Source organism: Lelliottia sp. JS-SCA-14, from assembly GCF_035593345.1.
In the GTDB taxonomy this organism is placed as follows: domain Bacteria; phylum Pseudomonadota; class Gammaproteobacteria; order Enterobacterales; family Enterobacteriaceae; genus Enterobacter; species Enterobacter wanjuensis.
Map to the genome: position 1 here is coordinate 3,792,647 of NZ_CP141606.1, position 57,671 is coordinate 3,850,317.

The 57,671-nt window shown below is 56.2% G+C and carries 43 protein-coding genes and 3 tRNA genes (2 of these 46 running past the window's edge); 15 read left to right on the forward strand and 31 right to left on the reverse strand.

The window, feature by feature from the left end:
• Nucleotides 1-77, reverse strand: the beginning of a protein-coding gene (locus U9O48_RS17665; protein WP_282492799.1) for an FAD-binding oxidoreductase. The gene continues 1,378 nt to the left of window position 1, outside the view; 77 of the gene's 1,455 nt are visible here — the first part of the coding sequence; it begins with the start codon at nucleotides 75-77; its stop codon lies off the left edge, out of view.
• A gap of 60 nt (nucleotides 78-137) precedes the next feature.
• A complete protein-coding gene (locus tag U9O48_RS17670; RefSeq protein ID WP_285150865.1) occupies nucleotides 138-923 on the reverse strand; it encodes an SDR family oxidoreductase in 786 nt (261 codons plus the stop codon).
• Between the two features lie 344 nt (nucleotides 924-1,267).
• On the opposite strand from U9O48_RS17670, the gene U9O48_RS17675 reads away from it, so the two are divergent.
• Together U9O48_RS17675 and U9O48_RS17680 are read left to right on the forward strand one after the other, a co-directional pair.
• Complete coding sequence (locus U9O48_RS17675) at nucleotides 1,268-2,548, forward strand: MFS transporter (protein ID WP_324722885.1); 1,281 nt, start codon at nucleotides 1,268-1,270, stop codon at nucleotides 2,546-2,548.
• The gene (locus U9O48_RS17680; protein WP_324722886.1) at nucleotides 2,521-3,999 is read left to right on the forward strand and encodes an FGGY-family carbohydrate kinase; all 1,479 of its coding nucleotides are present in this window, start codon (nucleotides 2,521-2,523) and stop codon (nucleotides 3,997-3,999) included. The genes U9O48_RS17675 and U9O48_RS17680 overlap by 28 nt, the downstream gene beginning before the upstream one ends.
• Before the next feature lie 109 nt (nucleotides 4,000-4,108).
• Here U9O48_RS17680 and queE read toward each other — a convergent pair whose 3' ends face one another.
• The 3 genes from queE to U9O48_RS17695 all read right to left on the reverse strand — a co-directional run bounded on the left by queE (nucleotide 4,109) and on the right by U9O48_RS17695 (nucleotide 7,098).
• Nucleotides 4,109-4,780 (reverse strand): 7-carboxy-7-deazaguanine synthase QueE, encoded by a 672-nt coding sequence (gene queE, locus U9O48_RS17685; RefSeq protein WP_285143737.1) that lies wholly within the window; start codon nucleotides 4,778-4,780, stop codon nucleotides 4,109-4,111.
• Nucleotides 4,781-4,852: 72 nt separating this feature from the next.
• Nucleotides 4,853-5,542, reverse strand: a complete 690-nt coding sequence (locus U9O48_RS17690) for an N-acetylmannosamine-6-phosphate 2-epimerase (protein ID WP_324722888.1) — start codon at nucleotides 5,540-5,542, stop codon at nucleotides 4,853-4,855.
• Nucleotides 5,542-7,098: a PTS transporter subunit EIIC gene (locus U9O48_RS17695; protein ID WP_324722889.1), complete on the reverse strand. Its 1,557-nt coding sequence runs from the start codon at nucleotides 7,096-7,098 to the stop codon at nucleotides 5,542-5,544. The genes U9O48_RS17690 and U9O48_RS17695 overlap by 1 nt, the downstream gene beginning before the upstream one ends.
• A 166-nt stretch (nucleotides 7,099-7,264) precedes the next feature.
• On the opposite strand from U9O48_RS17695, the gene U9O48_RS17700 reads away from it, so the two are divergent.
• Nucleotides 7,265-8,089 carry a MurR/RpiR family transcriptional regulator gene (locus tag U9O48_RS17700; RefSeq protein WP_324722890.1) on the forward strand — a complete coding sequence of 275 codons (825 nt, stop codon included), beginning with the start codon at nucleotides 7,265-7,267 and terminating at the stop codon, nucleotides 8,087-8,089.
• 59 nt (nucleotides 8,090-8,148) lie between these two features.
• Here U9O48_RS17700 and eno read toward each other — a convergent pair whose 3' ends face one another.
• The 6 genes from eno to rlmD form a co-directional block, all read right to left on the reverse strand.
• Complete coding sequence (gene eno, locus U9O48_RS17705) at nucleotides 8,149-9,444, reverse strand: phosphopyruvate hydratase (protein WP_282492791.1); 1,296 nt, start codon at nucleotides 9,442-9,444, stop codon at nucleotides 8,149-8,151.
• An 82-nt stretch (nucleotides 9,445-9,526) separates the two neighbouring features.
• Entirely contained in the window at nucleotides 9,527-11,164 is a 1,638-nt protein-coding gene (gene pyrG, locus U9O48_RS17710) for a glutamine hydrolyzing CTP synthase (protein ID WP_282492790.1), read from the reverse strand.
• Between the two features lie 224 nt (nucleotides 11,165-11,388).
• Nucleotides 11,389-12,198, reverse strand: a complete 810-nt coding sequence (mazG, locus tag U9O48_RS17715; protein ID WP_285154032.1) for a nucleoside triphosphate pyrophosphohydrolase — start codon at nucleotides 12,196-12,198, stop codon at nucleotides 11,389-11,391.
• Nucleotides 12,199-12,592: 394 nt separating this feature from the next.
• Complete coding sequence (locus tag U9O48_RS17720) at nucleotides 12,593-13,375, reverse strand: DUF4225 domain-containing protein (protein WP_324722893.1); 783 nt, start codon at nucleotides 13,373-13,375, stop codon at nucleotides 12,593-12,595.
• A gap of 161 nt (nucleotides 13,376-13,536) precedes the next feature.
• Nucleotides 13,537-15,768, reverse strand: a complete 2,232-nt coding sequence (gene relA / locus U9O48_RS17725; protein WP_282492788.1) for a GTP diphosphokinase — start codon at nucleotides 15,766-15,768, stop codon at nucleotides 13,537-13,539.
• Nucleotides 15,769-15,825: 57 nt separating this feature from the next.
• Nucleotides 15,826-17,124, reverse strand: a complete 1,299-nt coding sequence (gene rlmD, locus U9O48_RS17730) for a 23S rRNA (uracil(1939)-C(5))-methyltransferase RlmD (RefSeq protein WP_324722894.1) — start codon at nucleotides 17,122-17,124, stop codon at nucleotides 15,826-15,828.
• 57 nt (nucleotides 17,125-17,181) lie between these two features.
• Between rlmD and barA the strand changes: the two genes are divergently transcribed.
• Nucleotides 17,182-19,944: a two-component sensor histidine kinase BarA gene (gene barA / locus U9O48_RS17735; RefSeq protein ID WP_324722895.1), complete on the forward strand. Its 2,763-nt coding sequence runs from the start codon at nucleotides 17,182-17,184 to the stop codon at nucleotides 19,942-19,944.
• A 106-nt stretch (nucleotides 19,945-20,050) separates the two neighbouring features.
• Here the strand turns inward: barA and U9O48_RS17740 are convergent, their stop codons facing one another.
• From U9O48_RS17740 to syd, 9 genes are all read right to left on the reverse strand, one after another.
• The gene (locus U9O48_RS17740) at nucleotides 20,051-21,013 is read right to left on the reverse strand and encodes an IS110 family transposase (RefSeq protein ID WP_285143723.1); all 963 of its coding nucleotides are present in this window, start codon (nucleotides 21,011-21,013) and stop codon (nucleotides 20,051-20,053) included.
• Nucleotides 21,014-21,255: 242 nt separating this feature from the next.
• The gene (locus tag U9O48_RS17745; protein ID WP_324722896.1) at nucleotides 21,256-22,395 is read right to left on the reverse strand and encodes a glycerate kinase; all 1,140 of its coding nucleotides are present in this window, start codon (nucleotides 22,393-22,395) and stop codon (nucleotides 21,256-21,258) included.
• An 88-nt stretch (nucleotides 22,396-22,483) separates the two neighbouring features.
• A complete protein-coding gene (gene gudD, locus U9O48_RS17750; RefSeq protein WP_324722897.1) occupies nucleotides 22,484-23,821 on the reverse strand; it encodes a glucarate dehydratase in 1,338 nt (445 codons plus the stop codon).
• Between the two features lie 16 nt (nucleotides 23,822-23,837).
• Nucleotides 23,838-25,178 carry an enolase C-terminal domain-like protein gene (locus U9O48_RS17755; protein ID WP_324724414.1) on the reverse strand — a complete coding sequence of 447 codons (1,341 nt, stop codon included), beginning with the start codon at nucleotides 25,176-25,178 and terminating at the stop codon, nucleotides 23,838-23,840.
• A complete protein-coding gene (gene gudP / locus U9O48_RS17760; RefSeq protein WP_324722898.1) occupies nucleotides 25,178-26,533 on the reverse strand; it encodes a galactarate/glucarate/glycerate transporter GudP in 1,356 nt (451 codons plus the stop codon). Before gudP ends, U9O48_RS17755 begins: the two co-directional genes overlap by 1 nt.
• A 374-nt stretch (nucleotides 26,534-26,907) precedes the next feature.
• On the reverse strand, nucleotides 26,908-27,357 hold the full coding sequence (locus U9O48_RS17765; RefSeq protein ID WP_282492782.1) for a flavodoxin: 450 nt from the start codon (nucleotides 27,355-27,357) through the stop codon (nucleotides 26,908-26,910).
• A gap of 21 nt (nucleotides 27,358-27,378) precedes the next feature.
• Nucleotides 27,379-28,158 (reverse strand): tRNA pseudouridine(65) synthase TruC, encoded by a 780-nt coding sequence (gene truC, locus U9O48_RS17770; protein ID WP_285150876.1) that lies wholly within the window; start codon nucleotides 28,156-28,158, stop codon nucleotides 27,379-27,381.
• Nucleotides 28,155-28,484: a YqcC family protein gene (locus U9O48_RS17775; RefSeq protein ID WP_282492780.1), complete on the reverse strand. Its 330-nt coding sequence runs from the start codon at nucleotides 28,482-28,484 to the stop codon at nucleotides 28,155-28,157. The genes truC and U9O48_RS17775 overlap by 4 nt, the downstream gene beginning before the upstream one ends.
• A gap of 629 nt (nucleotides 28,485-29,113) precedes the next feature.
• Nucleotides 29,114-29,659, reverse strand: a complete 546-nt coding sequence (gene syd / locus U9O48_RS17780; RefSeq protein WP_285143744.1) for a SecY-interacting protein — start codon at nucleotides 29,657-29,659, stop codon at nucleotides 29,114-29,116.
• 69 nt (nucleotides 29,660-29,728) lie between these two features.
• Between syd and queF the strand changes: the two genes are divergently transcribed.
• From queF to xni, 5 genes are all read left to right on the forward strand, one after another.
• A complete protein-coding gene (gene queF, locus U9O48_RS17785) occupies nucleotides 29,729-30,571 on the forward strand; it encodes an NADPH-dependent 7-cyano-7-deazaguanine reductase QueF (RefSeq protein WP_285143745.1) in 843 nt (280 codons plus the stop codon).
• Nucleotides 30,572-30,682: 111 nt separating this feature from the next.
• The gene (gene ppnN / locus U9O48_RS17790; protein WP_282492777.1) at nucleotides 30,683-32,047 is read left to right on the forward strand and encodes a nucleotide 5'-monophosphate nucleosidase PpnN; all 1,365 of its coding nucleotides are present in this window, start codon (nucleotides 30,683-30,685) and stop codon (nucleotides 32,045-32,047) included.
• A 507-nt stretch (nucleotides 32,048-32,554) separates the two neighbouring features.
• Entirely contained in the window at nucleotides 32,555-33,844 is a 1,290-nt protein-coding gene (locus U9O48_RS17795) for an HAAAP family serine/threonine permease (RefSeq protein WP_282492776.1), read from the forward strand.
• A gap of 61 nt (nucleotides 33,845-33,905) precedes the next feature.
• The gene (locus U9O48_RS17800) at nucleotides 33,906-35,273 is read left to right on the forward strand and encodes an L-serine ammonia-lyase (protein WP_285143746.1); all 1,368 of its coding nucleotides are present in this window, start codon (nucleotides 33,906-33,908) and stop codon (nucleotides 35,271-35,273) included.
• A gap of 108 nt (nucleotides 35,274-35,381) precedes the next feature.
• Nucleotides 35,382-36,137 (forward strand): flap endonuclease Xni, encoded by a 756-nt coding sequence (xni, locus tag U9O48_RS17805; RefSeq protein ID WP_324722899.1) that lies wholly within the window; start codon nucleotides 35,382-35,384, stop codon nucleotides 36,135-36,137.
• A 203-nt stretch (nucleotides 36,138-36,340) separates the two neighbouring features.
• Here the strand turns inward: xni and rlmM are convergent, their stop codons facing one another.
• From rlmM to U9O48_RS17825, 4 genes are all read right to left on the reverse strand, one after another.
• A complete protein-coding gene (rlmM, locus tag U9O48_RS17810) occupies nucleotides 36,341-37,441 on the reverse strand; it encodes a 23S rRNA (cytidine(2498)-2'-O)-methyltransferase RlmM (RefSeq protein WP_282491559.1) in 1,101 nt (366 codons plus the stop codon).
• Complete coding sequence (locus U9O48_RS17815) at nucleotides 37,434-37,829, reverse strand: DUF423 domain-containing protein (RefSeq protein WP_095283190.1); 396 nt, start codon at nucleotides 37,827-37,829, stop codon at nucleotides 37,434-37,436. Before U9O48_RS17815 ends, rlmM begins: the two co-directional genes overlap by 8 nt.
• A gap of 46 nt (nucleotides 37,830-37,875) precedes the next feature.
• Nucleotides 37,876-38,790, reverse strand: a complete 915-nt coding sequence (gene gcvA, locus U9O48_RS17820; RefSeq protein ID WP_095283191.1) for a glycine cleavage system transcriptional regulator GcvA — start codon at nucleotides 38,788-38,790, stop codon at nucleotides 37,876-37,878.
• Nucleotides 38,791-39,139: 349 nt separating this feature from the next.
• On the reverse strand, nucleotides 39,140-39,367 hold the full coding sequence (locus tag U9O48_RS17825; protein ID WP_282491558.1) for a YgdI/YgdR family lipoprotein: 228 nt from the start codon (nucleotides 39,365-39,367) through the stop codon (nucleotides 39,140-39,142).
• Nucleotides 39,368-39,558: 191 nt separating this feature from the next.
• Between U9O48_RS17825 and csdA the strand changes: the two genes are divergently transcribed.
• On the forward strand, nucleotides 39,559-40,764 hold the full coding sequence (gene csdA, locus U9O48_RS17830; RefSeq protein ID WP_324722903.1) for a cysteine desulfurase CsdA: 1,206 nt from the start codon (nucleotides 39,559-39,561) through the stop codon (nucleotides 40,762-40,764).
• Entirely contained in the window at nucleotides 40,764-41,210 is a 447-nt protein-coding gene (gene csdE / locus U9O48_RS17835; RefSeq protein ID WP_324722904.1) for a cysteine desulfurase sulfur acceptor subunit CsdE, read from the forward strand. Before csdA ends, csdE begins: the two co-directional genes overlap by 1 nt.
• On the opposite strand, the gene tcdA is transcribed toward csdE, so the two are convergent.
• Both tcdA and mltA read right to left on the reverse strand, forming a co-directional pair.
• Nucleotides 41,201-42,007 carry a tRNA cyclic N6-threonylcarbamoyladenosine(37) synthase TcdA gene (gene tcdA / locus U9O48_RS17840; RefSeq protein ID WP_324722905.1) on the reverse strand — a complete coding sequence of 269 codons (807 nt, stop codon included), beginning with the start codon at nucleotides 42,005-42,007 and terminating at the stop codon, nucleotides 41,201-41,203. The two genes, csdE and tcdA, sit on opposite strands and share 10 nt — an antisense overlap.
• A 96-nt stretch (nucleotides 42,008-42,103) precedes the next feature.
• Nucleotides 42,104-43,201 (reverse strand): murein transglycosylase A, encoded by a 1,098-nt coding sequence (gene mltA, locus U9O48_RS17845; protein ID WP_285143751.1) that lies wholly within the window; start codon nucleotides 43,199-43,201, stop codon nucleotides 42,104-42,106.
• A gap of 208 nt (nucleotides 43,202-43,409) precedes the next feature.
• Here mltA and U9O48_RS17850 point away from each other — a divergent pair.
• From U9O48_RS17850 to U9O48_RS17860, 3 genes are all read left to right on the forward strand, one after another.
• A tRNA-Met gene (locus U9O48_RS17850) sits at nucleotides 43,410-43,486 on the forward strand.
• Nucleotides 43,487-43,540: 54 nt separating this feature from the next.
• Nucleotides 43,541-43,617, forward strand: a tRNA-Met gene (locus tag U9O48_RS17855).
• A 43-nt stretch (nucleotides 43,618-43,660) separates the two neighbouring features.
• Nucleotides 43,661-43,737: transfer RNA gene (locus U9O48_RS17860), tRNA-Met, on the forward strand.
• A gap of 103 nt (nucleotides 43,738-43,840) precedes the next feature.
• On the opposite strand, the gene amiC is transcribed toward U9O48_RS17860, so the two are convergent.
• Nucleotides 43,841-45,094: an N-acetylmuramoyl-L-alanine amidase AmiC gene (gene amiC / locus U9O48_RS17865; RefSeq protein ID WP_282494494.1), complete on the reverse strand. Its 1,254-nt coding sequence runs from the start codon at nucleotides 45,092-45,094 to the stop codon at nucleotides 43,841-43,843.
• A 228-nt stretch (nucleotides 45,095-45,322) separates the two neighbouring features.
• Here amiC and argA point away from each other — a divergent pair, with 228 nt between their 5' ends.
• Entirely contained in the window at nucleotides 45,323-46,654 is a 1,332-nt protein-coding gene (gene argA / locus U9O48_RS17870; RefSeq protein WP_282494493.1) for an amino-acid N-acetyltransferase, read from the forward strand.
• Here the strand turns inward: argA and recD are convergent.
• The 4 genes from recD to recC form a co-directional block, all read right to left on the reverse strand.
• Nucleotides 46,646-48,466, reverse strand: coding sequence for an exodeoxyribonuclease V subunit alpha (gene recD, locus U9O48_RS17875; RefSeq protein ID WP_285143752.1), 1,821 nt, complete (start codon nucleotides 48,464-48,466; stop codon nucleotides 46,646-46,648). The genes argA and recD overlap by 9 nt on opposite strands.
• On the reverse strand, nucleotides 48,463-52,008 hold the full coding sequence (gene recB, locus U9O48_RS17880; RefSeq protein WP_324722906.1) for an exodeoxyribonuclease V subunit beta: 3,546 nt from the start codon (nucleotides 52,006-52,008) through the stop codon (nucleotides 48,463-48,465). Before recB ends, recD begins: the two co-directional genes overlap by 4 nt.
• The gene (gene ptrA / locus U9O48_RS17885) at nucleotides 52,005-54,887 is read right to left on the reverse strand and encodes a pitrilysin (RefSeq protein WP_285143754.1); all 2,883 of its coding nucleotides are present in this window, start codon (nucleotides 54,885-54,887) and stop codon (nucleotides 52,005-52,007) included. The genes recB and ptrA overlap by 4 nt, the downstream gene beginning before the upstream one ends.
• Nucleotides 54,888-55,027: 140 nt before the next feature.
• A protein-coding gene (gene recC / locus U9O48_RS17890; RefSeq protein ID WP_285143755.1) for an exodeoxyribonuclease V subunit gamma crosses the window boundary here: on the reverse strand, nucleotides 55,028-57,671 show its 3' portion. The gene runs 731 nt beyond the window's last position; only the last 2,644 of its 3,375 coding nucleotides appear in the window; its start codon lies beyond the right edge, outside the window; its stop codon occupies nucleotides 55,028-55,030.

The following is a 57,671-nucleotide window of genomic DNA, read 5'->3' on the forward strand; positions in this document are numbered from 1 at the left end:
TTTTCATCGGTCACCACGCGCTCGGGACCGACAATTTCTTTTACCTGTTCAACAATTGCTTCGCGGGATAAAGACATAATAATTCCTTTCTGATTTAACGGTAATAAACAGAAACCACCGGATTAAGCGGAAAATGATTAACGGACTAAATAGCCGCCATCGACAACTAATAAATGACCATTGACATAATCAGACGCACGACTGGAGAGATAAACCATCGCCCCCATTAAATCCTGAGTATCGCCCCAGCGATTCGCCGGAATATGATCCAGTACGCGCTGATTGGTTTCAGGATTACTGCGGGTAGCGGTGGTAATTTCCGTGGCGTAATATCCCGGCGCAATGCCGTTGACCTGAATATTATATTGCCCGAGTTCGTCACAATAGGCTTTGGTGAATCCAGCGAGGGCATGTTTTGTCGCCGAATAGGCCGGGGACCACTGGCCGCCTAAATAAGAGAACAGCGAACAAATATTAATGATTTTTCCGCTCTGCTGCGGGATCATAATTTTCGCCGCTTCATGGCTTAATTCAAATGCCGCCGTCAGGTTGACGTCGATCATCGGGTCCCAGTCAGCACGACCAAAATCCAGCACTTTATTCAGCTTACAGATCCCGGCGTTGTTAACCAGAATATCGACGGTGCCAAAACGCTCGCAGCAGGCGGCGATAATCTTGCGCGGCGCGCCGTCGCCGGTGATGTCCACCTGCATAAATTCGACTTCCACGCCCTGCTGCTCAATCAGCTCGCGGGTTTCGCCGTTGTCTTTGATAAAGCTCGGGATAAACAGGTTGGCTCCCGCTTTTGCCAGCGCCATGGCGAACGCCTGGCCCAGGCCGCTGTTGCCCCCGGTGACGATCGCCGTTTTTCCCTTCAGGGAGAAGAAATCCATAGAAAATGCGTTAAGCGACTCGATAGACATAATGTGGCTCCACAATCCTTTAGGCAAAAAAAAAGAAAGGCAACTTCCCCCGGTAAGAGGGAAGTCACCTTTCTCATGTTCTCTGGTAACTGTGGATAATTTGTAGCATAGCCAGGTAGAGTCTAATGTGATGGAAATCACAGAGCCGTGTTTCAGCCCCATGAAATAACAAATGGTCAGAAGCGTGATTATTCTCACACTCAAACACCGTCACGCATGTTATTTGTAGTGTAATTACTAGAGACCAAGAGAAAAGTAATCCTCCTGAAAAGGCGGTTTACTTTTCTCTTTTTTTTGTTTGTTTTTTACCCTATTAACCTGCACCACTAACGTGAGAGATCCCTATGCAACATTCACCCTGGCGTCGCTGGATTACCCTCGCCATTATTAGTTTTAGCGGTGGCGTGAGTTTTGATCTCGCCTATTTGCGCTATATCTATCAAATCCCGATGGCAAAATTTATGGGATTTAGCAATACCGAAATAGGGTTAATCATGAGTACTTTCGGAATAACCGCAATTATTCTCTACGCGCCGAGTGGGGTTATTGCCGATAAATTTTCGCACCGCAAGATGATTACCTCCGCGATGATCATTACCGGCCTGCTAGGATTTATCATGGCCACCTATCCCCCGCTGTGGGTGATGCTGCTGATTCAGGTGGCGTTCGCCATCACCACTATTTTGATGCTTTGGTCGGTATCCATCAAAGCCGCGTCAATGCTCGGCGACAGCAGCGAGCAGGGTAAGATCATGGGCTGGATGGAAGGGCTGCGTGGCGTGGGGGTAATGTCGCTGGCGGTGTTTACCATGTGGGCCTTTTCGCGCTTTGCGCCGGACGACGCTAACAGCCTGAAAACGGTGATCATGATCTACAGCGTGGTCTACATTCTGCTCGGGATCTTGTGCTGGTTCTTTGTCGCCGACGGGACGAGCCAGAACGCGCCCGGCGCGGTGGCAGACAAGAAAACCTTTCAGCTCAGCGACATTCTTTCGGTTCTGCGCATCAGCACCACCTGGTACTGCAGCCTGATTATTTTCGGGGTGTACACGATCTACGCCATCCTCAGCTACTCCACCAACTATCTGACGGAAATGTACGGTATGTCGCTGGTGGCGGCGAGCTACATGGGGATCGTGATCAATAAAATCTTCCGCGCCTTCTGCGGCCCGCTCGGCGGGATCATCACCACCTACAGCCGGGTGAAATCCCCGACGCGGGTGATTCAGATCTTGTCTGTGGTCAGTGCGCTGACGCTGGCGGCGCTGCTCGCCACCAACAGCCAACCGCAGTCCGTCGCCATCGGGATTGGCCTGATTCTGCTGCTGGCCTTTACCTGCTACGCCTCTCGTGGGCTCTATTTTGCCTGCCCCGGCGAGGCGCGTACGCCGACCTTTATCATGGGCACCACCGTCGGGATCTGCTCGGTGATCGGCTTTCTGCCGGATGTCTTTGTTTACCCTATCGTCGGCCACTGGCAGGATACGCTGCCTGCCGCCGAAGCCTATCGCAATATGTGGATGATGGGACTGTGCGCCGTGTGCATGGTGATCGTCTTTACGTTACTGCTGTTTCGGAAAATCAAAGGAGAAGAGCAATGTCGAAGCATTACATCATTGGAATAGATGGCGGGAGTCAGAGTACCAAAGTGGTGATGTACGACCTCAAGGGAAACGTGGTGTGCGAAGGCAAGGGGCTGTTGCAGCCGATGCACACGCCCGATGCCGACACGGTGGAACATCCCGACGACGATCTCTGGACTTCCCTGTGCGCTGCGGGAAAAGATCTGATGCGCCAGTTCGGCGGCATGCCGGAGGAGATTGTCGGGATTGGTCTCGGGTCGATCCGCTGCTGTCGCGCCCTGCTCAAAGCCGACGGCACGCCCGCTGCGCCGCTCATCAGCTGGCAGGACGCGCGCGTGACGCGTCCGTATGAACATACGCAGAAAGACGTGGCTTACGTCACCTCATTTTCGGGTTATCTCTCGCACCGTCTGACGGGCGAGCGCAAAGACAACATCGCCAACTACTTTGGTCAGTGGCCGGTGGATTACAAAACCTGGGACTGGAGCGAGGACGAGGCGGTCTTTACGAAATTCAACATCCCACGCGAGATGCTGTTTGACGTGCAGATGCCCGGCACGGTGCTGGGCCATATCACCCCGGAGGCCGCAAAAGCGACAGGTTTCCCGCAGGGTCTGCCGGTGGTGTGCAGCACCAGCGACAAAGCGGTCGAAGCGCTGGGTGCCGGTCTGCTCGACGATGAAACGGCGGTGATTTCGCTTGGCACCTATATCGCGCTGATGATGAACGGCACCACGCTGCCAAAAGATCCGCAGGCCTACTGGCCGATTATGTCGTCGATTCCTGAAACTCTGCTGTACGAGGGCTACGGCATTCGCAAAGGGATGTGGACGGTGAGCTGGCTGCGCGACATGCTCGGTGAATCTCTGATTCAGGATGCCAAATCCCAGGGCGTCTCACCGGAAGATTATCTCAATCAGAAAGCCAGCCACGTGCCGCCGGGCTGCGACGGCCTGATGACCGTCCTCGACTGGCTGACCAACCCGTGGGAACCGTATAAGCGTGGAATTATGATTGGCTTTAACGCCACCATGGATTACGCGTGGATTTATCGCTCGATTCTGGAGAGCATCGCCCTGACGCTGAAAAACAATTACGACAACATGTGCGCTGAAAGGCAGCACGTGGCGAAGCGGCTGATCATCACCGGCGGCGGCTCGAACAGCGATCTGTTTATGCAGATTTTCGCCGACGTGTTTAACCTGCCGACGCAGCGCAATGCGATCAACGGCTGCGCCAGCTTAGGTTCGGCCATTAATACGGCGGTCGGGTTGGGTGTGTATCCGTCTTATCAGCAGGCGGTGGAGAAGATGGTGCGGGTGAAAGATGTGTTTACGCCGGTCGCGGCCCACGCGGCGCGCTATGAGGCGATGAACAAAGGGATCTTCAAAGAGCTCACCCAGCACACCGACCCGATTTTGAAAAAATCGTACGCGGTTTTCCATGGGGATTTGAGCGAGGTGGAGGCGATTCAGAGCTGGTCGAACGCGTGAGCTGTGTTGCCGGGTGGCGCTAGCGCTTACCCGGCCTACAAAACCCGTTGGCCTGGCAAACATTGACCTTGTAGGCCGGGTAAGGCGAAGCCGCCACCCGGCATTTCAGTCAGGCTATATTCAAATACTTGTGCGTCTGCATCGACAAACGCCAGTTGCGGGCGATACAGGTTTCGATGCACAGACGCGTGGCGTCGTCTTTCTGGCTGATCGGCTGCAGGGCAATAATGCGCTGCTTTTCATCCGTCAGCGTCGCCAGCAGTTCGTCGAGTGCTTCAATATCACGTACGCGTCCAACCGGGTGTTTGATCTCATCGGCGCGTTCAAGCGCCTGCGACAGCACGTCATACCCACCACGCATATTCACTTTTGGCGACACGGTCACCCATGTCGAGTGGGAGCAGCGCACTTCGTGGGTGCCGCTGGTTTCGATCTGGCAGCTGTAGCCATTCTTTTCCAGCAGATCCGTCAGCGGGGTGAGATCGTGGATGCAGGGTTCGCCACCGGTGATCACGATGTGGCGGGCAGTCCAGCCCTGACGACCAATGATCGCCAGCAGGTCTTCCGCGCTACCAGCGCCCCATTTATCGCTCTCTTTGGTTTTGGCCAGAATACTAAACAGCGACACTTCCCGATCTGCGAGTTTATCCCACGTATGTTTGGTATCACACCAGGCACAGCCGACCGGGCATCCCTGTAAACGAATAAAAATAGCAGGAACGCCGGTGAAGTAACCCTCGCCTTGCAGGGTCTGGAACATCTCGTTAATCGGGTACTGCATAGTCATCTCAGTAAAGGGGATAAACGATAAGTATCGCAGATCCCCGCCTAAGTATCATGCCCGATCGGTGCTTTACGCCTCAATCGCCGCCACAAAGCGGGCGGTAATCTGCTGTGGACGCGTGATCGCCCCGCCGACCACCACCGTATGCGCGCCTAATTCCAGGCAACGCGCGGCCAGTTCGGGTGTCTCGACGTTGCCTTCAGCGACAACAGGAATCGTCGCCGCCGCCAGCACCTCGCGTAAGAATCCACAATCATTTTCACGCAACAGACGGCCTGTCGTATTCGCCGTATAGCCATGAAGCGTGGTGCCGACGCAGTCAAATCCGAGATCCTGCGCGGTTTTAGCCTCGGCGACGGTAGCGATATCCGCCATCAACAGCAGAGAGGGATAGCGCGCGCGAATCTTCTCGACCAGCGCGGCCAGTGTTTCGCCGCCTGGACGCGGACGGTCGGTGGCGTCGAGGGCAATCATTTCCGGCGTCACCGTCATCAGCTCGTCGATCTCTTTCATCGTCGCGGTGATAAACACCTCACTGTCCGCATAATCACGCTTGATGATGCCAATCACCGGCAAAGAGACGGTCTCTTTGATGGCGGCAATATCCACCACGCTGTTGGCGCGAATGGCGACCGCCCCGCCCTGCGCGGCTGCCAGCGCCATGCGCGACATGATGAATGAACTGTGCAGCGGTTCGTTTTCCAGCGCCTGACAGGAGACGATCAATTTGCCTTTCAAAACATCCAGTACCGTTTTCATTACGCTAAACTCTCTTCGACTTCGTTTTTAATGATGGTGACGTGCGGGCCATAAATGACCTGAACCCCGTTCCCTCGGACGATGACGCCGCGTGCGCCGGTCGCTTTCAGTGCCGCTTCGTCGACCTTGCTGCCGTCTTTTACCGTGACGCGCAGACGCGTGGCGCAGCAGTCCACCTCTTCCAGATTATCCCTGCCGCCTAAACCCGCAATCACCGCCGCCGCGCGTTCGCTCTGTGGCAGCGAGCTTTCGACAACCGCCTCTTTCTCGCGGCCTGGCGTCGCAAAACCAAAGCGGTTAATCAGGTAGCGGAAGGTGAAGTAGTAGAGGAAGAACCACGGCACGCCGACCAGCGGGACGTACATCCAGTGGGTTTTGGCTTCGCCCTGCAGGACGCCAAACAGAATGAAATCGATGAAACCGCCCGAGAAGGTCTGCCCGATGGTGATGTGCAGAATGTGGGCGATCATGAACGCCAGCCCGTCGAAGAAGGCGTGGATAACGTATAACACCGGCGCGATAAACAGGAACGAGAACTCAATCGGCTCAGTGATCCCGGTCAGGAAAGAGGTCAGCGCCGCCGAGAGCAGCAGCCCCGCCACGCGTTTTTTGTTTTCCGGTTTTGCCGTGTGGTACATCGCCAGACACGCGCCCAGCAGGCCGAACATCATGGTGATAAAACGCCCGGACATGAAGCGCGAGGTGCCGATGTAAAACTGCTGAGTATTAGGGTCGGCAAGCTGCGCGAAGAAGATGCGCTGCGTCCCTTCCACCAGCTGGCCGTTGACGATTTCACTTCCGCCCAGCGCCGTGGTCCAGAACGGCAGATAGAAGATGTGATGCAGGCCGAACGGGCCAAGCATACGCAGGATAAACCCGTACAAGAAGGTGCCGAGATACCCGGTCGCATCCACCAGGCCGCCGAGGCCAAAAATCATTTTCTGGAAGTGCGGCCAGACAACCGTCATCAGCGCACCGACCACAATCGCCGCCAGCGAGCTGATAATCGGCACAAAGCGCGAGCCGCCGAAGAAGCCGAGGAACTGCGGCAGGGCGATTTTGTTGAAGCGATGGTGCAGCGCGCAGGTCACCAGACCAATTACCACGCCGCCAAAGACGCCGGTTTCCAGCGTCTGAATCCCCAGCGTCATTCCCTGCCCGACTGCGCCAGGATTTTCATGGGCCAGCGTGCCGGTAAGGATCAGCAGCGCATTGATGGTGGCATTCATTACCAGAAAAGCGAGCAGCGCCGCCAGCCCGGCGGTGCCTTTGTCGGTTTTCGCCAGCCCGACGGCCACGCCCACGGCAAACAGCACCGAGAGGTTAGCAAAGACAATCGAACCCGCGCTGCTCATGATGGTGAAAATCGCCTGTAACCAGCCGACATCCAGGAACGGATAGGCCGTCAGCGTGTTGGGGTTGGACAACGCCCCGCCAATCCCGAGCAGCAGGCCCGCTGCGGGCAGGACGGCTATCGGCAGCATGAACGATTTGCCGAACCGCTGCGCCTTTTCAAACCACGCCCCCGAGGAGGCCCCACTGAACATTTGCATCATAATTTCAATTCCCCTGTGTATTGATGAAAATTTTTACCATACAAATTTATTAAACTGAAAATTATCACCAAAGATCGTGGGATTGATCATACTTTTTTAAAATGACTGGCATCTCTCCCCCGCTTTCCGCCACACTAGCCGCAGAGAAACGCATTAAGGATCCTGCATGTCAGAAAATGAAAACCTGCTGCTGAGGCTGCGCCAGAGCGTCTCCGGGTACAGCCCCATTCAGCAAAAACTGGGCGAGTTCGTGTTAAACGATCCTGCAAAAGTGCTCTATCTGACGATCACCGAGCTGGCGCGCGAAAGTGACACCAGCGAGGCGAGCGTGACGCGCTTATGCCGCGCGCTGGGGTGTAAGGGATATACGGAATTCAAAATGGCGCTGGCGCTGGATGTACAGCGGATCCAGGCGCCTGCCCGAAAGGGCGATGAGATTGATGAAGTGGTGGAGGAGTCGGTGCAGGCGCTGCGGGATACTTCGCAGCTGCTCGACAGAGAGGTGCTGTTAGCCGCAGCGCAGGCGCTGCATCAGTCGCGTTCGGTCTATATCTACGGTGTCGCGGCCAGCGCCATTATCGGCGATTACCTGCACTACAAACTGCTGCGTCTGGGGAAACCGGCCCAGCTATTCAGCGATATGCATCGGGCATCAATGAACGCGACAACCCTGAACCCGGACGATTTGATTGTGGCGATTTCGAGCTCCGGCTCGACGCGCGATCTGCTCCACGTCGTGAAGCTTGCCCGTAAACGCGGCACGAAGGTGCTGGCGCTGAGTAACACGCCGCGCAGCCCGCTGGCGTCGATCAGTGACATGTTACTGGTGGCAGCAAAACCGGAAGGACCGCTGAGCGCGGGGGCGTTGAACGCCAAAGTGGGCGTGATGCTGCTGGTGGAGTTGCTGGCGACGTCGCTTATCACGCTCGACGATCGCTACGGCGATATCAGCCAGCAAACGGCGAGCGCAACACTCCCCCTGCTGCTGTAAATCAGCCATAAAAAAACCCGCCGAAGCGGGTTTTTTCTTAAGAGTGAAAGCTCAGTAGATTACTGACCTTTGATCTCTTTACGACCGTTGTACGGCGCTTTTTCACCCAGTGCTTCTTCGATACGAATCAGCTGGTTGTATTTAGCGACGCGATCAGAACGGCTCATAGAACCGGTTTTGATCTGGCCTGCAGCGGTACCAACAGCCAGGTCAGCGATGGTAGCGTCTTCAGTTTCGCCTGAACGGTGAGAGATAACGGCAGTGTAGCCAGCGTCTTTCGCCATTTTGATCGCAGCCAGAGTTTCGGTCAGAGAACCGATCTGGTTGAATTTGATCAGGATGGAGTTAACGATGCCTTTGTCGATACCTTCTTTCAGGATCTTGGTGTTGGTTACGAACAGATCGTCACCAACCAGCTGGATTTTGTCGCCCAGTACTTTAGTCTGGTATGCGAAACCATCCCAGTCAGATTCGTCCAGACCGTCTTCGATAGAGACGATTGGGTACTGTTTGGTCAGGTCTTCCAGGAAGTGAGTGAACTCTTCGGAAGAGAAGGCTTTGTTGCCTTCGCCAGCCAGAACGTATTTACCGTCTTTGTAGAATTCAGATGCTGCACAGTCCATCGCCAGGGTGATGTCGGTGCCCAGCTCGTAGCCCGCTGCTTTAACTGCTTCAGCGATAACAGCCAGAGCTTCTGCGTTAGAACCCAGGTTAGGCGCGTAGCCACCTTCGTCACCAACAGCAGTGTTCATACCTTTAGCTTTCAGAACTTTAGCCAGGTTGTGGAACACTTCAGAACCCATACGAACCGCTTCTTTCAGGGATTTCGCGCCAACTGGCTGAATCATGAATTCCTGAATATCAACGTTGTTGTCCGCGTGCTCACCACCGTTGATGATGTTCATCATCGGAACCGGCATGGAGTATTTGCCTGGGGTGCCGTTCAGTTCAGCGATGTGCTCATACAGCGGCTGACCTTTAGAAGCAGCAGCGGCTTTGGCGTTAGCCAGAGACACAGCCAGGATTGCGTTCGCACCGAAGTTAGATTTGTTTTCAGTACCGTCCAGGTCGATCATGATTTTATCGATGCCAGCCTGGTCTTTGGCGTCTTTGCCAAGGATTGCCTGAGCGATAGGACCGTTAACCGCGCCAACAGCTTTCAGTACGCCTTTACCCAGGAAACGGGATTTGTCGCCATCGCGCAGTTCCAGCGCTTCGCGGGAACCAGTAGAAGCACCTGACGGAGCAGCTGCCATACCGACGAAACCACCTTCCAGGTGAACTTCGGCTTCAACGGTCGGGTTACCACGGGAGTCGATGATTTCACGACCGATGACTTTAACGATTTTGGACATTAGATTTTCCTCAGTACAAGTTAAACTAAAACTCCAGACAAACAACGCGTACCTGAGGTACGCGTTGCCGTTCTAACTTTTTTTACTTCGCCTGACGCTTCTGATATTCGCTGGCGGCTTTCACAAAGCCTGCAAACAGCGGATGTCCGTCACGCGGCGTTGAAGTAAATTCCGGGTGGAATTGACAGGCAACGAACCACGGATGGTTTGGCACCTCAATGATCTCGACTAACTGATCATCCCCGGAGCGGCCCGCGATACGCAGACCCGCAGCTTCGATTTGTTTCAACAGCATGTTGTTGACTTCGTAGCGGTGACGATGGCGTTCAGTGATGGTTGGCGCGCCATACATCTTGCGAACCAGACTATCATCCGACACCTGGCAAGCCTGAGCGCCAAGACGCATCGTGCCACCCAGATCGCTCTTCTCAGTACGGACTTCGACGTTGCCGTCTTCATCGCGCCATTCGGTGATAAGCGCCACAACAGGGTACTTACAGTCTGGCACAAATTCCGTAGAGTTCGCGTTTTCCATCCCGACTACGTTACGAGCGAACTCGATCAACGCAACCTGCATACCCAGGCAAATGCCGAGGTAAGGAATATTGTTCTCACGCGCATAGCGTGCGGTAGCGATCTTGCCTTCCACACCGCGGTAGCCGAAGCCGCCAGGGATCAGAATAGCATCCAGATCTTTCAGAATTTCGACACCGCGAGTTTCCACATCCTGCGAATCAATCAGCTTGATGTTAACGGAGACGCGATTCTTCAGACCACCGTGTTTCAGCGCTTCGATAACTGACTTATAGGCGTCCGGCAGTTCAATGTACTTGCCGACCATACCGATAGTCACTTCGCCTGCCGGATTGGCTTCTTCGTAGATAACCTGTTCCCATTCTGACAGATTAGCTTCCGGACAGTTCAAGCTGAATCGTTTACAAATATAATCGTCCAGACCCTGTGATTTCAACAGGCCCGGGATTTTATAAATGGAATCGACGTCTTTCAGAGAAATCACAGCCTTTTCAGCAACGTTACAGAACAATGCAATTTTCGCGCGCTCGTTGGCCGGAACGGCACGATCGGAGCGGCAAATCAGGATATCCGGCTGGATACCGATGGAGAGCAGTTCTTTCACGGAGTGCTGGGTCGGTTTGGTTTTTACTTCACCGGCAGCGGCCATGTATGGCACCAGCGTCAGGTGCATGAACAGCGCGTGTTCACGACCAATATCAACCGCTAACTGACGAATCGCTTCCAGGAATGGCAGGGATTCGATATCACCGACCGTACCGCCAATTTCAACCAGCACAACATCGTGGCCTTCGCCACCTGCGATGATGCGCTCTTTGATAGCGTTGGTGATGTGCGGGATAACCTGAACGGTTGCGCCTAAGTAGTCGCCACGGCGTTCTTTACGCAGAACGTCGGAGTAGATACGACCCGTGGTGAAGTTGTTGCGGCGACTCATTTTGGTACGGATGAAGCGCTCGTAGTGACCTAAGTCCAAATCGGTTTCAGCGCCGTCTTCGGTAACGAACACTTCGCCGTGCTGGATTGGGCTCATGGTGCCTGGATCGACGTTGATGTACGGATCCAGTTTCATCATAGTCACATTGAGGCCACGGGCTTCAAGAATGGCCGCGAGAGAGGCTGCGGCAATGCCTTTACCCAGAGAGGATACAACCCCGCCGGTCACAAAAATATAGTTCGTTGTCATGCTGAACCTGAGAAGTTAGGTTGGAACGATGGAATAACCAAGACGGGAAAGTAGTATACCCGAACACGGCGAGCGCCACAAACTTTCATTCTCCGTCTCCTGTCTCAGGCTTTGACAAACATAGGGAGTGAGAAAATAGCCCGTTTTGGGTAAATGTTTTTGACGCAAATCAAGCGCTTGTCATTTAAAAAATCACACAAATTGCGCTTGATCGCAAAAATCCGTTAGAGATCATGTTCCTGGCGTTTTACTTCCTGCCACACTTCTTCCATCAGATCGAGGTCAACGCCGGTCATTTCCAGGCCTCGCGCCGCGACAATCCGCTCAACTTCGCGGAAACGACGTTCGAACTTGAGGTTGGCTTTTTGCAGCGCAGTTTCGGCTTTTACCCCTAAATGACGAGAAAGGTTGACCGTAGCAAACAGCAGATCGCCCATCTCCTCTTCCAGCCGGGCTTCATCAATCACCGCCTGTTTGGCTTCATCCATCACCTCGTCGATCTCTTCGTAGACTTTGTCGAGCACCGGGCCAAGTGAGGTCCAGTCAAAGCCCACGGCGGAGCAGCGCTTCTGGATTTTATGTGCGCGCATCAGGGACGGCAGGCTCAGTGGAATATCGTCCAGCGCCGAGTGCAGGGATTTTTCAGCGCGTTCAGCGCTCTTGATCTGCTCCCAGCGGACCAGCACCTCTTCACTGTTCCCGGCGGTCGCGTCAGCAAAAATATGCGGGTGGCGGCGCTCGAGTTTATCACTGATGGCGGCACAAATATCATTGAAATCAAAGCGCCCTTCTTCCTGTGCCATCTGCGCGTAGAACACCACCTGGAAAAGCAGATCGCCCAGTTCGCCGCGCAGATCGTCAAAATCTTCGCGCGAGATGGCGTCCAGCACTTCGTAGGTCTCTTCAAGGGTATAAGGCGCGATGGTGGCGAAGGTCTGCTCTTTGTCCCACGGACAGCCGTTTTCCGGGTCACGCAGACGTTTCATGATGCCGAGCAGGCGGTCGAGTTGAGTTTCATGGTTCGTGACAGTCATACAGCCTCTTTATCATCTTCACTTTGGCTCATGATAACCTGTCGCCGGATGACTGCCATCCTCTAATGTTATATTCGACAGATTAGTAGCCCATTCAGAGTGACGAACAAAATAACACCGTAACGGATCGTTTCGTAATCTGCTATATCGTACGCCCGCAGTAGACTATGACCATAACCGTGATAGCCCACCGCATCGTAGTATCCCGTGATAATGTGAGCAGCACAGCACAACGTTGTAAAAGTAATTAATAAAAATCGAGAGGATATGCTTGAATGAACCTTGACCAATCGAGACAACAAATAACAGCCAATGAAAACAATAATCCCTGTCAAATAATATAAAATGACTGGAAGCCATGGTTTTGAAGAGAAAATAACATCCTGTTCCATACTTAGTGCCTCAAGTCAGTTTCATTATAAGTGGGCATCAATGACAAAACTGTCACTTCATCGCTGATGATCTCAAGCATAAAAACAGGTTTAGTCATGTCACTCACGCCTCGGACATAGTCTGTCTGATGCAATCTAATGCCGAAGAGATTCCATGACCTTTCTCTTGGCGTAGGAATTCTTCTGGCCATCCCATATCCCGATAGCACAAGATCTATTGTACCGTAAGCAATATCCCCCTGGTTCCCACCATAACCAGCCTTAGATGCCGCGTAATGGTATGCTTCTCTGAGTGGCCCAGAGGCTTCTTCATAAACGGCAAGGTAATAGCCATTCTCATAGATATTGTTCAGACCTTGCAGAATCATTGCAGACCCTGGTACCGTTGCACTTCCACCGGTTGATACACATAGCCCCACGCCGGTAGTAACCTGGCCTATACCTGATAAGAATCCTATTATTTTGGTGTAGAGCTTATATAACTCTGCAGCTCTTTTGTTTTTGTACTCTTGTTCAGCCATCCAACGTGAATAAATTTTATTATTCATTATCACCGAGCGCTGATAGTTAAGAACAGCCGTTTTATACTTTAATATTTCCTCTCCCCCCAACCATGACAAGCAACTCATTTGAATTTCAGTTTCGACCTGCCTGACTACGTCAATTATTCTGCTAAAATAGTCTGATTGCTTAAAATAAAAAGGTTCTGTCATCCACAAACGCTGTGCGACAGCCATAAACTCATCTTTCTGAATGTCAAATTTTTCCTTTGATCCATAAAACATTAGTGCCTCCGATGCGGTTAATTCACATTTAAATTACCTAAACGTAAATATCGGAGAGAGTTTACTGCGTAAAAACATAAAATTGAGCGATCAGATAAGAATTCGGAAATGTGCCCGCTATAGCAAAGAGGCCACCGAGAAATTCAGTGGCCTCCGGTTTATTACCCGCCGTGCAAACGACGCGCGTCGATCACATCCGGCACCTGGTTCAGCTTACCGAGCACGCGGCCCAGCACCTGCAGGTTGTAGATTTCGATGGTCATATCGATGGTGGCAAGCTGCTCGCGGGTATCGCTGCGACTCGCCACGCCCAGAACGTTGACCTTCTCGTTGGCGAGGATAGTGGTGATATCACGCAGCAAACCGCTGCGATCGTTGGCGGTGACGCGCACCACCAGCGAATAGCCTGCGGAGTAGCTCTCGCCCCACACCGCATCGACAATGCGCTCTGGCGCGTGGGATTGCAGCTCGGCCAGCTGTTCACAGTCGGAGCGGTGAATGGAGATCCCGCGCCCCTGGGTGATAAAGCCGACGATGTCATCCCCAGGGATCGGCTGGCAGCAGCGAGCGATGTGGTGCATCAGATTGCCGACGCCCTCGACCACCACGCGGCCATTGTCTTTGCTGCGGTGCTGCGGGGTATAGGTTTTCTGCTGCAGCTGCTTCAGCGCCGCCGCATCCTGCTCCGCCGCGCTCGGTTTGTTGAACTGCGACTGCAGGAAATTCACCATCTGATTGAGACGTATATCGCCCCCGCCAATGGCAGCCAGCAGCTCGTCCAGCTCATTAAAGTTGTAGCGCGGCAGCAGGTGTTTTTCCGCCTCTTTGATGCTGATGCCTAAATGCTCAAGCTCATCGTCAAGGATCTGGCGGCCCGCGAGGATATTCTTGTCGCGGTCCTGTTTACGGAACCACGCGTGAATTTTCGAGCGCCCGCGGCTGGTGGTGACATACCCCAGGTTCGGGTTCAGCCAGTCGCGGCTCGGGTTCGGCTGTTTCTGGGTGATGATTTCAATCTGATCGCCCATCTGGAGCTGATAGGTAAAGGGCACGATGCGCCCGCCAATCTTCGCCCCGATGCAGCGATGCCCCACATCGCTGTGGATGTGGTAGGCAAAGTCGAGCGGCGTTGAACCGGCTGGCAGATCCACCACGTCGCCTTTTGGCGTAAAGACGTAGACCCGATCGTCAAAGACCTGGCTGCGCACTTCGTCGAGCATTTCGCCGGAGTCGGCCATCTCTTCCTGCCACGCAATCAGCTTACGCAGCCACGCAATGCGGTCCTCGTGACCGGTGCGCGTTCCGCTTGATGGGCCTTCTTTGTATTTCCAGTGCGCGGCGACGCCTAGTTCGGCGTCTTCGTGCATCTGTTTGGTACGAATTTGAATCTCAACCGTTTTTCCACCCGGGCCGAGCACCACGGTGTGGATCGACTGATAGCCGTTCGGTTTCGGGTTCGCGACATAGTCGTCAAACTCATCCGGCAGATGACGGAAGTGAGTATGCACTATCCCCAGCGCAGCGTAGCAGTCCTGCAGGCGGTCGGCGACGATGCGCACCGCGCGCACGTCAAACAGCTCGTCAAAGGCGAGATGTTTTTTCTGCATTTTGCGCCAGATGCTGTAGATGTGCTTCGGACGACCGTAGACTTCCGCCCGCACGTTCTCTTCTTTCATCGACTGGCGCAAACCGCCCACGAACTCGTCGATGTAGTGCTCACGATCGATACGACGCTCGTGCAGCAGTTTGGCAATACGTTTGTATTCCGCCGGGTGCAGATAGCGGAAGCAGTAATCTTCCAGCTCCCATTTCAGCTGGCCGATCCCTAAGCGGTTCGCGAGGGGCGCGTAGATGTTGGTACACTCTTTCGCCGCCAGCACGCGTTCATCTTCCGGCGCATCTTTCACTTCGCGCAGGTGGGCGATACGCTCGGCGAGCTTGATGACCACGCAGCGGAAATCATCCACCATCGCGAGCAGCATGCGGCGCACGTTATCGACCTGTTCGGAGGAGACGGAATCCGTCTGAGCGGCTTTCAGCTGGCGAATGGCCGCCATATCGCGCACGCCGTGAATTAGCGCGACGACCGGTTTGCCGACGCTGTCACGCAGCACGTCTTCGCTCACCACTTCGGCATCTGCCAGCGGGAAGAGCAGCGCGGCCTGCAGCGTTTCGAGATCCATGTTGAGCATGGAGAGAATTTCGACCATCTCGATACCGCGCCATAACAGCAGTTCGGCATCGGGATGTCCCGTAGTCGTTCGCAGACAATAGGCCCAGGTTTCGGTTAAGCGTTCACACGACTGCTGGCTGGAAATCCCCAGACTTGCGATCCATTTTTGTGGGTCAAACTCACCAGCTTTATTGAGATGTGCACTTCTTACCGCAACCATCGTCCTCTCCTTTAGGGACCAGGGCCTGTCGAATTCGACAAGCCGAAACGAAATTCATCAGTTTTGCTCGAACAACACCATTGATTCCAGATGCCCAGTGTGCGGGAACATGTCCAGCATTGCCAGACGCTGAATCTGGTAACCCGCGCTCAATAATGCCTCACTGTCGCGGGCAAGCGTGGCCGGATTACAGGAAACATAGACCACGCGTTTTGGCGCGAGTTTAATTATATGCTGCATTACGCCAGGCGCACCCGCGCGTGCAGGATCGAGCAGAATTTTATCGAAACCGTGCTTCGCCCACGGCTGCAAAGTGACATCCTCTTCCAGATTTTCATGAAAAAATGTCACATTGTGCAACGCATTGCGCTCGGCGTTTTCCTGCCCTTTTGCCACCAGCGCCTCGACGCCTTCCACGCCGACTACGCTGGCCGCCCGTTTTGCCAAAGGCAGGGTGAAATTGCCCATTCCGCAAAAAAGATCGAGCACCCGGTCTTCCGGCTGAACGTCCAGCCACTCAATGGCCGTGGCGACCATCTGCTGATTGACGCCGTCATTGACCTGGATGAAGTCGCGCGGGCTGAACGTTAAGCGTAGCCCGTCCGACAGATACCAGGGAGTTTCCCCCGTAACCTGTTCAAGTATCTCGCTTTGGGGCGCAAGAAAAAGCGCCAGCTCGTGAGAATGCGAAAAGCGTTCCAGTTTTTCGCGGTCTTTGGCAGAAAATGGCGCGGTGTGACGCAGGACCATCAGCGGACCGTTGTCGGCCAGCACCAGTTCGACATGGCCGAGCGAGCGCACGCCCTGCAATTCAGAGAGACATTCACGCAGGGGCGGGAGCAGTGCTTCAAGACGGGGCGCCAAAACGGGGCACTGCTTCACATCGACGATGTCACTCGCGGCTGCCTTGCGAAATCCCATCTCCAGCTTTTGCGTTTTCGGCTGGTAGTTCAGGCTCAGACGGGCGCGACGACGATATCCCCACGGCTCGCCGGAGAGTATCGCATTCACATCATGCTTAATCAGACGTGCCAGCGCGGTGCTTTTGCTGCGCTGTTGCAGGGCAACATTCGCATGCTGCTGCTGGCAGCCGCCGCACACGCCAAAATGCGGGCAGCGAGGCGCGGTGCGTTCCGCGCTATCATTAAGACGACGCTTCACCTTGCCGCGCGCATACTTGCTCTTGTCTTCCGTCAGGGTGACTTCGGCGCGCTCGGTGGGTAATAATCCGGGGATGAACACGGTCTTGCCTTGATGACGCGCAACGCCCTGGCCGAACGGGTCAAGGTCTGTCACATCAACAGTTATGATCTGACGCGTCGTCACGCGTCGCTTTGCAGAGTAGAATTGCGCCATCGCCGAGATTTTTCTCAAATAAACATAATGACCCTAATTGTCCCATAACGGAACTCCATGACCAACTACAGCCTGCGCGCGCGCATGATGATTTTGATTCTCGCCCCGACCGTTCTGATCGGTTTGCTGCTGAGCATCTTCTTTGTTGTGCACCGTTACAACGACTTGCAGCGTCAACTGGAAGATGCGGGAGCCAGCATCATCGAGCCGCTGGCCGTCTCCAGCGAATACGGGATGAACCTGCAAAACCGTGATTCGCTCGGCCAGCTAATCAGCGTGCTGCATCGCTGCCACTCGGAGATCGTGCGGGCGATTTCGGTCTATGACGACAACAACCGCCTGTTCGTCACCTCGAATTTTCACCTCGATCCCAGCGAACTCAAAATCCCGGACGGGTCGCCCTTCCCGCGCCACCTGAGCGTACTGCGGCGCGGTGACATCATGATCCTGCGCACGCCGATTATTTCGGAGGGCTATTCACCGGATGAATCGGCCGTGTCCGATGCCAAGGCCAGCAATAATGTACTGGGATATGTGGCGCTGGAGCTGGATCTCAAGTCGGTGCGCCTGCAGCAGTACAAAGAGATCTTTATTTCCAGCGTGATGATGCTGTTCTGTATCGGCATTGCGCTGATTTTCGGCTGGCGACTGATGCGCGATGTGACCAGCCCGATCCGCAATATGGTGAATACCGTTGACCGCATCCGCCGCGGGCAGCTCGATAGCCGCGTCGAAGGCTTTATGCTCGGCGAACTGGATATGCTCAAAAACGGCATCAACTCGATGGCGATGTCGCTGGCGGCCTATCACGAAGAGATGCAGCACAACGTCGATCAGGCCACCTCCGATCTGCGCGAAACGCTTGAGCAGATGGAGATTCAGAACGTCGAGCTGGATCTGGCGAAGAAACGCGCCCAGGAAGCGGCGCGCATTAAGTCAGAGTTCCTGGCGAATATGTCCCACGAGCTGCGCACGCCGCTCAACGGCGTGATTGGCTTCACGCGTCTGACGCTCAAATCAGAACTCAACCCGACTCAGCGCGATCACCTGCACACCATCGAACGTTCCGCGAATAACCTGCTGGCGATCATCAACGACGTGCTGGACTTCTCCAAGCTGGAAGCAGGCAAGCTGATTCTGGAAAGCATTCCGTTCCCGCTGCGCAGCACGCTGGATGAAGTGGTCACATTGCTGGCCCACTCGTCCCACGACAAAGGTCTTGAGCTGACGCTGAATATCAAAAATGATGTGCCGGATAACGTCATCGGCGATCCGCTGCGTCTGCAACAGGTGATTACCAATCTGGTCGGGAATGCCATCAAGTTTACCGAGAGTGGCAACATTGACGTGCTGGTGGAGCGACGGGCGATCAGCAATAACAAAGTGCAGATTGAGGTGCAGATCCGCGACACGGGCATTGGTATTCCCGAGCGCGATCAGTCCCGGCTGTTCCAGGCATTTCGTCAGGCGGACGCCAGTATTTCCCGGCGTCACGGCGGGACCGGCCTGGGGCTGGTGATCACCCAGAAACTGGTGAAAGAGATGGGTGGGGATATCTCCTTCCACAGCCAGCCAAACCGCGGCTCGACCTTCTGGTTCCATATTAATCTCGATCTCAACCCGAACGTGGTGACCGACGGCCCGATGACCGATTGCCTGCGCGGGAAGCGTCTGGCGTACGTCGAGCCGAATGCGGCGGCGGCGCAGAGTACGCTGGATGTGCTCAGCACCACGCCGCTGGATGTGATCTACAGCCCGACCTTCTCGGCGCTGGCGGTCGATCATTACGACATTTTACTGATGGGCATTCCGGTGACGTTCACCGGCGAGCTGACTATGCAGCAGGAGCGGCTGGCAAAGGCCGCGTCGATGACCGATTACCTGCTCTTAGCCCTGCCGTGCCACGCTCAGCTTAATGCTGAAGAGCTGAAAAACGACGGTGCGGCCGCCTGCCTGTTAAAACCGCTTACCGCCACGCGCCTGCTGCCTGCGCTAACGGAATATTGCCGCATCAATCATCACGCGATCCCCGTCACCAGCGAGGATCACAAGCTGCCCATGAGCGTCATGGCGGTGGATGACAATCCGGCCAACCTGAAGCTGATCGGCGTCCTGCTGGAGGATCAGGTGCATCACGTCGAGCTGTGCACCAGCGGCCCGCAGGCAGTCGAACAGGCCAAACAGATGCAGTTCGATCTGATTTTGATGGATATTCAGATGCCGGGCATGGACGGCATCCGCGCCTGCGAGCTGATTCGCCAGCTTCCTCATCAGCAGCAAACGCCGGTGATCGCCGTGACCGCCCACGCCATGGCCGGACAGAAAGAGAAGCTGCTCAGCGCGGGAATGAACGATTATCTGGCGAAACCGATCGACGAAGAGAAGCTCCACAGCCTGCTGTTGCGTTACAAACCGGGCTTCGCGACCGGCGTGACGCTGGCGGCGTCTGAACCTGCCGAAATCGCGGTGAACCCGAATGCCACGTTCGACTGGCAGTTGGCGCTGCGTCAGGCGGCAGGAAAAGCCGATCTGGCGCGGGATATGCTGCAAATGTTGGTCGCATTCCTGCCGGAAATCCGCAACAAAGTGGAAGAACAGCTGGTGGGTGAAAACCCGGAAGACTTGCTTGAAGCCATCCATAAACTGCACGGGAGCTGTAGCTACAGCGGCGTTCCGCGGCTGAAAAATCTGTGTCATTTGCTGGAGCAGCAGCTGCGCTCGGGAACACCGGAATCGGAGCTTGAGCCGGAATTTCTGGAGCTGCTGGATGAGATGGACAATGTGACGCGGGAAGCGAGGAAGGTGCTGGGGGTTAATTAGTGCGGGCTGGGCCCCTCACCCTAACCCTCTCCCCAGAGGGGAGAGGGGATCGCTCGGAGCTGTCTTTTCCCCCTCGCCCCTTTGGGGAGAGATACCGTCTTGTCGGTTATCCGGCAAGCGGTATTTCAGCATTAAATTCTCGTCCGGATTTCACCACGCCATAAGCCAGCTGGAGCAGTTTTCTCATTCCGGCACATACGCGTTCCTTCCCTGTCTTTCCTCTCGCTGCCAGCCTGTCCATCAGATTTTTAACCACCTCATTGCACCTTCCCGCCACCACTGCCGGCATATACAGCGCACTGCGCAGCTCTGCGTGACCTACTTTTGACAGCCTGCTTTTTCCTTTCCACATCCCCGACTCACAGCGCCGTGGATTCAGCCCGGCGTAAGCCACCAGTGCCTTACTGTCACTGAACCGTCTCAGATTACCCGCGAACGCCAGCAGGCTCACGCTCAGCATTTCACCGATCCCGGGGATGCTCTTCAGCAGTTCCCTGTCCCGCTTCAGGTCAGGGTTATCATCGATGTGCTGGCTGATTTTCTTTCGTGTTTCGTCAATCAGTTCATCCAGCATGGCGACATGTTCATGCAGTGAGGGAACAATGACCTCGTCGGCTGCTTCAAGGCGGTTCATCTCCATCTGCCGCATCTCTTCCAGATTACGCAGGTGGCGTACCAGCGCCGTCAGCTGACGCTCGCTCAGCGGCGCAGGATACCAGGGGGCGGGTTGATACAGGGCGCAGTAGCGGGCTATCAGTGCCGCATCACTTTTGTCCGTTTTGTTGCGGGTCAGCTCCGTATTGCCAAACGCGTGTATACGGGCGGGATTTTCGAGGCTGACACAGCAGCCGTTATCGGCCAGCAGGGTGGCAAGTTCAGTGCTGTAGCAGCCCGTCGCTTCCATGCAGACATGGCAGTCGCCAAAACGTGCCAGCCAGCTGAGGAACTCGCGGCATCCGGCAGAGGTGTTAGGGAATTTTTTGGTTTTGTATTTCTGATTAGGCAGCAGGACGGCGACATCAAATTTGAGTTTGGCGATATCAACGCCGACAGGAATAAGCTCCATCATGGCACTCCGTAACCTTATGAATAATATCGCCGGACCATCCTTATATGTGGGTGCTCAGGGCACAGGATACCGTTCGGTCTTGAGGCGACAGGGAAACAGGTTACCGGGGCATAATCTCTCCCACGGGCTCAGTGGCACCAGGGCCGGGTGATGCTCACCGGTAACCTCCCGATGATCAGTCGGGGATCTTCTCCGCAGAAGCGGAGAAGATCAAGACATAAGGGCCGGGGTGAGGGGAAAAATTACCCCCCCATCCCCATTTTCAACACCGCCGCAATATTCCGCGCCGCCATCCGCACATTCACTGCCGCGCTCTCCAGCGCCTCTTCCAGCGTGCACACCCTATAAATCACGCTAAACACCGCGTCGATCCCGTGCTGATGCACCACGCCGACATCCGCCGTCAGGCTGCCCGCAATTCCGATCACCGGCTTGTTGTAGCGTTTAGCCACCTTCGCCACGCCAACGGGGACTTTGCCGTGGATCGTCTGGCTGTCGATACGCCCTTCGCCGGTAATCACAAGATCTGCATCGGCAACCTGTTTATCCAGGTGCAGCGCGTCGGTGACAATCTCGATCCCCTGGCGCAGTTCGGCACCGCAAAACGCATACAGCCCCGCGCCCATACCGCCGGCCGCCCCGCCGCCTTCAAGATTCAGGACGTCGATATCCAGATCGCGGGCAATGATTTTCGCGTAGTGTGTTAGCGCGTCGTCCAGTCTGTCGATCATCTCCGGCGTCGCCCCTTTCTGCGGGCCAAACACCGCCGATGCCCCTTCTTCCCCCGTCAGGGGATTAGTGACGTCGCAGGCCACTTCAATCCGGCAGTCGGCCAGGCGCGAGTCCAGCTCGCTGATATCAATGCGCGCCAGCTTTTCCAGCTCGCCGCCGCCGAGACCAATCGGATTGCCGTCGCCATCCAGCAGCTTCGCCCCCAGCGCCTGCACCATCCCGGCCCCGCCGTCGTTGGTCGCACTGCCGCCGATACCGATGATGATATGTTTCACACCCGCATCCAGAGCGTGACGAATCAGTTCGCCCGTGCCCCAGGAGGTGGTTTTTAGCGGATTGCGTGAGGAAGGCGCGACCATCTCCAGGCCGCTCGCTGCCGCCATTTCAATGAATGCGCTCTGCTCGTCGCCCGATAATCCGTAAAACCCTTCGGCGTTTTCGCCCAATGGCCCCGTGACCCGCACCTTGATAATACCGCCCTGCGTGGCCGCGACCATCGCCTCAACCGTCCCTTCGCCGCCGTCGGCAACGGGCAGTTTGACGTAGTCCGCGTCCGGGAAGATCTCGCGAAATCCCTGCTCGATCGCCGTCGCCACCTCAAGAGCACTCAAACTCTCCTTGTACGAGTCCGGTGCGATTACAATTTTCATAAGCCATCCTTACGCCTGTTGACTGGATTGAGCATACACCCGCGCGGAAAACAAAAATGCCGACTCCCGCAGGAACCGGCATTCACACTTAGCGCACCATGCACGGGCGCTTGTTGTTAAACGTCCAGTCCGGGATGAGATATTGCATCGCCATCGCATCGTCGCGCGCGCCAAGCCCGTGTTTCTGGTAGAGCTCGTGCGCTTTCATCAGCTGATCCATATCCAGCTCGACGCCCAGCCCTGGTGTGGTCGGCACCTGCACCATCCCGCCTTTAATCTCGAACGGCCGTTTGGTCAGGCGCTGATTGCCCTCCTGCCAGATCCAGTGGGTATCGATAGCAGTAATGTTGCCCGGTGCGGCGGCGGCTACGTGGGTGAACATCGCCAGCGAAATATCAAAGTGGTTGTTAGAGTGCGAGCCCCAGGTCAGGCCGAACTCATGGCACATCTGCGCCACGCGCACGGAGCCCTGCATGGTCCAGAAGTGCGGGTCTGCCAGCGGGATATCGACAGACTGCAGCGACAGCGTGTGGCCCATCTGACGCCAGTCGGTGGCGATCATGTTGGTCGCCGTCGGCAGACCGGTTGCACGGCGGAACTCGGCCATCACTTCACGTCCGGAGAAGCCCTGCTCTGCCCCGCACGGATCTTCTGCATACGCCAGCACACCTTTCAGCTGTTTCCCGATGTCAATCGCTTCATTCAGCGACCAGGCTCCGTTCGGATCGAGCGTCACGCGCGCCTGCGGGAAGCGTTTCGCCAGGGCGACAATCGACTCGGCCTCTTCTTCGCCCGCCAGTACACCGCCCTTCAGTTTGAAATCGTTAAAGCCATATTTTTCGTAGGCCGCTTCCGCCAGCCGTACCACCGCATCCGGCGTCATGGCCTCGTCGTGACGCAGGCGATACCAGTCGCATTTTTCATCTGGCTGACTCTGATACTCCAGCGGGGTCAGTTTGCGATCGCCGACGAAGAACAGATAGCCGAGCATTTCGACTTCGCTGCGCTGCTGACCTTCGCCCAGCAGCGAAGCGACGTTAACCCCCAGGTGTTGACCCAGCAGATCCAGCATCGCCGCTTCGATCCCGGTCACCACGTGAATGGTGGTACGCAGATCGAAGGTTTGCAGCCCGCGCCCGCCCGCATCGCGGTCGGCAAACGCACCGCGCACGGCGTTTAAGACATTTTTGTATTCGCCAAGGGTTTTGCCCACCACCAGCGGAATGGCGTCTTCCAGGGTTTTGCGGATCTTCTCGCCGCCAGGGATTTCACCCACACCCGTGTGGCCGGAGTTGTCTTTGATAATCACAATGTTGCGGGTAAAGAATGGAGCATGGGCACCGCTCAGGTTCATCAGCATGCTGTCGTGGCCCGCGACGGGAACAATCTGCATGGACGTAACAACAGGGGTAGAAAACGTGTTCATCGTGCAATCCTTTTGATTAGTGGCGACCGAACGCCGGGCGTTTGCGGTCAAATGTCCAGCCGGGAACGAGATACTGCATCGGGCCCGCGTCATTGCGCGCGCCGCCTGGCAGCGTCTTGTACAGCTCATGCGCCTTGTGGATCTGATCCCAGTCCAGCTCGACGCCCAGCCCCGGCGCATCCGGTACGGCAATCTTGCCGTCTTTAATCTCCAGCGGATTTTTGGTCAGGCGCGCGTCGCCCTCCTGCCAGATCCAGTGGGTATCGATAGCCGTCGGTGTGCCCGGCGCCGCGGTCCCAACGTGGGTGAACATCGCAAGCGATATATCGAAATGGTTGTTCGAATGACAGCCCCAGGTCAGGCCCCAGTCGTCGCACAGCTGCGCGACACGCACCGCGCCGGAGAGCGTCCAGAAGTGCGGATCGGCCAGCGGAATATCCACTGAGTTGAGCATGACCGCATGGCCCATTTCGCGCCAGTTGGTGGCGATCATATTGGTCGCCACCGGCAGCCCCGTTGCGCGGCGGAACTCGGCCATCACCTCGCGACCGGAGAAGCCCTGCTCGGCTCCGCACGGATCTTCCGCGTAAGTGAGGACGTCATTCAGCCCTTTGCACAGCGAAATGGCTTCATCCAGCAGCCAGGCGCCGTTCGGATCGACGGTGATCCGCGCATCCGGGAAGCGTTTTTTCAGGGCGCGGGCGCTGTCGATCTCCTGCTCGCCCGGCAGAACACCGCCTTTCAGTTTGAAATCTTTAAAACCGTAGCGATCCTGTGCCGCCTCGGCCAGACGCACCACCGCCTCGCTGGAAAGGGCTTCCTGATGGCGCAGGCGATACCAGTCGTGATTCCCCGGCGTTTCGGACAGATACGGCAGATCGGTTTTCGTGCGATCGCCCACGTAGAACAGATACCCGAGCACGGTGACCGCGTCGCGCTGTTTACCCGGCCCCAGCAGCTCGCACACCGGCACGTTCAGCGCTTTGCCAAGCAAATCCAGCAGCGCCGCTTCGAGCGCCGCCACCGCGTTCACCCGCAGCTCAAACGTCCAGGCCCCTTTGCCGAATGTATCAAAATCGGCGGCCTGATTGCCTTTGTGGACCTGCTGCACCACTTTGTTCAGGCGCGCAATCTGCTGGCCGACGACCATCGGAACGGCGTTCTGCAACGTCTGGAGGATCACTTCCCCGCCCGGCGCTTCACCCACGCCGGTGTTTCCGGCGCTGTCCGTGAGCACCACGATATTGCGGGTAAAACAGGCGTTATGTGCCCCGCCGATATTGAACAGCATGCTGTCGTAACCGGCCACCGGAATGACCTGCATATCAGTAATCACTGGACTTGATTGAGTATTCATCATGCACGCCCCGTGACCGGTTTGAGTTCGACGCGTTTGATATCGCCCACCAGCACCAGATAGCTGAGGACCGCCACCAGCGCATGGACACCGACGTAAATCAGCGCGCCGTTGAAGGAGCCGGTGGTGCCGACGATATAGCCGATGGCGATCGGGGTAACGATGCCGGAAATGTTGCCGAACATGTTGAACAGCCCGCCGCTGAGACCGCTGATCTCTTTCGGTGCGGTATCCGCCATCACCGCCCAGCCCAGCGCGCCGATGCCTTTGCCGAAGAAGGCCATCGCCATAAAGCCGATAATCATCCACTCGGCGTTGACGTAGTTACAGAACACCATGGTCATGGAGAGCAGCATGCCCAGCACAATTGGCGTTTTACGCGCGATATTCAGCGACCCGGTGCGGCGCATCAGCCAGTCGGAGATCACCCCACCCAGCACGCCGCCGATAAAGCCGCACACCGCCGGAACCGAGGCGACAAAGCCCGCTTTCAGAATCGACATTCCGCGCGCCTGCACCAGATAGACCGGGAACCAGGTGATGAAGAAGTAGGTTAAGGCGTTGATGCAGTACTGCCCGAGATAGATGCCGATCATCATTCGCGAGCCAATCAGCTGTTTGATTTGCGCCCACTTCTGGCTGAAGGGTACTTTGGCTTTATCGCTTTTCAGATCCATGTTGATCAGCGCGCCGCCTTCGGCGATGTACTCCAGCTCTTTCTTGTTCACGCCCGGATGTTGGTTGGGTTCGTAGATCACTTTCAGCCAGACAAAGCTGATGATGATCCCGAGTCCGCCCATGAAGAAGAAGACGTGCGACCAGCCCACCTCGTGGGTCAGCCAGCCCATGATCGGGGCGAAGATCACCGTGGCGAAATACTGGGCGGAGTTAAAAATCGCCACCGCCGTGCCCCTCTCCTGCGCCGGGAACCAGGCCGCGACGATGCGGCTGTTGCCAGGGAAGGACGGCGCTTCCGCCAGCCCAACGAGGAATCGTAAGGTGAAGAGTGCAACGATGATGCCGAAGCCGTTGAAGATATCGACGAAGCCCTGCAGCAGGGTAAACATCGACCAGATAAAAATGGACCAGAAGTAGACGCGTTTCGAGCCGAATCGGTCGAGCAGCCAGCCGCCAGGGATTTGGCCAATCACGTAGGCCCATGAGAATGCGGAGAAGACGTACCCCATGCCGACCGGATCGAGGCCGATATCTTTTGCCATTTCGGAACCGGCAATCGACAGCGTGGCGCGGTCGCCATAGTTGAAGGACGTGACGATAAACAGCATCACCACTATCCAGTAGCGAGCATTGGTGCGCTTCTCAGCGCTGCTCGCCGCTTGGCTTAATGTACTCATTGTTGCACTCCTGAATCTTGGCTTGCGCCAGGTTCATTCTGTACGACATAACCTGTAGGGTAATCAGAATGAGAGGTTAGTGTTTTGCAGTGTTGGTACGGCTTTCCTGAAATAACGGCGCCGTTTTATTGTCTCTGACTGCATTTTTAGTAACTGACGGGGAGAGTATATGTAAGGGGAGGCCGCTCCCTCACCGTGCATCACCACAACATTGGCGGGCAGGTCAGAGGTTGTTTGTGGCAAAAGCCCAGGGGAGTGGAAGATAGTTCACGAAAATGGGGAAGAGTGTGAGCTTGATTGCCGGGTGGCGGCTACGCCTTACCCGGCCTACAAAACCGTAGGCCCGCGTAAGCGAAGCGCCACCGGGCAAAGGGTCAGTTGAGCAACGAGCCCCACTGCTCAACCCACGGATTGGACTGGCTTTCTGGCTCCGGGTGTTCACCGGCGTCGATCATCAGCATCTCACCGATGCGCTGCGCGCTTTGCTCCTGCAGCAGGGCATCGAACTGCTTACCGCCGCCGCAGAAATTGGCGTAGCTGCTGTCACCGAGGGCAATAATGCCGTAGCGCGTGTCCGGCTGATAACCCAGTTTGTCTTTGATGGCCTGGAAGAGCGGCACGATGCTGTCCGGCAGATCGCCCTGCCCGGTTGTGGATGTCACCACCAGAACGTACTGATCTTTGTATTTTTCCCAGTCGGCGAGCTCCGGATCTTCGTAGACCGTCGCTTTGTGCCCCTGACCAATCAGGATCGCTTCGGCCTCTTCGGCCACCAGCAGCGAATTACCGTACATTGTGCCGACAAAAATGCCTACTTCAGCCATGCTTCACTCCCTTCATTATCGCTATTGCTGTTCATCCTGAACGTTGCTCGCCACAAACTCAACCCTTTCATTTTCGGGGAGTTGTCCCATCCAGCCAAACTGTGACAGCGCCTGCATCCAGACGTCATCCAGCCCCGCGCGGATCACCAGCGGCTCGCCGGTAAACGGATGGGTCAGGCTCAGCTGGCTGGCGTGCAGCATCAGGCGGTTGCAGCCGAAATGTTCCGCGGCGCTGCGGTTCTGGCGCAAATCGCCGTGCTTGCTGTCGCCGATGATCGGGTGACGCAGATGGGAGAGATGACGGCGCAGCTGATGCTTGCGCCCGGTATGCGGCTCGAGTTCAACCAGACCGTAGCGGGTGGTCGGAAATTTTCCGGTGGCAACAGGCATTTCGACCGTCGCCAGACCGCGATAATCGGTCACCGCAGGCTGCGGCTCTTTATCGTCGCGGGCAAATTTATCGGCGATTTTATCCAGCTCTTCGACCAAAGGATAATCAAGGGTCGCTTCATCCATCAGCCAGCCGCGTACGATGGCGTGATAGCGTTTTCGAATCTGATGCTGTTCGAACTGCTGGGACAACAGACGCCCGGCCTCGCTGGAAAGCCCCATCAGCAGTACGCCAGAGGTGGGTCTGTCGAGACGATGAACGGTAAACACGTGCTGACCAATCTGGTCGCGCACGGTCTGCATCACCACCACTTTCTCATCGCGATCCAGCCAGCTACGGTGAACCAGCCAGCCCGACGGCTTATTGACTGCGACCAGCCACTCATCCTGGTAGAGGATCTCAATGGTCATGCCTGGCCGCCGGAAAAGAGCGTGTCCAGACGTTGCAGTTCGATCAGCACGACTTCGCGCACCGGATGCTGGGCATCCAGCGCCATTTCGTAATACGGGGCGACGGCAAAATCGTGCGGGAGCGGATAACCCCCGTCCAGCAGGGCATGCAGACGCGGGATAAGCACCCACTGCAGCCACTCAAAGGGCTCAAGGGTGTCGAGGCAGAAAGGCTGGGTGCTTTCGAATGCCTCTGGCTGCGGCGCCGTTTCCTGCCACAGCTGATGGTGGCGCAACAGAGCTTCGATGGCGTGCAACTGGGCACGAACGCTGTCGTTATGCGTCATAAAAACCTCAACGGAAAAACTGAACGGCGCGCAGCATAGCATTCCGGGGCGCAGAAATAAAAAAAGGGAGCACTGTATAAACAGTGCTCCCGGTTCGTTCCGCAGCAATCCAGCTACAATTTGTGCTCCCTGCTCGTCCGTGACAACTTTTCCAGTGGCCGTGAGGCCTGATCGTCCGTAACCGCGCATCCTGCTCACATCATCCTGATGTGATTGTTTCATCCTGAAACGTCCTGGCCTTCCTGACCCACCGGGCATCATGTCCGGTTCTCATTCTCCGTCCTGGAGGTGTCCTTTACGCGTCCTGCGTGTTCCTTTTGCTTCAATCCTGAAGCCTTCCTGTTGCGCCATCCTGACGTGTCCTGTGTGAGAAACGTCATCATCCTGATGTTCGTCTCTCGTGTCGTCATCCTGTCGACGGACATAGAATCCCTTATTAAGCTTCGTCTTACAACCCACGCTCACAGAATTACCGAACTCATTAATTCGGTAAAAGTGAGGATTTAAAGATTCAACACACTGAAACTAATAGATTTTTAACTAATAAACGCGCTAATGCTGCCAATGAATTTCGGCGATCTCTCACAAACCTTGTAAGAGATCTCTCACAAACGCTGTAGGTCAAAGGATTACAAAACAGGGTCGAGTTGATTCAGGAAATCCGCAAGTGAAGGGGCGAGAACATCGCGTTTGCGGGTGCCGAGCGTCTCTTTGATCACTTCGCCATTCAGGTTAGAGACGGCGATCACATCCAGTTCGCTGTCGAGGGTGGCGATAAACAGAGTCGGCGCAAGCTTCAGGCGTTTTTGCGTCACCAGATGACCAATCAGGTTCTCCTGAACGCGCTGGAAATCTTCTTCGCTCCAGGTCTGCAGCAGGGTCATCGTTTCATTCGCGAAACGGGCGCGCATATCCCCGGCAAATTGTGTGGTGTAGAACGCATGAACGGCAGGTTGTACCACGATGTCCATGGCGCGCTCAACCGCATTTACATTCTGCTCCAGCGTGAAGGGCTGCGGCTGCCAGATGATTTTGTCGTCGAGCGTCGTGATGATGCACGGTGACGGGACGCCGTATAACTCTTCACTTTGCGGCCAGGTTTCATTCTGGTGATGCCAGGCATCGCAATAGCGTGTAGTGAACGCCGTCAGGGCATTTGCAGTCTCGATATCCACCGATTTCTCTCTTCACGTAAGACAGGATAAACTTGTGCCTATAGTTTACCTGCAAAGTGACAATGAAACATGTCTTACGAAAATCATCAGGCGTTATCCGGCTTAACCCTTGGCAAAACGACCGCCTACCGCGACATCTATGACGCCACCCTGCTGCAGGGCGTTCCGCGCAGCCTGAACCGCGATCCGCTGGGGCTCACCGCCGATGCGCTGCCCTTCGTCGGCGGCGATATCTGGACCCTGTACGAACTCTCCTGGCTGAATGCGCGCGGACTCCCGCAGGTTGCGGTTGGCCACGTGGAGCTGGATTACGCCAGCGTGAATCTGGTGGAATCCAAAAGCTTTAAGCTCTATCTCAACAGCTTTAACCAGACGCGGTTTGACTCCTGGGACGAGGTGCAGCGCACGCTGGAACGCGATCTGAGCGCCTGCGCTCAGGGAAAAGTGACGGTGGCGCTGTATCGCCTGCATGAGCTGGAAGGCCAGCCGGTCGCGCATTTTCACGGCACCTGCATCGACGATCAGGATATCGCCATCGACAGCTACGAATTCAGCACCGACTACCTGCAAAATGCCGCGGGTGAGAAAGTCGTTGAAGAGACGCTGATCAGCCATCTGCTGAAATCCAACTGCCTGATCACCCACCAGCCAGACTGGGGCTCCGTGCAAATTCAGTATCGCGGACCGAAAATCGACCGTGAAAAACTGCTGCGCTATCTGGTCTCATTCCGCCATCACAACGAGTTTCACGAGCAGTGCGTCGAGCGCATCTTCAATGATATCCAGCGCTTCTGCCAGCCTGAGAAACTGAGCGTTTACGCGCGTTACACCCGTCGCGGCGGGCTGGACATTAACCCGTGGCGCACCAACACGGACTTTGTTCCGGCAACCGGACGGTTGGTTCGTCAGTAAATATTTATTAAATATGCGTACTCTATTCCGCGTCTAAGGTTGTGAAACGTCATAAGCCAGGGCTATTGTAATCAACAGGGAAAGAAGATCTTCATCCCGTAAGGAGCTCACTTGATTACACATATTAGCCCGCTTGGCTCAATGGATATGTTGTCGCAGCTGGAAGTGGACATGCTTAAACGCACGGCCAGCAGTGACCTGTATCAACTGTTTCGTAACTGTTCCCTTGCCGTTCTGAACTCCGGAAGCCTGACAGATAACAGTAAAGAGCTGCTGTCACGCTTTGAAAGCTTTGATATCAACGTATTGCGTCGCGAACGCGGCGTGAAGCTTGAAGTCATTAATCCGCCGGAAGAGGCCTTTGTCGACGGGCGAATCATCCGCTCCCTGCAGGCCAACCTGTTCGCCGTGCTACGCGACATCCTGTTTGTTAACGGACAAATTCACAATGCCGGGCGCTTCCAGCACCTGAACCTGGAAAGCTCGGCACACATGACTAACCTGGTCTTCTCCATTCTGCGCAACGCCCGCGCCCTGCACGTCGGCGAAGCGCCGAACATGGTGGTCTGCTGGGGTGGTCACTCCATCAATGAAACCGAATATCTCTACGCCCGCCGCGTGGGGACTCAACTGGGTCTGCGCGAACTGAACATCTGCACCGGCTGCGGTCCGGGTGCGATGGAAGCACCGATGAAAGGCGCAGCCGTGGGTCACGCCCAGCAGCGCTACAAAGAGGGCCGATTCATCGGGATGACGGAACCGTCCATCATTGCTGCAGAGCCGCCGAACCCGCTGGTGAATGAGCTTATCATCATGCCGGATATCGAAAAGCGTCTCGAAGCCTTCGTGCGCATTGCCCACGGAATCATCATCTTCCCGGGCGGCGTCGGCACGGCGGAAGAGCTGCTGTATCTGCTGGGTATTCTGATGAACCCGGCGAACAAAAATCAGGTCTTACCGCTGATCCTCACCGGGCCAAAAGAGAGCGCCGATTACTTCCGCGTGCTGGATGAGTTTATCGTTCACACCTTAGGTGAAGCGGCGCGTAGCCACTATCGCATCATCATTGACGATGCGGCTGAAGTGGCGCGTCAGATGAAAAAGGCGATGCCGCTGGTGAAAGAGAACCGTCGTGATACGGGGGATGCCTACAGCTTTAACTGGTCGATTCGCATTGCGCCGGATCTGCAGAAGCCATTTGAGCCGTCCCATGAAAACATGGCGAACCTGAAACTGTATCCGGATCAACCGGTGGAAGTGCTGGCGGCGGATCTGCGTCGCGCGTTCTCCGGCATCGTGGCCGGTAACGTCAAAGAGGTGGGCATTCGCGCCATCGAAGAGCACGGCCCTTACAAAATCCACGGCGACAGCGAGATGATGCGCCGCATGGATGATCTTCTGCAGGGCTTTGTCGCCCAGCATCGTATGAAGTTGCCCGGTTCAGCCTATATCCCGTGCTACGAGATCTGTGCCTGACCGCAAATTTCACTTCATGTTTAAGCCGGGGATCCCCCGGCTTTTTAATTTCTGCTGATAAAACATAGATATTACTTATCTTATTTACAATTCCATTCACCACGCAAACGATTACCTGCATTTTGCGACCGTGGTTTATCAGCCTTAATCTAAATTAACTGCAAGAAAAAACTAAAAATCACCATCTTTGCAGCGAAACCCACGTATCTCACCGTCTGAGCTTTCACGCCGTATGTCGTTAATGGTAGCCTTCGCGCCCGTAAATCCGCTTTGACGTTTTATTAACAGTTTTTTGGTCTAAATATGCCCACTTCAAAAGTGGATTATTGCATTTGGGATCAGGATCACTGATACATTCATCACTTAAATGTATCTTTCCGCCCGCCAATAGTTACGGGCAAAAATTATAAAAAAACCGTCATTGAACGAATTTCATATTACCGTCAGGCCATTTTTCATCGGAATTGACTAAAAAGCCTGACAAATTGCTTCCTCCAGGAGAAATAGATGGAAACCACTCAAACCAGCACCATTGCTTCGACAGAATCCCGAAGTGGATGGCGCAAAACGGACACCATGTGGATGCTGGGCCTGTACGGTACAGCAATCGGCGCGGGTGTCCTGTTCCTGCCTATCAACGCAGGCGTTGGCGGTCTGATTCCGCTGATCATCATGGCTATCATTGCTTTCCCGATGACTTACTTTGCACACCGCGGCCTGACCCGTTTTGTGCTGTCCGGTAAAAACCCTGGCGAAGACATCACCGAAGTGGTTGAAGAACACTTTGGCGTCGGCGCAGGTAAACTGATTACCCTGCTCTACTTCTTCGCGATTTACCCGATTCTGCTGGTTTATAGCGTGGCGATTACTAACACCGTTGAAAGCTTCATGACGCACCAGCTGCACATGACGCCGCCACCGCGTGCGATTCTGTCTCTGATCCTGATTGTCGGCATGATGACCATCGTTCGTTTCGGCGAGCAGATGATTGTTAAGGCGATGAGCGTGCTGGTCTTCCCGTTCGTGATTGCCCTGATGGTGCTGGCGTTCTACCTGGTTCCACAGTGGAACGGCGCAGCGCTGGAAACTCTGTCCCTGAGCAGCGCATCTGCCACCGGTAACGGCCTGTGGATGACTCTGTGGCTGGCGATTCCGGTAATGGTCTTCTCCTTCAACCACTCCCCGATCATCTCCTCTTTCGCCGTCGCGAAACGTGAAGAGTACGGTCAGGGCGCAGAGAAAAAATGTTCCAGCATCCTGGCCCGCGCTCACATCATGATGGTTATCACCGTGATGTTCTTCGTGTTCAGCTGCGTACTGAGCCTCTCCCCGGCAGACCTGGCCGCGGCGAAAGCGCAGAACATCTCGATTCTGTCTTACCTGGCTAACCACTTTAACGCACCGCTGATTGCCTGGATGGCGCCAATCATCGCGATTATCGCTATCACCAAATCCTTCCTCGGCCACTACCTGGGCGCACGTGAAGGCTTTAACGGTATGGTGATTAAATCCCTGCGCGGTAAAGGCAAAACCATTGAAATCAACAAACTGAACAAAATCACTGCCCTGTTCATGCTGTTGACCACCTGGGCTGTTGCGACCATGAACCCGAGCATCCTCGGCATGATCGAAACCCTGGGCGGCCCAATCATCGCGATGATTCTGTTCCTGATGCCGATGTACGCGATTCAGAAAGTCCCGGCAATGCGTAAATACAGCGGCCATATCAGCAACGTCTTCGTTGTGATTATGGGCCTGATTGCCATCTCCGCGATTTTCTTCTCTCTGTTCAGCTAATACCTCCTGCGCCGTCTTCGGACGGCGCACTCCTCCTCTGACTGATAGCCATGGACGCATCATGATTAGCGTATTCGATATCTTCAAAATCGGTATTGGACCTTCCAGCTCTCATACTGTCGGGCCAATGAAAGCCGGTAAACAATTCACGGATGACTTGATTTCACGCGGCATTCTGCACGACGTCACGCGCGTGGTTGTAGATGTGTACGGCTCTCTGTCCCTGACGGGCAAAGGCCACCATACTGACATCGCCATTATCATGGGCCTGGCGGGGAACCTGCCGGATTCCGTTGATATTGATTCAATCCCTGGATTCATTCAGGACGTGAATACCCATGGCCGCCTGCTGCTGGCAAACGGCGAGCATGAGGTCGAATTCCCGGTTGATAAGTGCATGAACTTCCATGCCGACAACCTCTCCCTGCACGAGAACGGGATGCGAATCACCGCCCTGGCAGGCGAAACGGCGATTTACAGCCAAACTTATTACTCCATCGGCGGCGGTTTTATCGTCGACGAAGACCACTTTGGTCTGGCCAGCGACTCCTCCGTTGCGGTGCCTTATCCGTATAAAAATGCGGCAGATTTACAGCGTCATTGTGAGGAAACCGGTCTGTCACTCTCCGGCCTGATGATGAAAAACGAGCTGGCGCTGCACAGCAAAGAAGAGCTGGAGCAGCACTTCAAAAACGTCTGGGATGTGATGCGCGGCGGTATCGAGCGCGGGATCACCACCGAAGGCGTTCTGCCGGGCAAACTGCGCGTCCCGCGTCGTGCTGCTGCATTGCGTCGTATGCTGGTAAGCACCGACAAAACCACAACCGACCCGATGGCGGTCGTGGACTGGATCAACATGTTCGCGCTGGCGGTTAACGAAGAAAACGCCGCTGGCGGACGCGTGGTCACTGCGCCGACTAACGGCGCGTGCGGTATCGTTCCGGCGGTTCTGGCGTACTACGACAAATTCATCCGCGAAGTGAACGCTAACTCGCTGGCGCGCTATCTGCTGGTCACCAGTGCGATTGGCTCGCTGTACAAGATGAACGCGTCGATCTCCGGTGCCGAAGTGGGCTGCCAGGGCGAAGTCGGCGTGGCCTGTTCCATGGCGGCGGCGGGCCTGACGGAGCTGCTGGGCGGTAGCCCAACGCAGGTCTGTATCGCGGCGGAAATCGGCATGGAACATAACCTCGGACTGACCTGCGACCCGGTTGCCGGGCAGGTACAGGTGCCGTGTATCGAGCGTAACGCGATTGCTTCCGTGAAAGCGGTCAACGCCGCACGTATGGCCCTGCGCCGTACCAGCGAGCCGCGTGTTTGTCTCGATAAGGTTATCGAAACCATGTACGAGACAGGGAAAGATATGAATGCCAAATACCGCGAAACCTCGCGCGGCGGACTGGCCATGAAGATCGTCACCTGCGATTAAAACTGTGCGCCTCGCTTTTGCGAGGCGCCTTCCCAATTCCCTCTCCTCTCGTAGTTTCATCCTGCTGACAGTGTTACCCTTTATTCATCAACAGAAGGGAGATTATCTGTGGCTTTTCATTTGCTTATTGTCGACGCGCTCAACCTGATTCGCCGTATTCATGCGGTGCAAGGCACGCCCTGTAAGGACACCTGTCTGCACGCGCTGGAGCAGCTGATTCGCCACAGCCAGCCCACGCACGTGGTCGCCGTGTTCGACGATGAAGCGCGTAATACCGGCTGGCGTCATCAGCGTTTACCGGACTACAAAGCCGGACGCGCCCCGATGCCAGAGGATCTGCATGCAGAAATGCCCGCCATTCGCGCCGCCTTTGAGCAACGTGGCGTGCCGTGCTGGGGCGCTCATGGCAACGAAGCCGACGATTTAGCCGCCACCCTGGCGGTAAAAGTCGCGGGGGCCGGACATCAGGCCACCATTGTCTCCACGGATAAAGGCTACTGCCAGCTGCTTTCCCCGACTATTCGCATCCGGGATTACTTCCAAAAACGCTGGCTGGATGCGCCGTTTATCGCCAGCGAATTTGGCGTCTCACCGCAGCAGTTGCCGGATTACTGGGGACTTGCCGGGATCAGCAGCTCAAAAGTACCAGGCGTCGCCGGGATTGGCCCCAAAAGCGCAGCCCAGCTGTTAACGGATTTTCAGGATCTGGAGGGGATTTACGCCCATCTGGAAGAGGTCCCCGAGAAGTGGCGCAAGAAGCTGGAGTCGCACAAAGAGATGGCATTTATCTGCCGGGACGTGGCGCGGTTACAGACGGATTTACAGTTAGACGGGAATTTGCAGCAGTTAAGGCTGGAGCGGTAGTCATTTGCCGGGCGGCACTGCGTTTGCCCGGCCTACGATTCAAGCCTTTGTAGGCCCGGTAAGCGCAGCGCCACCGGGCATAAAACCGCATAAATGCCAACATCGTGCCGGGTGGCGGCTTCGCCTTACCCGGCCTACAAAATCAAAACCTTAACATGTCGCAGGACCGGTAAGCGCAGCGCCACCGGGCACAACACGACGCACTATCGCTCGTCGCGACGACCACCAACAGCAGCCCACCAGCGGCGAACATGGACCGTCACTTCTTCACGGTCATGGTACAGCTGACGCGCCTGAATTTCGGCGTTGATGCCCTGCGCATTCAGCTGCTCCTGAATATACGCCAGGTTCTGGGACACCTCTTCGTAGCGCTTTTTCATCGGCAGCTTGAGGTTGAAGATCGTCTCACGACACCAGCCGTTTACCAGCCAGGAAGCCATCAGCGCAGCCACTTTCGCCGGTTTCTCCACCATATCGCACACCATCCAGGTGATGTTGTTGCGGGTCGGACGATAGCGGAAACCATCTTCACGCAGCCAGGTCACCTGTCCGGTATCCATCAGGCTTTGCGCCATCGGGCCGTTATCGACAGACGAAACCCACATGTTGCGCTTCACCAGCTGATAGGTCCAGCCGCCAGGGCAAGCCCCCAGATCCACGGCATACATGCCGTTCGCCAGGCGCTCATCCCATTCGTCGGCCGGAATAAAGACGTGGAACGCCTCTTCCAGCTTCAGCGTTGAACGGCTTGGCGCATCGGACGGGAACTTAAGGCGCGGGATGCCCATATAAAACGGCGAGTTGTTCGTCGTGTAGGAATACCCGGTATAACAGCAGCCAGGGGCGATAAAGAAGACATGCACCACAGGACGCTTTGGCGTCTCGTAGTTTGTCAGCACGCCCACCTCACGCAGCGCGGCGCGCAGCGGAACGGTGAATTTGCGGCAGAACTTCATCAGCTCTTTGCTTTCGTTGGTATCCGCGACTTCAACGCGCAGATCGCCGCCCTTCTCGACCACGCCCTGCAGCATGCCCGAGATCGGGGCAATACGATCGTCTGGCGGCAAATCGGTCAGCAGCTCGCCCGCGGCAAACATCTGACGGGCGAAAATCAACGAGCTGAACGGTAACTTGCTGACGATCTTATCCGCATCATCAGGCTGATAGCACTCGAAGACCACATAGCCCGAGTGCTCTTTAACGCGGGCAAAGCCGAAGACGTCCAGACGTGACGCTTTGTCCGTAATTTCCGCGGCGCACTCTTTCTCAAACCCCGGGCGACAATATAAAACAACCTTACTCATGAACAACGCCCCTGCGTTTCAGACGGATAGCTCCGATAAACATCAATACCCACCCGGCGAGGAAACTGACGCCGCCGACGGGTGTAACAAACGCCCACAGGCGCAAATGTGACAGTGCGAGGCAGTATAAGCTGCCGCTAAACAGCACGGTTCCGAGCGCGAGAAACACGCTGCTCCAGTAGAACCAGATGCTAATCCGGCGCTGCATCGCCACCGCGAGGCCAAAGATGGCCAGCGTGTGAAACGCCTGATATTCAAGGCCGGTCTGGATCCAGCCCATTTCAACAACCCCTAAGGACTTGCTTAACACGTGCGCGCCAAACGCGCCCAGTGCGACAAAAATAAAGCCACTCACCGCGGCAAAAATCAGCATGAAACGGCTGGTCATGTGTCTGTCCTAAAAGTTATGCGTGCCCGGCACACAAAAGAGATGATCATTCGTAACGAAAGCGGAATTTTTCTTGCTCATGTGCCGCCTTCGCCAGTATCCACTGCCGGAAGGCGGCTATTTTACCCAGTTCTGCCTGACTGTCATGACAAACCAGATAAAACGCATTCTTACTGACCAGAACATCATTAAACGGACAGACCAGGCGGCCTGCCTCAATTTCGGACTGCGCCATTACGTTGTTGGCCAACGCCACGCCCTGTCCGTGTATGGCAGCCTGTAACACCATCGCACTGTGGCTAAAGATGGGGCCATGCTGCACATTAATATGATTAAGACCCAACTGGCGGGTATAAGTTTGCCAGTCGCGGCGAGAAGCATCGTGTAAAAGCGTATGTTGCGCCAGATCGGCAGGCGTTTTCAACGCTTTGTCACCGGTCAGCAGCAGCGGTGAGCACACCGGCAGGAGATATTCTGCGTATAATTTTTCAACACGCAAGCCTGGCCAGTTGCCGCGACCATAAAAAATCGCCACGTCGACGTCATCCGCCAGTTTGTCTTCCTGACGGTCGACCGCCTGGATCCTGACGTCGATTCCCGGATAAGCTGAGTTAAAGCTAGAGAGTCTTGGCACCAGCCAATGAATGGCAAAACTGGGCAATAAACTGACCGTCAGCGCCCCTTTTGCACTCCGCGCCTGAAGTTTGCGCGTGGCTTCGGTGAGCTGAGAAAAAATGTCTTTGATATCCTGAAAATAGCTCTGTCCTTCTTCCGTCAGAAGCAGCGAACGGTTGCGGCGACGGAACAGCTTAAGCCCCAGGAAATCCTCGAGAGACTTGATTTGATGACTTACTGCGGCCTGCGTCACAAAAAGCTCATCGGCCGCGCGCGTGAAGCTCAGATGGCGCGCTGCGGCATCAAAAACTCGTAATGCATTGAGGGGTGGTAATCGCTTCGACATGGTTATCAGGCTTAGATGTTAAAGGTATTTAACACATAGGAAACAACGTTTAACCTATTAGTTTTTTTTATCTGAGCCATTATAATTTGTCCGTTGAGGAACTACCAGCAAATACCTATAGTGGCGGCACTTCCTGAGCCGGAACGAAAAGCTTTTTTTGGAATGCGTGTTCTGAAGGGCTTTTGGCTTACGGTTGTGATGTTGTGTTGTTGTGTTTGCAATTGGTCTGCAATTCAGATCACGGTAGCGAAGCTACCCTTTTTTCACTTCCTGTACATTTACCCTGTCTGTCCATAGTGATTAATGTAGCACCGCCTATTTGCGGTGCTTTTTTTTGGTCTAAATTTCCTTATTTATCAAGCTCAACCATCTCTTTCACGTCAGTGCGGTTGATCTGCTGCTTGTTCCCGTTCGCATCCTTGTACGAGATCATCCCGGTCTCATTATCGGTTTTTGGTTTCCCGTCAGAGACGATGGTTCGACCGTCATTGGTATGCATCACGTAGTTGTTACCAGAACAGGCGCTCAGGGCAAAAGTCATTACACAGGCAGAAAAGATTGCGGCAGTCTTGTTCATAATTTTCTCCATTAGCAATTAATGCTATTTAATCCTCGATTTAAAACAGGCTAAAACATTCACCTAACACTATTCAGCATAACCTGCTTCTCAGGACCTGCCAGGACAAACAGACAATTCCGATAGCGATCAACAACCTTGCCCTGCCGCCAAAAGTGCGCGACGATCTCAGTATTGATATGAGGAATTCCATGAACGCTTTCAGTCCTGCGCATTTTCGCGCACAGTTCCCGGCGCTGGCCGATGCCGGAGTTTATCTCGACAGCGCCGCCACAGCGCTTAAGCCACTGGCGGTGATCGACGCGACAAATCAGTTCTACAGCCTGAGTGCCGGGAATGTGCATCGCAGTCAGTTTGCTGAGGCGCAGCGTTTGACCGCGCGCTACGAGGCCGCCCGCGATCAGGTCGCACGTCTGCTGAACGCCGAAAGCGGCAAAAATATCGTCTGGACCCGTGGTACCACTGAGGCCATCAATATGGTCGCGCAGTGTTACGCGCGCCCTCTCCTGCAGCCGGGCGACGAGATTATCGTCAGTGAAGCCGAGCATCACGCGAATCTGGTGCCCTGGCTGATGGTCGCGGAACAGACCGGCGCACAGATCGTCAAACTGCCGCTGGGCACAGATTTGCTGCCGGACGTCTCACGTCTTCCTGAGCTCATCACCCCACGCAGTCGAATTCTGGCGCTCGGCCAGATGTCGAACGTCACCGGCGGTTGCCCGGATCTCGCCCGCGCCATTGACATCGCGCACCGCCACGGGGTGATTGTGATGGTCGACGGCGCACAGGGCGTGGTGCATTTCCCGGCAGACGTTCGCCAGCTGGATATCGACTTTTACGCCTTCTCCGGCCATAAACTCTACGGCCCGACCGGGATCGGCGCGCTGTACGGCAAACCGGCGCTGCTGGCGCAGATGACGCCCTGGCTGGGCGGTGGGAAGATGATCACCGAAGTGACCTTCGACGGTTTCAAAACCCAGGAGATCCCTTATCGCCTCGAAGCCGGAACACCAAACGTTGCGGGAGTCATTGGTCTGAGCGCCGCGCTGGAGTGGCTGGCCGATACCGATGTGGTGCAGGCGGAAAGCTGGAGCCGCGGGCTGGCAACGCTGGCAGAAGAAGAGTTAAAAAAACGTCCGGGGTTCCGATCTTTCCGCGTTCAGGATTCCAGCCTGCTGGCCTTTGATTTTGCCGGCGTTCATCACAGCGATATGGTCACCCTGCTGGCGGAATACGGCATCGCCCTGCGTGCCGGTCAGCACTGCGCCCAGCCGCTTCTTGCGGCACTTGGCGTCAGCGGTACCCTGCGCGCCTCGTTTGCTCCCTACAACACGCAAAGCGACGTCCACGCCCTGGTGGCGGCCGTCGATCGCACCCTTGAACTTCTGGTGGATTAATGACGAGCTCATCCTTAGCCGGGCATCCTTTCGGCAGCGTGATCACCGAAGAGACGCTGCGACACACCTTCCTCCCGCTCACCCAGTGGGAAGATAAATACCGCCAGCTGATCCTGCTGGGCAAACAGCTCCCCGCCCTTTCTGAGGAGCTTAAAGCGCAGGCGAAAGAGATCGCAGGCTGCGAAAACCGCGTCTGGCTCGGTGTGACGACATCCGGGGATAAACTGCATTTCTTTGGCGACAGCGAAGGCCGCATCGTGCGCGGCTTGCTGGCGGTGCTGCTCACCGCCGTGGAAGGTAAAAGCGCGACGCAACTGTTGAATGGCGATCCGCTGGCTCTCTTTGATGAGCTGGGGCTGCGCGCTCAGTTGAGCGCCTCCCGCAGTCAGGGGCTGACCGCACTCAGCGAAGCAGTGCTGAATGCGGCCCGTCAGGTTCAGGCCTGACGGCTGGCTTTAGCCATCATTTTCTTCAGGGCGTGAGAGACTGCGACAAACCCAAAGGTCGCGGTGACCATCGTCGCCGCGCCAAAACCGGAGGCGCAGTCCATCCTTTTTGGCCCTTCAGCGGTGCTTTTCATCGCGCAAACAGAACCGTCCGACTGCGGATAGACCAGCGCTTCAGTTGAGAATACGCAGTCTACGCCGAGCTTTCCTTTGCTGTTCTTCACCACGTTAAAATCGCTTTTCAGCCTTTCACGCAGTTTGGCCGCCAGCGGGTCCTGAATGGTTTTCGCCAGATCGGCGACCTGGATCTGCGTCGGATCGATCTGACCGCCCGCGCCGCCGGTGGTCACTAAACCAACCTTGTAGCGGCGGCAATAGGCAATCAGGGCCGCTTTCGGACGCACGCTGTCGATTGCATCAATCACATAGCTAAACCCTGCGCCCATGTATTGCGCCACATTATCGGGCGTCACGAAATCATCGATCACCGTCACGCGGCATTCCGGGTTAATCAGGCGAATGCGATCGGCCATCACTTCCGCTTTCGCCAGACCGACGTTATCGCGCAGGGCGTGGATCTGGCGGTTGGTGTTAGTGACGCACACATCATCCATATCAATGAGCGTGATCGCGCCAATGCCGGTACGCGCCAGCGCCTCGGCCGCCCAGGAGCCGACTCCGCCGATACCGACGACGCACACGTGTGCATCCGCAAACAGTTGCAGGGCTTTTTCACCATATAAACGCGCTGTGCCGCCAAAACGTTGACGCCATGCATCGCTGATTAACGCAGACATAAGACCTCAGGATGTAAAAAGGGTGAGGTTTTATCCTCACCCTGCCCTTCTCTATAGATGAGAAGGCGGTAAATATTACGCGCTAGATTACCACAATCAGCCGCTGAAAACGTTGCCAGCACCTGCTGCAGGTTTGAGTACCCATACGCGGCCATAATGGTTATACCAGCCCGCACGATGACCGGCATCAGAGCCAATACCCTGATAAATATCGAAGTGCTGGCCTTTAATCGCCCCACCGACATCCAGCGCCACCATCAGGCGTAATTCATACTGGCCGCTAAATTTGCCGTTGTTGTCGAGAGTCGGCACCTCTGCCAGCAGCGTAGTGCCCGGTGGAATAATAGAACGATCGGAGGCCACCGACGCACGGCCAATCAGCGGAACCGCACTGGCCCCTTTCACTGGCGCAAAGTTTTGCGGTTTAAAGAAGACGAAGGACGGATTCTGCTCCAGCAGCTCGCGCACTTCTGCTTCGCTGTGCTTTTCGCCCCACTCGCGGATGGCCTGCATCGACATATCTTCTTTCTTTACTTCCCCGCGGTCGATCAGCACTTTGCCGATACTGCGGTAGGCGTGGCCGTTTTTACCGGAGTAGCTAAAGAAGTTCAGCGGTGAACCATCACCATAATCAATGTATCCGCTGCCCTGCACGTCCATGATGAAGTTATCCATCAGCGAGTTGCTGTAGGCCAGCACATAGGTTTCGTTCAGCGCACCGGCATAGATGTCCGCGCGAGACGGCAGACGACCACGTTTTGGCGGCATGCGGTAGATAGGATACTGGAACTCGCCCTGGCGGGTGTGCCGCGCCTGGACAACCGGCGTGTAGTAGCCGGTGAACTGGACGTTGCCGTAGTTATCGGCCCCTTCCATCTGCCAGGCGTCAATGCCGTACTGACGCATGGTGCGCGTATCTCCGCCTGCACGCAGCCAATCTTGCACAGCGTTATAGATGCTGTTCTGCGAACCGTACAGACGCGGCGACGCAGTGCGGATCTGGTTGACCTGCTCAGCAAAGTCACCCGCGTTGATCGGGGCACCGACGGCATCCGGCTGATTAACTAAAGAGAAAGGCTGGGAGAACTTCCCGTCTTTATATTGCTGACCGCGATCGGTCGGTTTAGAGCTACAGGCCGCAAGAATCGCTACCATTGCGCCCGTCATCAGATACTTCGCCCAACGTCCTTTCATTATATCTCGTCTTTAAGTTGCCCTGAGTCGCTATAAAGAAGATAACAAACCCCTCAGGCTAATGAAATCTGATAGCGCATCCTGAGGCAGGTTTTGCGCAATAATCATACGGATAACGCGATGTCGTTCAAATTACGTACTAATTTAGGAATTTATGTGAAAAAGGGTTGCATCAAAAACCTATCCGAGTATAGTGCGCATCCACGGACGCGGGGTGGAGCAGCCTGGTAGCTCGTCGGGCTCATAACCCGAAGGTCGTCAGTTCAAATCTGGCCCCCGCAACCAATTAAAATTTGATGCAGTACTTTCTACGATGTTTTTGCTCAGTAGAAAGACGGACGCGGGGTGGAGCAGCCCGGTAGCTCGTCGGGCTCATAACCCGAAGGTCGTCAGTTCAAATCTGGCCCCCGCAACCAATCAAATTTTTAAGCAGTAAGATGTAAAAAGAAGAAATACGGACGCGGGGTGGAGCAGCCCGGTAGCTCGTCGGGCTCATAACCCGAAGGTCGTCAGTTCAAATCTGGCCCCCGCAACCAATTCTTCGAAAAACAATGCATCTCAAAACAATAGACACCCTCAAGGGTGTTTTTTTGTATCTGCCGTTTGTGAATTTGCCGGGCGTGAACCCGGCTGATGCCACTACCCTCTTCTGGCCAACGTCGCGCCATCCGAGAAATACGCCTTAATCCCTGCCAGAATCGACTCCGCCACTTCCTGCTGGAACTTCGCGGTCTTGAGCTTACGCTCCTCTTCCACGTTACTGATAAACGCGGTTTCGACCAGAATCGACGGAATATCCGGGGCCTTCAGCACCGCAAACCCTGCCTGCTCAACGCTATTCTTGTGCAGCTTGTTCACATTCCCGAGTTTCCCCAGCACCGCTTTGCCAAATTTCAGGCTGTCGGTGATGGTCAGGGACTGCACCATATCGAACATGGTGTGATCGACATAGCGATCGCCGCTCTTGCTTACCCCACCGATAAGGTCGGAGGCGTTCTGGGAATCCGCCAGCAAACGTGCCGCCGTACTGGTCGCCCCTTTAGTCGAGAGCGCAAAGACCGACGAACCGCTCGGCTGTCTGCTGGTAAAGGCATCCGCGTGAATAGAGACAAACAGGTCGGCGCGCTGCTTCTGGGCTTTCGCCACGCGCACTTTGAGCGGAATGAACACGTCTTCATTGCGCGTCATGTACGCCCGCATGTTGCCCTCTTGATCGATCAGCGCCTTCAGACGGCGACCAATTTGCAGCACCACGTCTTTTTCCCGCGTACGATATTTCCCGACCGCACCGGAGTCTTCCCCGCCGTGGCCTGGATCGAGCATGATCACAATCGGACGGTCACGCCCCGCTTTGCCCGGTTTCGGGCCGCTCTGGGCCGGCGGTACCTGTTTCTCAAGATCGCCTTTGTTGTAATCTTCCAGCAGCGCGAGGAGCGGATCCTGAATATCCGTCGCATTCGCCGGGTAGAGATCCATCACCAGACGCTCTTTAAACCCCGCCACCGGCGCGAGGGCGAACAGCTGCGGCTTCACGTTCTGCTTTAGCTCAAACACCATGCGCACGGTTTGTGGATCGAACTGGCCGACGCGGGCCGATTTAATGTAAGGATCGTCGCCACGGATCTGCGCCCCCATGCCTTTCAGCACCGAGTTGAGATTCACGCCCTCGATATCCACCACCACACGCTCAGGATTGCTCAACGCAAACTGTTTGTATTTCAGTACCTGATTAGACTCTACCGTCACGCGCGTATAGGTCGAAGACGGCCAGACGCGCACCGCCACCACCTGACTCACAGCGGCGAATGCTACCTGACTGACGCTAAGCAACCACATCGCCCCAGCCCCTTGTAGCAAGCGGCGGCGGCTTATTGCTGATTTGGATCCCGACATGCTTCTCCCGAGCAAGAAAACGAATTCATAGATAAAACGGCCAAATTGACCGAAAACTTTAACGAATGACGCATAACCTGTCATCTATAAAAGGGTAAACAATCATGCAGTAACGCACGCATCACTTAATTTTTTCTCGGGTTGGCGATGATTTTAGGGTTGCGCGCGCGGCGATAATCGAATAAAAATACAGAAAATACGAATAAACATTCACTTAGGGGTTGTGCCGTGGTTAAGGAACGTAGAACCGAGCTGGTCCAGGGATTCCGCCATTCTGTTCCCTACATCAATACCCATCGGGGAAAAACGTTTGTCATCATGCTGGGTGGTGAAGCCATCGAGCATGAGAACTTTTCCAGCATTGTCAATGACATCGGCCTGCTGCACAGCCTCGGCATCCGTCTGGTTGTGGTGTACGGCGCACGTCCGCAGATCGACGCCAACCTCGCAGCACATCACCATGAGCCGATTTATCACAAACACACCCGCGTGACTGACGCCAAAACCCTGGAGCTGGTTAAGCAGGCAGCCGGGCAGTTGCAGCTGGATATCACCGCGCGCCTGTCGATGAGCCTCAACAACACCCCGCTTCAGGGGGCGCACATCAACGTGGTCAGCGGCAATTTCATCATTTCCCAGCCGTTAGGCGTGGATGATGGCGTGGATTACTGCCACAGCGGGCGTATTCGTCGTATCGATGAAGAGGCGATTCATCGCCAGCTCGATAACGGCGCGATTGTCCTGATGGGCCCGGTAGCCGTGTCTGTGACCGGTGAGAGCTTCAACCTCACCTCCGAAGAGGTCGCGACGCAGCTGGCGATCAAACTGAAAGCCGAAAAGATGATCGGCTTCTGCTCCTCTCAGGGGGTGTTTAACGAACAGGGGGATATCGTTTCGGAGCTGTTCCCTAACGAAGCCCAGGCGCGCGTCGAAGCGCTGGAAGCGGAAGGTGATTACCACTCCGGCACCGTGCGTTTCCTGCGCGGGGCGGTTAAAGCCTGCCGCAGCGGCGTGCGTCGCAGTCACCTGATCAGCTATCAGGAAGATGGTGCGCTGTTGCAGGAGCTGTTCTCCCGCGACGGGATCGGCACGCAGATCGTGATGGAGAGCGCGGAGCAAATCCGTCGCGCCACCATCAACGACATCGGCGGGATTCTGGAACTGATTCGCCCGCTGGAGCAGCAGGGCATTCTGGTGCGCCGCTCCCGCGAACAGCTGGAGATGGAGATCGACAAATTCACCATCATTCAGCGCGATAACCTGACGATCGCCTGTGCGGCGCTCTATCCGTTCCCGGAGGAGAAGATCGGCGAGATGGCCTGCGTGGCGGTGCATCCGGACTATCGCAGCTCATCGCGCGGAGAAGTCTTGCTGGAGCGGGTCGCCGCTCAGGCGCGACAGATCGGCCTGAACAAACTCTTCGTCCTGACGACCCGCAGCATTCACTGGTTCCAGGAGCGCGGCTTTACGCCGGTCGATATTGATTTGCTGCCGGAGAGTAAAAAAGAGATGTATAACTATCAGCGCCGTTCAAAGGTGCTGATGGCCGATTTAAGCTGATTCAAACACCGCACTCAACCCGCTGCGACGCTCGGTACGCGTGGTGACGGCCTGCGCCAGAACACGCTCGTCGGCATAGAGCGACAATCGTCTCCGCGCGCGAGTGATAGCGGTATACACCAGCTCGCGCGTCACCACCGGCGACATCTGCGCGGGCAGAATCAGCACTGCGTGGTCGAACTCCGATCCTTGCGATTTATGCACCGTCATCGCCCACGCGGTTTCGTGCTCCGGCAGGCGGCTTGGCTGGACCGATTTCACGCTGCCATCCGGCATCTGGAACCAGACGCGCAGCCCCTGTCCGCGATCGAGGGCAATACCAATATCACCGTTAAACAGCCCCAGCGCACTGTCGTTGCGGGAGATCATCACCGGACGCCCCTCATACCAGCGCGAGTGCGGCTGGCGGATAATTTTTCGCTTCTGCGCTAACACCTGCTCGAGCCGTTCATTCAGCCCCGTCACGCCAAACGGCCCCTCGCGCAGGGCGCAGAGCAGCTGATACTCGCCAAATGCAGCGATGACCGCCTCAGGCGCATCCTGCTGCTGCACGCTCGACAGGAAATGCTGGTAGCCCTGCAATGCATCGTCGAGCATCGCGAGATACTCTTCGCCCGTCTGGAGAGGCTTTTTCTCGATATCCGCAAAAGCGCCGCCAAACACTGACCTGATGGCCGTGCGATCGCCGCGATTGACCGCCGCCGCGAGCTGGCCGATGCCGGAGTCACTGCCGAAGCGGTAGCTTTTTTGCAGCAGGCACAGGCTGTCGCGCAAAGCCCCCGCCCGTTGCTCATGATTCCCTTCAATCGGACATCCGGTCAGGTGCGACAACTCCTGCGCGCGCTGAGCGGTGTACCCTGCGCTGGCATAGTTACAGATATCCCCCAGCACCGCCCCGGCTTCAACCGAGGCCAGCTGATCGCGATCGCCGAGGAAAATCACGCGGGCGTGCGGCGGGAGCGCGTCAATCAGGCGCGACATCATCGTCAGATCGATCATCGACGCTTCGTCGACCACCAGCACGTCGAGGTGCAGCGGATTTCCCGCGTGATAGCGCAGACGCTGGCTGCCCGGCTGTGCGCCGAGCAGGCGGTGCAAGGTGCTGGCTTCACTCGGGAACAGCTTGCGCTGCGCATCGTTAAGCGGCAGTTTTTGCAGCGTACCGCCCAGAGACTCGGTCAGTCGCGCCGCCGCTTTTCCCGTGGGAGCCGCCAGGCGGATACGGCATTTCTGCTCCCCCGCCATCTGGATCAGCGCCGCCAGCAGTTTTGCCACGGTGGTGGTTTTACCGGTCCCCGGCCCGCCGGAGATGACCGAAATGCGCCGCGTCAGCGCCACCGCCGCGGCCACTTTCTGCCAGTTCACCGTTTCCGAATCACCGAACAGGTCATTCAGGCTTTGAATCAGTTGGGTATCGTCGTAGGGCAACGGCTGGTTGGATTCATTGAAGAAATGCGCAATCGCCAGCTCATTGCGCCACATGCGATTGAGATAAAGACGGTCATTGCAAAGGATGAGCGGCGTCGGGATTTCGCCCTGACTCACCGCATGGGAGCGCAGGAATACGCCCGGCCAGTCTGTCGTTTCACCGATCAGCGCGAAACAGGCCTGCAGCGGCACCGGCGTTTTCTCGTCCGGCATCAGGCGCGAGAGCGGCAAACAGACATGCCCTTCACCGGCATCACGACTTAAAATCGCAGCGGCCAGCATCACCGCCGCGTCGTCACCGGCAACCATCATGGCAAACTGCGCATCCAGCGGGCGCAGCACGCGCTGCTCTACCGCCGCCAGTAACAGATCTTTCATCGTCATTGGGCCACCTCTTCCGTGCTTGCGGCAAACAGCCGGTCCATTTTATCAATCAGTACCGAATCAGGTCGCGTCGTGAAGATCCCCGACTGCGGATCTTTAGCGTCAAAGCCGCGTAAGAACAGATAAATGACGCCGCCGAAATGGTCGTCATAGTCATAATCCGCGATGCGATGGCGCAGATAGCGATGCAGCGCCAGAGTGTAAAGCTGATACTGCAAATCGTAGCGGTGCGACTGCATCGCCGCGGCCATCGCCTTCCAGGTGTAAGCCTCGCTGTTCTCACCCAGCCAGTTGGATTTGTAATCCAGCAGGTAATAACGGCCTTCGTGGCGGAATACTAAATCGATAAAGCCTTTCAGCATCCCGCTCACCTGACGGAAATTGAGCGGCGGGCTGTTCTTCGACAGCGGGTCGTGCTCGCGAATAATCGCATCAAGGGCATTCGCCGTCAGCGGCCCGGCAATCGGGAGATAGAACTCCATCTCGACCTGCTTCTCTTTTGCCGTGAGCTGACTAAGGGAGACACCGGATTCGGTGAGCGGAGCCTGTAAAATCGCGGTGATCCACTCGGTCAGCACCGGCTGCCACTGGGCCTCGTATCCCCCTTTTTGCAGCGTCTCCAGTACCCACTCCGGCGATACCGGCTGGGTAAAGTCGAGCGTTTCGAACAGGCTGTGCAAAAAGGTTCCGGGCGATGCGCCGCGCGGGAACTGATGGGGCGTCAGTTCGGGTTCTTCCACCACTTCGCCCACGCCCGAAGCATCCACATCGAGCTTTGGCATCAGATCCTGAGCAATATTCTGTCCGTGCTGCTGCAGGCCGGAGTAGCTGGTCACACGCCAGTCATCCCTCAGCGCGCGGATGATCTGCCGTGCGCCTAAATCAGGCACCGTAAGCTCAGGCATTTGCCAGCGGGAGAGATCGGGCTGACCGGGGATCTGCAGCGCGATATTATCGTCGCATAATTCGTCGAGGCACTGACGCAGCCCGGCGGCGTCTTTGGGTTCGCCCTTTTGAATCAGCCGCCCGAGGGCACTGAGATGGAAATCGCTCTCCCCCGCTTTTTCGCCGCGACGGCGGAACAGCGGCGCGACGCCGAGGCTGCAATGCCAGACGGAACGCGTCAGGGCGACATACAGCAGGCGTAAATCTTCCGCCAGACGTTCGGCTTCGGCGAGCTCAACGCTGGCATCAGCTTTGCTGAGATCCAGCACCGGTTCGAACGACACGCGATCGTGATAGAACGCCTGATCCTGCGCGCGGTAGTTGGCGATAAACGGCAGGCAGACCAGCGGGTATTCCAGCCCTTTGGATTTGTGGATGGTGACGATTTTCACCAGATGCTTGTCGCTTTCGAGACGCATCTGCTGGCTTGACGCATTACTGTTAGGATCGGCGATGTGCTGCGACAGCCAGCGTACCAGGGCATGCTCGCTCTCAAGCTGCGATCCCGCCTCCTGCAGAAGCTCGCTGATGTGCAAAATGTCGGTCAGACGGCGCTCGCCGCCTGCCGTTGCCAGCATGTTTTCCGCGACCTGCCGCTGCGTCATCAGTTCGCGCAGCATCGCCATCACGCCGCGTTTCTGCCAGCGTTCGCGATAATGGGTGAACTCTTCGACCACCGCATCCCATGCGCTTTCATCGTTATTCAGCGCGTCGATGTCGCGCGCATTCAGGCCGAGCATCGAACTTGCCAGCGCGCTGCGCAGCGTACTCTCTCGCTCCGGCGTCAGCACGGCTTGCAGCAGCCAGAGCATCTCCTGCGCTTCGAGCGTCTCAAACACGCTGTCGCGGTTAGAGAGATAAACCGACGGGATCGAGAGCATCGTGAGCGCATCGCGAACCAGGGACGCCTCCTGGCGGCTGCGCACCAGCACGGTGATGTCTGAGGCGCTCACCGCTTTGGCGGTTTCACCTTTCCACAGCAGCGCCTGGCCCTGCGCGCCGGCGCTGAGCCAGGCGCGGATCTGCGCCGCGCACTGCTGCGCCATAAAGTTCTGATAGTCGCTGACGCTACAGCCTTCGCCGTCCATCAGCCAAAAGTTCATCGCAGGCTGAATTCCACCGCGAAATTCAAAGCGCAGCGCGCTGTTTTTCTCCGCCGATTTCACGGATGAAAAGGGAATTTCCTTGAACATGAATGCCGCGTCCATCCGCGCAAAAAGCGTGTTGACGCTCGCCACCATCCCCGGTGCGGAACGCCAGTTGGTGTCCAGCGTGTAGTGCGCTTCGACCTCGCCGCGGGCTTTCATGTAGGTAAAGATATCCGCGCCACGAAAGGCGTAGATTGCCTGCTTGGGATCGCCAATCAGCAGCAGCGCCGTATCCGGCTGCTGGCGCCAGATGCGGCGGAAAATGCGGTATTGCTGCGGGTCGGTGTCCTGGAATTCATCGATCATCGCCACCGGGAAACGGGTGCGGATGGCCGCCGCCAGCGCGTCGCCGTTCTCACTGCCGAGCGCCGCATCCAGGCGACTCAGCATATCGTCAAAGCCCAGCTCGCCCCGGCGACGCTTTTCGCGGGCGACCGTTTCGCGGATCTCCGCCATCGCGCGGGTAATCATGAGATCGTTGAGGGTGAGCGGCTGCGCCAGCAGGGTTTCAATCGCGACAAAAAGCGGATGTTCAGGCACAACGCCATCGGCTTTGGTGCGCTCCACCAGGAAACTTTGGGAAAACTTTTCCAGCGCATCGGGGAGCTGATAGCCCCGCGTCTCTTCCTGCGCCCAGGCGCTGATTTTTTCGATCCATTTCCCCTGATTGCCGCGGTTGAACTTGCGTCGGTCAATGCCGGAATTTTCCAGAATGGACTCAAGGTCGGCGACCGAATCGCACCATTTCTGCTTCAGGGCGGCGATCAGTGAAATGATTTTCTCGTGCCTCGCCGCGAGAGTTTCGTCCGCAGGCGGAGGGGATTTTATCGCAGGCGCTTCGCCTTGCAGATAGCGCTCGATCGCGCGCAAAAGTTCTTCCGGCCCTTTCCACATGGCGTGCACCGCTTCGGCGATATCGCGCGGGAGCGGGTAACAGTGGCGACGCCAGAAGTCCGCGCAGGCCTGATGGCGCAGCTCGGATTCATCTTCGATGAGCTGTTGTTCAAAGAGCATGCCCGATTCAAACGCATTCAGGCTCAGCATGCGCTGGCAAAAACCGTGAATGGTAAAGACGGCCGCTTCGTCCATTTGCCGCTCGGCCAGCAGCAGCCATTGGGCCGCCTGCTGCTTGTCGGTGATCTCTTCCAGCAGGCGAGCGTAAAGGGGGTTATCGGTGGTTTGACGCAGGCAGGCGATGCGCAGTTCGTGAATGTTCAGGCGAATACGCCCGCGTAGTTCGGCGGTCGCCGCTTCGGTGAAGGTCACCACCAGCAGCTGTTCCACGCTGAGCGGACGCCCAAACGCAGCATTACCGCCCAGACCCAGCAACAGGCGCAGGTACAGGGCGGCAATGGTGAAGGTTTTTCCGGTTCCCGCTGAGGCTTCAATCAATCGTTCGCCCTGCAACGGCAAACGTAAGGGATCAAGGGACTCAGCGGTGTCGGTCATTCTTTCTTACTCCAGGGCATCGATTTCTGTAATGCGCTGACGCTCTCCCAGACTTTCCAGCCCTGAGGATCCACATAATCCACTTTTCCGTTCTGGCTGCCGGAAACCTGAGACAAGCATGCCATACCTTGCGGCTTCACCACCGCCTGGTGGAAGAAATCGGCAACCTTTTGCGGCGTCAGCTGTTTTATCTCGGCCACTACTTTATCACGGGAATCGAAGGTCATATTCCCCCGGTCGAAATCTTTGCTCAACTGCGACGCTTCTTCGCCCAGGGTCTGCGGAGCTTGCACCACCTGCGCGATCACCGCCTGCTGAATTTGGGCAAACTCTTCTGGCGTCATTTTGCGCAGTTTCTCTTCCGCCTGCGGGAAGAACGCCTGATAACGCTGCCAAAGATAAGCGGGCTGTTTGTCGCTGCTTTGCAGCAAGAAGCCGAGGCCCCACTGGCGACCGACGTTCATCGAGAACGCAAACACCGCATAGCCGAGCTGTTCTTCGGTACGCAGCTGGTTGTAGAACCACGGCTGGATGATTTGCCCCAGCACCGCGCTGTAGGCGGAGCTGGCAAACTCATCGTAGCCGGTCGGGACAAAGACGGCGGCCAGCGCGGAATCCGTGCTGCTGCCCGCTTTTTCGAAGATCACATTCTGCTGTTTATCCACCAGCACGTCCTGGTTACGACACCACTCGTTGCCGTTCGCTCCCAGCTGCTTGCGAACATTCTGCGCGAGGGTTTTGGCCTGGTCTTCGCTCATGTTGCCGACAATCAGGAACTCTGGCCGCGAGTTCGTTTTCAGGGCGGTACGGTAGTCCAGCACCTCTTTCAGGGTGATCGACGGCAGCAGCGCACGGCGGGTTTCACGCTGGAAGTACGGGATCTGCGACAGCATCTGCACCGGCATAATCGCCTGATCGAAGGCTTTGCCTTTTTCCGCCGAATCCATCATCTGCGCGTACCAGGATTTCGCCTGTTCAAGCTGCTCTTCGGTCGGCGTGTAGCTGAAATACCCGTCCAGCAGCGCTTCGAAAAGCTGCGGCAGACGCTGGGTGTAGCCGTTGGCGTTGACCATCAGTCCGTTGTTAGCGTTGGTGGAGAAACTGATCCCGCCCACGGCAGCCTGGTTACTCAGCTGATCGAGGGCGATGCCTGCCAGGTAGTCATTCAGGGCAAACATGACCTGATTTTTGGCGCTGTCCATCGCCTGCGGGTTACGCAGCACGACGCTGACATCCGCCTTCGGCTCGCTGGCAAAGTAGCGGCTCGGGGTATAGACCACGCGTAAAGTCGGTTCGTTAACGATCAGTTCCGGATGCGGGTATTCCTTCGCAGGTTTGATCAGCGTGAAATCATCAGGGATGTATGGGTTCAGTTCCGGCAGTTGCAGGGCAATCTCTCCGGCTTTTTTCTGCCAGTCCGCGAAGGTTTGCGCGCTGATTTTATTCACCTGATACGGTGCATCGACGAAGTACGCCGTTTTGTTATGCGGCTCTTTCGGGCTGATGTACCAGATACGGGCGTTTTGCGGGGTCATCATCGCCAGACGCGCTTTGATAGCGTCGGCGTCATACTGATCGGCAATGTTGACCGCATCCAGCGTATGTTCGACCGGGACGCGGATCATGGTGTCAGCCAGCCATTCGACATAGTCCATATCGCGGGTGATCGACGGATAGCGGAAGTCGAGATCCAGCACATGGGCCAGCTCGTCAAAGTAGCGTTTATCAACGCCTTTATCACGAAGCAGCGAGAGATAGCTGAAAATCGCCGCAACCACTTCATCGCGGTGCGCGAGGCCTTTGTCAGTCAGGGTTGCCGAGATAGCCAGCACACCGCTGTTGCCATTCACGACCGGATCGGAGTCAGCGCGGATGCCCTCTACCAGGCCCTGCTTTTGCAGCCAGTCCGAGAGCGTGCCCGGACTGCGGTTGCCGATCAGATAGGTGACCAGTTCGTCCGTTTTACTGCGGAACTGGGCGGTGTTGTTATCAATACGGAATTCGACACGCAGCACTTTTCGCGGCATGGCCGGAACGTAGTGAATGATGATGCCTTTCTGCTCGTCGGTGACCACTGGCGTGGTGATTTCCGGCTTGTCGATGTTTTTGTTGGGGACGCGGCCATAGGTTTGCGCTGCGATGCGCGCCAGCTCCGGCAACGGTTTGTTGCTGTAGACCACCGCTTTCATCAGGTTGGCGGAATAATATTTATCGCGAAACGCGTGTAAGGCATCAAGCACCGGGCTGCCAGGTTTGTCGCTCAGGGTTTCGAGATTTCCCCCGGAAAAACGCGAGCCGGGGTGCGCCGGGTTGATGGTTTCGGCGCTGACCTGAGCCATACGCATACCGTCTCGGGTACGGGCCATGGTCAGCTCGGCATTGACGGCGTTACGCTCGCGATCGGCATATTTTTTATCAAGCAGCGGCGAGGCGATGGCATCGGCGAGACTGTCTACCGCCCCTTCCAGCGCATCGTTTTCGACTTCCAGATAAAACGCGGTGCGATACGGCGCGGTGCTGGCATTGTGGCTGCCGCCGTGCATTTTGAGGAATTCGGAGAGACTGTCCGGCTGTGGGTATTTTTTGGAGCCCATCAGCGTCATGTGCTCAAGATAATGAGCCAGGCCCGGATGCGCGTCAGGATCTTCCAGCGAGCCCACCGGCACCACCAGCGCAGAGAGCGACTTCACCGCCTGCGGGTCAGAAACCAGCAGCACAGTCATCCCGTTATCAAGGCGAATCGCCTGATATTGGCGAGTGTCTTTTTCGCTCTTACGGATTGTTTCCTGAACGGGTTGCCAACCGGTATCTGCCTGAGTGAGGGGAGCCCAGAGGGCGACAAACAATACAAACGCTTTAAACAAGGTGCTGCCTGGCATTCACTACCTCTTCATCACGGCTACATCATTAACAATTTGCGTGCTGGGCACGCCAGCATCTCTTTATGTTGGTACATCAGTCCGTGACAAGATGGGCATAATAAATGAACACCTTTCCCTGCGCAATTTTTATACAATCATCAGGACTGATTATATTTAAACAAAGGTAACAGATAGCGCTGCGCCTCTTGCGTGATGACCTCGAAGTACTCCGGCTCCAGGGTTCTCCATAAACGCTGATACCAGACATCATCACCCTCTCCGCGCACCATCATGTTCCCTTCGTACGCCTGTAAAAACTTGCTGCGCGCTTTTTGCAGCGTGACGTCATCCGTTAACATGGCATCATTCTGCGCGTCGTAACAAGCTTTTATCCACGCGCCCCCACTTTCTGGGAGCAACAGCAGCGGTTTGTTCATCCCCTGACGATAGCCCTCAATGTAGGGCTCCAGATAGGCTAATGCCCGATCGGCAGCCATCGGTGGGAATCGCCATTCGCCATCCTTACGCACAAACAAGCGGCTTTCGCCTTCGTTGCCACAGGCACTGTAGACAAGATGTTCGAGCCAGAGTTGCAAACCCTGTGAAACACTGAGCATGGCAGGACGCCAGCGCAGCAAGCCGTCCGGTTGAACCTGCTGTAACCAGCCCGTCAGCTGAATGCCGTTGCACGTCAGATCAATTTCGAGGCTTTTACCCGGCTGACGGCACTCCACCACCCGGTCCGCCAGGGCCTGCATCTCCTGACACTGCATGTCCCAGGCAATTTCTCCGAATGCACCGTAAGGGAGTTGCCCCGCAGCCCGATAGCGGCGGAACAGCATTTGCGCATTTTCCTCTTCCACCAGCGCATTGAGCAGCTGCTGATTCAACTGGTAGCGGCTTAATCCGTCGAGGGTAAAGGGTTCTGCATCCGGGATTTCACTCTCCTCGGAGCGGAAGTTCACCTGCAGTCGCTGCTGGAAAAACGCCCGTACCGGGTGCGCCCAAAAGCGCTGCAATTGTTCAAACGTCAGTGTTTCGATTGGGCGAGATTCCAGTTCCTGAATGAAATCCGTATGGGCTTGCCCCTCTTTCCTCGCAGCGGGGAGCCATTCGCGGGCGTAGCTTTGCTGTTCGTTGTCGACGTAGTTGATCGGGTCAAACGGCATACGGCTGTGAAGATGGGTAATATGTTTTTTTACCCGCTGCTCGCTCTCGTCGCAGTTAAGCAGTTCGTCGCCCGGCAGATAGTGACTTTGACCGATGTAATCCACCAGCTCCTGCACCAGCACCGACGGGAAACGCTCGCTGTTATCCTGAATGGAGTGCCCGATATAGCTGATGTAGAGCTTTTGCTGGGCCGAAATCAGCGCTTCCAGGAAGAGGTAGCGGTCATCATCACGTCGGCTACGGTCGCCGCGCTTCGGCTGCTGGCTCATGAGATCGAAGCCTAGCGGCGCAAGGGCGCGCGGATAGACGCCGTCGTTCATCCCCAGCAAACACACCACCTTGAACGGAATCGAACGCATCGGCATCAGCGTACAGATATTGACAGGGCCCGCGAGGAAGCGCTGGCTAATACGCTCCTGGTCCAGGCGCTGAGTCAGTTCGTCACGCAGCAGAGAGAGCGGGATGGCTTCGTCATAATGTGACGAAATGCCCTCATCGATAATGGCCTGCCACTGCTGTTCGATCAGCGCCATCGCCGCTTCCGTGTCCGTATCGGGCAGGAAGAAATCATTGAGCATTTCACGACACAGCGGCTGCCATTCTTCCAGCGTGCGGGACTGCATCAGCTCGCGCCGCCAGCGGTTAAGCTGCATTAACAGCGAGGCCAGATGGCCCACCAGCTCGGCAATCAGCCCGGAAGATTCGTCGTACGGCAGAACCTCATTCCACTCACCCTGATGGCTCTCCATCGCGTAGCCCAGCAGCATACGCGTCAGGCCAAACTGCCAGGTGTGCTGGCCCGTAGGAGGAAGTTCGAACTCCTGAACGTTGTCGTCGTCGATGCCCCAGCGAACGCCCGATTCATTCACCCACTGACGCAGATAGCGCAATCCGTCTTCATCGATATCGAAGCGCGCGGCCAGCACCGGCACATCCAGCAGCGCCAGCACGTCTTCCGAAATAAAGCGGCTGTCAGGCAGAGCCAGCAGACTGATAAAGGCCTGCAAAGCCGGATGAGACTGACGCGCCCGGCGGTCAGAAACAGCATAAGGAAGATAGCGATCGCCCGTTGCACTGCCGAACACCGCCTGGATAAACGGGCTGTAGCTGTCGATATCCGCCACCATCACCACGATATCGCGCGGCGTCAGCTCAGGATCGTCCTGCAGCATTGCCAGCAGTTTGTCATGCAGCACTTCCACCTCGCGCTGCGGGCTGTGGCACACATGCACCGTGACGCTGCGATCCTCAGGATCCAGTTTTCGCTTCTTGTCGCTGCGGGCGAATTCCTCGGCGGTGATCCCGGCGATCGCGCGGTTTTCCAGATCGAGAATATCCAGCTGGACGTTGTGCAACAGGCTGTCCGGGGTGATCTCCGCGAAGGCATCGACGTCCCCTTCCCCGGACGAGGTAATGTCTGACAACATGTGAATGTAGTCGCGCCCCAGCTTGCCCCAGGAGGCCAGCAGCGGGTTAGGTAAGTTTTGAATGCCTTCTTCATCGAATAGCTGAGCAGCATTGTCGCTGTCTTTGAAGAGCGGGATCGCGCGCTCTTCAAAGATCCGCCGCCTCTGGCGGGCAACAAGCCGCGCCAGCCATTTCGGGTCCTGAATATCGCCCCAGTAATGACGA

Coding starts and splice junctions, on each gene's coding strand:
- U9O48_RS17670 (WP_285150865.1), bottom strand. CDS start 923: ATGTCTATCGAGTCGCTTAACGCATTTTCTATGGATTTCTTCTCCCTG.
- U9O48_RS17675 (WP_324722885.1), top strand. CDS start 1,268: ATGCAACATTCACCCTGGCGTCGCTGGATTACCCTCGCCATTATTAGT.
- U9O48_RS17680 (WP_324722886.1), top strand. CDS start 2,521: ATGTCGAAGCATTACATCATTGGAATAGATGGCGGGAGTCAGAGTACC.
- queE (WP_285143737.1), bottom strand. CDS start 4,780: ATGCAGTACCCGATTAACGAGATGTTCCAGACCCTGCAAGGCGAGGGT.
- U9O48_RS17690 (WP_324722888.1), bottom strand. CDS start 5,542: ATGAAAACGGTACTGGATGTTTTGAAAGGCAAATTGATCGTCTCCTGT.
- U9O48_RS17695 (WP_324722889.1), bottom strand. CDS start 7,098: ATGATGCAAATGTTCAGTGGGGCCTCCTCGGGGGCGTGGTTTGAAAAG.
- U9O48_RS17700 (WP_324722890.1), top strand. CDS start 7,265: ATGTCAGAAAATGAAAACCTGCTGCTGAGGCTGCGCCAGAGCGTCTCC.
- eno (WP_282492791.1), bottom strand. CDS start 9,444: ATGTCCAAAATCGTTAAAGTCATCGGTCGTGAAATCATCGACTCCCGT.
- pyrG (WP_282492790.1), bottom strand. CDS start 11,164: ATGACAACGAACTATATTTTTGTGACCGGCGGGGTTGTATCCTCTCTG.
- mazG (WP_285154032.1), bottom strand. CDS start 12,198: ATGACTGTCACGAACCATGAAACTCAACTCGACCGCCTGCTCGGCATC.
- U9O48_RS17720 (WP_324722893.1), bottom strand. CDS start 13,375: ATGTTTTATGGATCAAAGGAAAAATTTGACATTCAGAAAGATGAGTTT.
- relA (WP_282492788.1), bottom strand. CDS start 15,768: ATGGTTGCGGTAAGAAGTGCACATCTCAATAAAGCTGGTGAGTTTGAC.
- rlmD (WP_324722894.1), bottom strand. CDS start 17,124: ATGGCGCAATTCTACTCTGCAAAGCGACGCGTGACGACGCGTCAGATC.
- barA (WP_324722895.1), top strand. CDS start 17,182: ATGACCAACTACAGCCTGCGCGCGCGCATGATGATTTTGATTCTCGCC.
- U9O48_RS17740 (WP_285143723.1), bottom strand. CDS start 21,013: ATGATGGAGCTTATTCCTGTCGGCGTTGATATCGCCAAACTCAAATTT.
- U9O48_RS17745 (WP_324722896.1), bottom strand. CDS start 22,395: ATGAAAATTGTAATCGCACCGGACTCGTACAAGGAGAGTTTGAGTGCT.
- gudD (WP_324722897.1), bottom strand. CDS start 23,821: ATGAACACGTTTTCTACCCCTGTTGTTACGTCCATGCAGATTGTTCCC.
- U9O48_RS17755 (WP_324724414.1), bottom strand. CDS start 25,178: ATGAATACTCAATCAAGTCCAGTGATTACTGATATGCAGGTCATTCCG.
- gudP (WP_324722898.1), bottom strand. CDS start 26,533: ATGAGTACATTAAGCCAAGCGGCGAGCAGCGCTGAGAAGCGCACCAAT.
- U9O48_RS17765 (WP_282492782.1), bottom strand. CDS start 27,357: ATGGCTGAAGTAGGCATTTTTGTCGGCACAATGTACGGTAATTCGCTG.
- truC (WP_285150876.1), bottom strand. CDS start 28,158: ATGACCATTGAGATCCTCTACCAGGATGAGTGGCTGGTCGCAGTCAAT.
- U9O48_RS17775 (WP_282492780.1), bottom strand. CDS start 28,484: ATGACGCATAACGACAGCGTTCGTGCCCAGTTGCACGCCATCGAAGCT.
- queF (WP_285143745.1), top strand. CDS start 29,729: ATGTCTTACGAAAATCATCAGGCGTTATCCGGCTTAACCCTTGGCAAA.
- U9O48_RS17795 (WP_282492776.1), top strand. CDS start 32,555: ATGGAAACCACTCAAACCAGCACCATTGCTTCGACAGAATCCCGAAGT.
- U9O48_RS17800 (WP_285143746.1), top strand. CDS start 33,906: ATGATTAGCGTATTCGATATCTTCAAAATCGGTATTGGACCTTCCAGC.
- rlmM (WP_282491559.1), bottom strand. CDS start 37,441: ATGAGTAAGGTTGTTTTATATTGTCGCCCGGGGTTTGAGAAAGAGTGC.
- U9O48_RS17815 (WP_095283190.1), bottom strand. CDS start 37,829: ATGACCAGCCGTTTCATGCTGATTTTTGCCGCGGTGAGTGGCTTTATT.
- gcvA (WP_095283191.1), bottom strand. CDS start 38,790: ATGTCGAAGCGATTACCACCCCTCAATGCATTACGAGTTTTTGATGCC.
- U9O48_RS17825 (WP_282491558.1), bottom strand. CDS start 39,367: ATGAACAAGACTGCCGCAATCTTTTCTGCCTGTGTAATGACTTTTGCC.
- csdA (WP_324722903.1), top strand. CDS start 39,559: ATGAACGCTTTCAGTCCTGCGCATTTTCGCGCACAGTTCCCGGCGCTG.
- csdE (WP_324722904.1), top strand. CDS start 40,764: ATGACGAGCTCATCCTTAGCCGGGCATCCTTTCGGCAGCGTGATCACC.
- tcdA (WP_324722905.1), bottom strand. CDS start 42,007: ATGTCTGCGTTAATCAGCGATGCATGGCGTCAACGTTTTGGCGGCACA.
- mltA (WP_285143751.1), bottom strand. CDS start 43,201: ATGAAAGGACGTTGGGCGAAGTATCTGATGACGGGCGCAATGGTAGCG.
- amiC (WP_282494494.1), bottom strand. CDS start 45,094: ATGTCGGGATCCAAATCAGCAATAAGCCGCCGCCGCTTGCTACAAGGG.
- recD (WP_285143752.1), bottom strand. CDS start 48,466: ATGACGATGAAAGATCTGTTACTGGCGGCGGTAGAGCAGCGCGTGCTG.
- recB (WP_324722906.1), bottom strand. CDS start 52,008: ATGACCGACACCGCTGAGTCCCTTGATCCCTTACGTTTGCCGTTGCAG.
- ptrA (WP_285143754.1), bottom strand. CDS start 54,887: ATGCCAGGCAGCACCTTGTTTAAAGCGTTTGTATTGTTTGTCGCCCTC.